52 protein-coding genes and 9 pseudogenes (2 of these 61 only partly in view) are annotated in these 57,671 nt (G+C 42.3%); 28 read left to right on the forward strand and 33 right to left on the reverse strand.

The window, feature by feature from the left end:
- Positions 1–296, reverse strand: the 5' end (the start) of a protein-coding gene (locus tag HUN01_RS01800; protein WP_181927406.1) for an ABC transporter ATP-binding protein. It extends 1,456 nt beyond the left edge of the window; 296 of the gene's 1,752 nt are visible here — the first part of the coding sequence; it begins with the start codon at positions 294–296; its stop codon lies beyond the left edge, outside the window.
- 223 nt (positions 297–519) lie between these two features.
- Entirely contained in the window at positions 520–2,427 is a 1,908-nt protein-coding gene (locus HUN01_RS01805) for an ABC transporter ATP-binding protein (RefSeq protein ID WP_181927407.1), read from the reverse strand.
- Positions 2,428–2,700: 273 nt separating this feature from the next.
- On the opposite strand from HUN01_RS01805, the pseudogene HUN01_RS01810 reads away from it, so the two are divergent.
- The 9 genes and pseudogenes from HUN01_RS01810 (at position 2,701) to HUN01_RS01850 (ending at position 9,401) form a co-directional block, all read left to right on the forward strand.
- Positions 2,701–3,810 (forward strand): annotated as a pseudogene (locus HUN01_RS01810) (IS630 family transposase).
- Positions 3,811–4,083: 273 nt separating this feature from the next.
- Entirely contained in the window at positions 4,084–4,515 is a 432-nt protein-coding gene (locus tag HUN01_RS01815; RefSeq protein ID WP_163937277.1) for a GNAT family acetyltransferase, read from the forward strand.
- A 150-nt stretch (positions 4,516–4,665) separates the two neighbouring features.
- A complete protein-coding gene (locus HUN01_RS01820; RefSeq protein ID WP_163937280.1) occupies positions 4,666–4,971 on the forward strand; it encodes an ArsR/SmtB family transcription factor in 306 nt (101 codons plus the stop codon).
- A gap of 21 nt (positions 4,972–4,992) precedes the next feature.
- On the forward strand, positions 4,993–5,847 hold the full coding sequence (locus HUN01_RS01825; protein WP_181927408.1) for a phosphate ABC transporter substrate-binding protein: 855 nt from the start codon (positions 4,993–4,995) through the stop codon (positions 5,845–5,847).
- The gene (locus HUN01_RS35140; protein WP_181927479.1) at positions 5,828–6,010 is read left to right on the forward strand and encodes a hypothetical protein; all 183 of its coding nucleotides are present in this window, start codon (positions 5,828–5,830) and stop codon (positions 6,008–6,010) included. The genes HUN01_RS01825 and HUN01_RS35140 overlap by 20 nt, the downstream gene beginning before the upstream one ends.
- 77 nt (positions 6,011–6,087) lie before the next feature.
- Positions 6,088–7,086, forward strand: coding sequence for an IS630 family transposase (locus tag HUN01_RS01835; protein WP_181927409.1), 999 nt, complete (start codon positions 6,088–6,090; stop codon positions 7,084–7,086).
- 5 nt (positions 7,087–7,091) lie between these two features.
- Positions 7,092–7,766 (forward strand): annotated as a pseudogene (gene pstC, locus HUN01_RS01840) (phosphate ABC transporter permease subunit PstC); the annotation flags it as partial.
- Entirely contained in the window at positions 7,759–8,598 is an 840-nt protein-coding gene (gene pstA, locus HUN01_RS01845) for a phosphate ABC transporter permease PstA (RefSeq protein ID WP_181927411.1), read from the forward strand. The pseudogene pstC and the gene pstA, both read left to right, overlap by 8 nt.
- A complete protein-coding gene (locus HUN01_RS01850) occupies positions 8,598–9,401 on the forward strand; it encodes a phosphate ABC transporter ATP-binding protein (protein WP_181927412.1) in 804 nt (267 codons plus the stop codon). Before pstA ends, HUN01_RS01850 begins: the two co-directional genes overlap by 1 nt.
- 169 nt (positions 9,402–9,570) lie before the next feature.
- On the opposite strand, the gene HUN01_RS36335 is transcribed toward HUN01_RS01850, so the two are convergent.
- Positions 9,571–9,714 carry a DinB/UmuC family translesion DNA polymerase gene (locus HUN01_RS36335; RefSeq protein ID WP_338044486.1) on the reverse strand — a complete coding sequence of 48 codons (144 nt, stop codon included), beginning with the start codon at positions 9,712–9,714 and terminating at the stop codon, positions 9,571–9,573.
- 212 nt (positions 9,715–9,926) lie between these two features.
- Here HUN01_RS36335 and HUN01_RS35920 point away from each other — a divergent pair, with 212 nt between their 5' ends.
- On the forward strand, positions 9,927–10,058 hold the full coding sequence (locus HUN01_RS35920; RefSeq protein ID WP_257797971.1) for a hypothetical protein: 132 nt from the start codon (positions 9,927–9,929) through the stop codon (positions 10,056–10,058).
- Positions 10,059–10,060: 2 nt separating this feature from the next.
- Here HUN01_RS35920 and HUN01_RS01860 read toward each other — a convergent pair whose 3' ends face one another.
- Entirely contained in the window at positions 10,061–10,321 is a 261-nt protein-coding gene (locus HUN01_RS01860) for a DUF7219 family protein (RefSeq protein ID WP_181927413.1), read from the reverse strand.
- Between the two features lie 174 nt (positions 10,322–10,495).
- A pseudogene (locus HUN01_RS01865) lies at positions 10,496–11,593 on the reverse strand (sulfate ABC transporter substrate-binding protein).
- Positions 11,594–11,896: 303 nt separating this feature from the next.
- Here HUN01_RS01865 and HUN01_RS01870 point away from each other — a divergent pair.
- Together HUN01_RS01870 and HUN01_RS01875 are read left to right on the forward strand one after the other, a co-directional pair.
- A complete protein-coding gene (locus HUN01_RS01870) occupies positions 11,897–12,325 on the forward strand; it encodes a bifunctional diaminohydroxyphosphoribosylaminopyrimidine deaminase/5-amino-6-(5-phosphoribosylamino)uracil reductase RibD (protein ID WP_238845440.1) in 429 nt (142 codons plus the stop codon).
- 369 nt (positions 12,326–12,694) lie between these two features.
- Positions 12,695–13,387, forward strand: coding sequence for a class I SAM-dependent methyltransferase (locus HUN01_RS01875; RefSeq protein ID WP_181927414.1), 693 nt, complete (start codon positions 12,695–12,697; stop codon positions 13,385–13,387).
- A 77-nt stretch (positions 13,388–13,464) separates the two neighbouring features.
- Here the strand turns inward: HUN01_RS01875 and HUN01_RS01880 are convergent, their stop codons facing one another.
- From HUN01_RS01880 to HUN01_RS01955, 16 genes and pseudogenes are all read right to left on the reverse strand, one after another.
- On the reverse strand, positions 13,465–14,907 hold the full coding sequence (locus tag HUN01_RS01880) for an NAD(P)-binding domain-containing protein (RefSeq protein ID WP_181927415.1): 1,443 nt from the start codon (positions 14,905–14,907) through the stop codon (positions 13,465–13,467).
- Between the two features lie 197 nt (positions 14,908–15,104).
- Positions 15,105–15,725 carry a transposase gene (locus tag HUN01_RS01885; RefSeq protein ID WP_420832735.1) on the reverse strand — a complete coding sequence of 207 codons (621 nt, stop codon included), beginning with the start codon at positions 15,723–15,725 and terminating at the stop codon, positions 15,105–15,107.
- A gap of 303 nt (positions 15,726–16,028) precedes the next feature.
- Complete coding sequence (locus HUN01_RS01890) at positions 16,029–16,268, reverse strand: hypothetical protein (protein WP_181927417.1); 240 nt, start codon at positions 16,266–16,268, stop codon at positions 16,029–16,031.
- 61 nt (positions 16,269–16,329) lie between these two features.
- Positions 16,330–17,361: an ABC transporter substrate-binding protein gene (locus HUN01_RS01895; protein ID WP_238845442.1), complete on the reverse strand. Its 1,032-nt coding sequence runs from the start codon at positions 17,359–17,361 to the stop codon at positions 16,330–16,332.
- 46 nt (positions 17,362–17,407) lie between these two features.
- Positions 17,408–18,169, reverse strand: coding sequence for a class II aldolase/adducin family protein (locus HUN01_RS01900; protein ID WP_181927418.1), 762 nt, complete (start codon positions 18,167–18,169; stop codon positions 17,408–17,410).
- A 29-nt stretch (positions 18,170–18,198) separates the two neighbouring features.
- On the reverse strand, positions 18,199–19,308 hold the full coding sequence (locus tag HUN01_RS01905; protein ID WP_181927419.1) for an LLM class flavin-dependent oxidoreductase: 1,110 nt from the start codon (positions 19,306–19,308) through the stop codon (positions 18,199–18,201).
- Positions 19,309–19,379: 71 nt separating this feature from the next.
- Positions 19,380–19,952, reverse strand: coding sequence for an ABC transporter substrate-binding protein (locus HUN01_RS01910; protein ID WP_257797977.1), 573 nt, complete (start codon positions 19,950–19,952; stop codon positions 19,380–19,382).
- A 62-nt stretch (positions 19,953–20,014) separates the two neighbouring features.
- Positions 20,015–21,038, reverse strand: a pseudogene (locus tag HUN01_RS01915) (IS4 family transposase).
- Between the two features lie 645 nt (positions 21,039–21,683).
- Positions 21,684–22,016, reverse strand: a complete 333-nt coding sequence (locus HUN01_RS01920; protein ID WP_181927420.1) for a MetQ/NlpA family ABC transporter substrate-binding protein — start codon at positions 22,014–22,016, stop codon at positions 21,684–21,686.
- A gap of 68 nt (positions 22,017–22,084) precedes the next feature.
- On the reverse strand, positions 22,085–22,741 hold the full coding sequence (locus HUN01_RS01925; RefSeq protein ID WP_181927421.1) for a methionine ABC transporter permease: 657 nt from the start codon (positions 22,739–22,741) through the stop codon (positions 22,085–22,087).
- Between the two features lie 75 nt (positions 22,742–22,816).
- Positions 22,817–24,007: an LLM class flavin-dependent oxidoreductase gene (locus HUN01_RS01930; RefSeq protein ID WP_181927422.1), complete on the reverse strand. Its 1,191-nt coding sequence runs from the start codon at positions 24,005–24,007 to the stop codon at positions 22,817–22,819.
- A 102-nt stretch (positions 24,008–24,109) separates the two neighbouring features.
- A complete protein-coding gene (locus HUN01_RS01935) occupies positions 24,110–25,348 on the reverse strand; it encodes an acyl-CoA dehydrogenase family protein (RefSeq protein WP_181927423.1) in 1,239 nt (412 codons plus the stop codon).
- Positions 25,349–25,411: 63 nt separating this feature from the next.
- A complete protein-coding gene (locus HUN01_RS01940) occupies positions 25,412–26,440 on the reverse strand; it encodes an aliphatic sulfonate ABC transporter substrate-binding protein (protein ID WP_238845445.1) in 1,029 nt (342 codons plus the stop codon).
- A 301-nt stretch (positions 26,441–26,741) separates the two neighbouring features.
- On the reverse strand, positions 26,742–28,079 hold the full coding sequence (locus HUN01_RS01945; RefSeq protein WP_181927424.1) for an LLM class flavin-dependent oxidoreductase: 1,338 nt from the start codon (positions 28,077–28,079) through the stop codon (positions 26,742–26,744).
- A 78-nt stretch (positions 28,080–28,157) separates the two neighbouring features.
- On the reverse strand, positions 28,158–28,832 hold the full coding sequence (locus tag HUN01_RS01950) for an O-methyltransferase (protein ID WP_181927425.1): 675 nt from the start codon (positions 28,830–28,832) through the stop codon (positions 28,158–28,160).
- 82 nt (positions 28,833–28,914) lie between these two features.
- The gene (locus HUN01_RS01955; protein WP_181927426.1) at positions 28,915–29,520 is read right to left on the reverse strand and encodes a nitroreductase family protein; all 606 of its coding nucleotides are present in this window, start codon (positions 29,518–29,520) and stop codon (positions 28,915–28,917) included.
- 314 nt (positions 29,521–29,834) lie between these two features.
- Between HUN01_RS01955 and HUN01_RS01960 the strand changes: the two genes are divergently transcribed.
- The 3 genes from HUN01_RS01960 to HUN01_RS01970 are packed head-to-tail and all read left to right on the forward strand — an operon-like array spanning position 29,835 to position 32,776.
- A complete protein-coding gene (locus tag HUN01_RS01960; protein WP_181927427.1) occupies positions 29,835–30,788 on the forward strand; it encodes a D-2-hydroxyacid dehydrogenase in 954 nt (317 codons plus the stop codon).
- 21 nt (positions 30,789–30,809) lie between these two features.
- Positions 30,810–32,414 (forward strand): FAD-dependent oxidoreductase, encoded by a 1,605-nt coding sequence (locus HUN01_RS01965; protein WP_181927428.1) that lies wholly within the window; start codon positions 30,810–30,812, stop codon positions 32,412–32,414.
- Entirely contained in the window at positions 32,414–32,776 is a 363-nt protein-coding gene (locus HUN01_RS01970) for a 4Fe-4S dicluster domain-containing protein (protein WP_069073978.1), read from the forward strand. The genes HUN01_RS01965 and HUN01_RS01970 overlap by 1 nt, the downstream gene beginning before the upstream one ends.
- Positions 32,777–33,231: 455 nt before the next feature.
- Here HUN01_RS01970 and HUN01_RS01975 read toward each other — a convergent pair whose 3' ends face one another.
- From HUN01_RS01975 to HUN01_RS01990, 4 genes are all read right to left on the reverse strand, one after another.
- Positions 33,232–34,236 carry an aldo/keto reductase gene (locus HUN01_RS01975; protein ID WP_181927429.1) on the reverse strand — a complete coding sequence of 335 codons (1,005 nt, stop codon included), beginning with the start codon at positions 34,234–34,236 and terminating at the stop codon, positions 33,232–33,234.
- A gap of 156 nt (positions 34,237–34,392) precedes the next feature.
- A complete protein-coding gene (locus HUN01_RS01980; protein ID WP_181927430.1) occupies positions 34,393–35,763 on the reverse strand; it encodes an LLM class flavin-dependent oxidoreductase in 1,371 nt (456 codons plus the stop codon).
- A gap of 145 nt (positions 35,764–35,908) precedes the next feature.
- The gene (ssuD, locus tag HUN01_RS01985) at positions 35,909–37,090 is read right to left on the reverse strand and encodes an FMNH2-dependent alkanesulfonate monooxygenase (RefSeq protein ID WP_181927431.1); all 1,182 of its coding nucleotides are present in this window, start codon (positions 37,088–37,090) and stop codon (positions 35,909–35,911) included.
- Positions 37,091–37,107: 17 nt separating this feature from the next.
- On the reverse strand, positions 37,108–37,410 hold the full coding sequence (locus HUN01_RS01990) for a hypothetical protein (RefSeq protein WP_238845447.1): 303 nt from the start codon (positions 37,408–37,410) through the stop codon (positions 37,108–37,110).
- On the opposite strand from HUN01_RS01990, the gene HUN01_RS35145 reads away from it, so the two are divergent.
- The 3 genes from HUN01_RS35145 to HUN01_RS02005 all read left to right on the forward strand — a co-directional run bounded on the left by HUN01_RS35145 (position 37,409) and on the right by HUN01_RS02005 (position 39,088).
- Positions 37,409–38,671 carry a hypothetical protein gene (locus HUN01_RS35145; protein WP_238845449.1) on the forward strand — a complete coding sequence of 421 codons (1,263 nt, stop codon included), beginning with the start codon at positions 37,409–37,411 and terminating at the stop codon, positions 38,669–38,671. The two genes, HUN01_RS01990 and HUN01_RS35145, sit on opposite strands and share 2 nt — an antisense overlap.
- 98 nt (positions 38,672–38,769) lie before the next feature.
- Positions 38,770–38,901: a hypothetical protein gene (locus HUN01_RS35925; protein ID WP_257797973.1), complete on the forward strand. Its 132-nt coding sequence runs from the start codon at positions 38,770–38,772 to the stop codon at positions 38,899–38,901.
- A gap of 46 nt (positions 38,902–38,947) precedes the next feature.
- Complete coding sequence (locus HUN01_RS02005; RefSeq protein WP_181927386.1) at positions 38,948–39,088, forward strand: hypothetical protein; 141 nt, start codon at positions 38,948–38,950, stop codon at positions 39,086–39,088.
- A 104-nt stretch (positions 39,089–39,192) separates the two neighbouring features.
- Here HUN01_RS02005 and HUN01_RS02010 read toward each other — a convergent pair whose 3' ends face one another.
- Both HUN01_RS02010 and HUN01_RS02015 read right to left on the reverse strand, forming a co-directional pair.
- Entirely contained in the window at positions 39,193–40,038 is an 846-nt protein-coding gene (locus tag HUN01_RS02010) for an aliphatic sulfonate ABC transporter substrate-binding protein (RefSeq protein WP_420832734.1), read from the reverse strand.
- A 418-nt stretch (positions 40,039–40,456) separates the two neighbouring features.
- Complete coding sequence (locus HUN01_RS02015) at positions 40,457–41,212, reverse strand: dienelactone hydrolase family protein (protein ID WP_181927432.1); 756 nt, start codon at positions 41,210–41,212, stop codon at positions 40,457–40,459.
- A gap of 257 nt (positions 41,213–41,469) precedes the next feature.
- Between HUN01_RS02015 and HUN01_RS02020 the strand changes: the two genes are divergently transcribed.
- Positions 41,470–41,688 carry a hypothetical protein gene (locus HUN01_RS02020; protein WP_181927433.1) on the forward strand — a complete coding sequence of 73 codons (219 nt, stop codon included), beginning with the start codon at positions 41,470–41,472 and terminating at the stop codon, positions 41,686–41,688.
- A gap of 25 nt (positions 41,689–41,713) precedes the next feature.
- Here the strand turns inward: HUN01_RS02020 and HUN01_RS02025 are convergent, their stop codons facing one another.
- Positions 41,714–41,851: a hypothetical protein gene (locus tag HUN01_RS02025; RefSeq protein WP_181927434.1), complete on the reverse strand. Its 138-nt coding sequence runs from the start codon at positions 41,849–41,851 to the stop codon at positions 41,714–41,716.
- A gap of 650 nt (positions 41,852–42,501) precedes the next feature.
- Here HUN01_RS02025 and nifE point away from each other — a divergent pair.
- Positions 42,502–43,914, forward strand: coding sequence for a nitrogenase iron-molybdenum cofactor biosynthesis protein NifE (gene nifE, locus HUN01_RS02030; RefSeq protein ID WP_181927435.1), 1,413 nt, complete (start codon positions 42,502–42,504; stop codon positions 43,912–43,914).
- 287 nt (positions 43,915–44,201) lie between these two features.
- Here nifE and HUN01_RS02035 read toward each other — a convergent pair whose 3' ends face one another.
- Positions 44,202–45,473 (reverse strand): MFS transporter, encoded by a 1,272-nt coding sequence (locus HUN01_RS02035; RefSeq protein ID WP_181927436.1) that lies wholly within the window; start codon positions 45,471–45,473, stop codon positions 44,202–44,204.
- A 328-nt stretch (positions 45,474–45,801) separates the two neighbouring features.
- Between HUN01_RS02035 and HUN01_RS02040 the strand changes: the two genes are divergently transcribed.
- Complete coding sequence (locus HUN01_RS02040; protein ID WP_181927437.1) at positions 45,802–46,764, forward strand: TauD/TfdA dioxygenase family protein; 963 nt, start codon at positions 45,802–45,804, stop codon at positions 46,762–46,764.
- A gap of 229 nt (positions 46,765–46,993) precedes the next feature.
- A pseudogene (locus HUN01_RS02045) lies at positions 46,994–47,842 on the forward strand (transposase); the annotation flags it as partial.
- Positions 47,843–48,138: 296 nt separating this feature from the next.
- Here the strand turns inward: HUN01_RS02045 and HUN01_RS02050 are convergent.
- Positions 48,139–48,726 (reverse strand): annotated as a pseudogene (locus HUN01_RS02050) (IS630 family transposase); the annotation flags it as partial.
- Positions 48,727–48,741: 15 nt separating this feature from the next.
- On the opposite strand from HUN01_RS02050, the pseudogene HUN01_RS02055 reads away from it, so the two are divergent.
- A pseudogene (locus tag HUN01_RS02055) lies at positions 48,742–49,254 on the forward strand (transposase); the annotation flags it as partial.
- A gap of 16 nt (positions 49,255–49,270) precedes the next feature.
- Positions 49,271–49,657, forward strand: a pseudogene (locus HUN01_RS02060) (NAD(P)-dependent oxidoreductase); the annotation flags it as partial.
- Between the two features lie 60 nt (positions 49,658–49,717).
- Here HUN01_RS02060 and HUN01_RS02065 read toward each other — a convergent pair.
- The 3 genes from HUN01_RS02065 to HUN01_RS02075 form a co-directional block, all read right to left on the reverse strand.
- Positions 49,718–50,590, reverse strand: a complete 873-nt coding sequence (locus tag HUN01_RS02065) for a bile acid:sodium symporter family protein (RefSeq protein WP_181927438.1) — start codon at positions 50,588–50,590, stop codon at positions 49,718–49,720.
- Positions 50,591–50,672: 82 nt separating this feature from the next.
- On the reverse strand, positions 50,673–53,081 hold the full coding sequence (locus HUN01_RS02070; RefSeq protein WP_238845457.1) for an arylsulfatase: 2,409 nt from the start codon (positions 53,079–53,081) through the stop codon (positions 50,673–50,675).
- A gap of 90 nt (positions 53,082–53,171) precedes the next feature.
- Positions 53,172–54,284 (reverse strand): formylglycine-generating enzyme family protein, encoded by a 1,113-nt coding sequence (locus HUN01_RS02075; RefSeq protein ID WP_181927439.1) that lies wholly within the window; start codon positions 54,282–54,284, stop codon positions 53,172–53,174.
- A gap of 759 nt (positions 54,285–55,043) precedes the next feature.
- On the opposite strand from HUN01_RS02075, the pseudogene HUN01_RS02080 reads away from it, so the two are divergent.
- The 4 genes and pseudogenes from HUN01_RS02080 to HUN01_RS02095 form a co-directional block, all read left to right on the forward strand.
- Positions 55,044–55,793 (forward strand): annotated as a pseudogene (locus tag HUN01_RS02080) (sulfurtransferase); the annotation flags it as partial.
- Between the two features lie 69 nt (positions 55,794–55,862).
- On the forward strand, positions 55,863–56,036 hold the full coding sequence (locus tag HUN01_RS02085; protein WP_181927480.1) for a hypothetical protein: 174 nt from the start codon (positions 55,863–55,865) through the stop codon (positions 56,034–56,036).
- 209 nt (positions 56,037–56,245) lie between these two features.
- The gene (locus HUN01_RS02090; RefSeq protein ID WP_181927440.1) at positions 56,246–57,436 is read left to right on the forward strand and encodes a YeeE/YedE family protein; all 1,191 of its coding nucleotides are present in this window, start codon (positions 56,246–56,248) and stop codon (positions 57,434–57,436) included.
- A gap of 130 nt (positions 57,437–57,566) precedes the next feature.
- Positions 57,567–57,671 carry the start of an O-acetylhomoserine aminocarboxypropyltransferase/cysteine synthase family protein gene (locus HUN01_RS02095; RefSeq protein WP_181927441.1) on the forward strand. 1,200 nt of this gene lie beyond the right edge of the window, so 105 of the gene's 1,305 nt are visible here — the first part of the coding sequence; the start codon lies at positions 57,567–57,569; its stop codon lies beyond the right edge, outside the window.

The following is a 57,671-nucleotide window of genomic DNA, read 5'->3' on the forward strand; positions in this document are numbered from 1 at the left end:
GCTTGCCGTAAATCATAAGATATGTAAATTGAAATCAGTGCATTTTTGCGACGACCAAAGTGCAGGATAGCAAAGCGCACAACTGTCAAACTAAGTATCGCCAGAGTCGGTAATAAAATATTTTCATCCTGTTTTGAAATCAAATCAATACCGACTTTTAAATAGATCGGAATGACAGCCTCAACAACGTGAACACTCAGAAGAGCTATTACTGCTATTAACCACTGGAAACGATAAGGTTGGAAGTAGTAAAAAATTCGCTGTAACACAGTTAAAGTATGTAAATTTGATTTCATTTTTTGGGGTCAGTTATTATCAGTTTAATTTGGCTGTATAGAGAGACATATCTATTAGATAAAAGCAATAATTTTGTAAAATTACTCAGTTGCAGCAATTTACATTCAATAAGACTTACAGCCTGTAATTTCCAATCAAATAATAAAGTTAATACAGTTGGAAATCAGCTTATTTAAGATTCATTTTTTGTACAAACGTATTTCTGAAAAATTGCCTCAATATTTAGACATCCTGAGTTAGGCGGGATGATGTGTTTTCACGTCTACGCTTGTACAATTGCGCTTCATAGAGGGTTTTATAAAAACCATTACGAAGCATTAATTCCTTGTGGTTTCCTACCTCCACTAGTTGACCATGATTTAAAACCACAATGCGGTCTGCTCGGCGAATAGTCTGTAATCTGTGGGCAATGGTGATAGAAGTTCTGTTGGCTGTTACTTTCACCAAAGCTGCTTGTATAGCAGCTTCAGTTTCCGGATCAATACTAGCAGTGGCTTCATCCAGAATCAGAATTTCAGGATTTAAGGCAATGACACGAGTAAACGCTAATAACTGGCGTTGTCCTTGCGATAGATTTTGGCCACGGTCTTCCAATACCGTATCAAAGCCTAGTGGCAAGGCTTCAATGAAATCTAGGGTCTGTATTAGTTCAGCGGCTTTTCGAGCATCTTCCCGCGTAATAGTTGGATTACCCAAGGCGATGTTGTCATAGACAGTACCAGGGAAAAGGTGAAAGTCTTGAAAGATAATACCTACACGCTTGCGGATCTGTGCAGGATCTATCTGCATGATATCGATGCCATCTATGAATAAGCTATTTTCAGGCACATCGTAGAAACGACAGATGAGCCGCGTCAATGTTGTCTTGCCAGAACCAGTGGGCCCGACAATGGCAATGTTTTCTCCTGGTGCTACAGTAAAATTAAAGTGACGAATAACTGTTTCGCCGTTTTCATAACAAAAATTCAGATCGCGAAACTCAATTCGACCTTCCAAACCTTCAGGTAAAGGTATAGGTTGCAACGGCACGGACAAAGATTCCTTCCAGTCCAACAACCCGAATATGCGTTCACAGGCTGCCGCCGCTCGAAACACCGCATTTGCTTGATCCCCCAAAGCCACAATCGGACGGAACAACATATCGCTAAATTGCAAGAACAACACGACCGATCCCAGGGTAGTAGTCTGGTTTAGTACGTGTTGCCCACCTAACCACAAGATACTAGCGATCGCTAAATAGGATATGTTGTCGATGATCGGATTGTATACAGTCTCTGCCATGATAGCCTTAGTCTCGGCTACTTTATTGGCTTGGTTAATCGCAGAGTACTGTTGAAAGCTCAATGCTTCTCGCCCGGACATTTGCACAATTTCAATTCCCGATAAGTGTTCGTGCAAATGCTCGTTGAGACGCGATAAGGTGGCACGGATGACCTGATAGATCGAACTAGAATAAAGTCTAAAAATTACGATTACACCCGCCACAAACAACATCAAAGGTGATAGTTTTACGGCAAGCATCGCATCCAAAGACAACATTACGCTTACAGCAACAATCAATGGAATCAATTCTCCAGCCAACGCACCGACACCAGTCAAAAGTTCGGACAAACTCTCGATATCGTTAGCAATCCGGGTCAATACCTGCCCAACCATAACCCGATCGTAAAAAGCAGATGGCAAATGCTCGACATGGGCAAACAAATCGCGGCGCAAGTCACTCAAACCCAACAGTGCCGCATAAGACAGCTGAGAGCGGAAGGCATACCCAAAGCCAGACCACAGTAGTACCCAAAGTAAACCAACAAGGGCGGCAGCAATTATTTGTTCAGTGTTTAATGTAGTTGCTAACCATTGGATTAATGCCGTTTGTCCATAATCTGGTAGATCAGTCCGGTAATTATGCATCAAGATCCCGTCCACTACCACCCGGCTTACTACAACTGGTATCAAAACGGCAGATGTAGCCGAAAGCATTGCAAACAGCAGAGCTAACGCAATGCGCCAGCGATACGGAGCCATCCAGTGCCGCAGTCGCCAGACATTGCTGACAAAGGAGTTAGGCTTATTGATTGATACTTCAAAGGGGTCAAGCCGACCAAAAATGTTAGAGGTCTTTGATGATGTCATAGTTTGATCCCCCAGGACGAATGGCATTAACAAGTTAGATCAGTCTTGTATATAGATTTGTGACTGCTTTACAGGTTGCTTTTAGTTGTGGCAAAGTTAGTTTTTCGCTAGGTCATGTAATCATTGCTTTTTTGATATATTTGCTACTAGAGCAATCTGTAAATTTCCGGTCTTCTTGATTCCAGATTAAGCTGATATTTTACTTCTTCTAAGCTGTTACGCAGCTAGATTGTATAATATTAGATTAAGTAATTAATTTAGTATCAGCCATCTATGCCAGCAAAAAATCATCTTTCCCAAGAGCAGAAGGAAAGGCTACTAAAAACGCTAAAAGAGCATGAAAATCCCTACGTAAGAGAAAAGATTCTGATTTTATTATTAATGAATGATGGAAAAACTTATCAAGAGATTAGTAAGTTTTTAGATATTGCATATCCAACAGTAGCATATTGGGCAGTTCACGGCGATCCAGATAACCTAGAAAGTTTTTTAGATGGAAGAAGAGAAGGGAACTTCCGCAAAGTTACCAAAGAATATGAGGATTTATTATTAGAAATAATTGAAAAAGAGCCACTAGAGTATGGGTATGAATTTGGTCGTTGGACAGCAGCAAGACTAGCTACATACCTCGAAAAGATAACAGGAATTAAGTTAAGTGGTTCACAAGTTGGGAGAATATTAGAGCGAAAAAAGTACGTTTACCTTTGGGCAAAATACAGCCTAGAGGACAAACAGAATCCTGAAATGCGTAAGGCATTTAAAGAAAAAATTGTCAGAATACTTAAGAATAACAAAGGAAGCCCCAGAGCGTTTACAGGTATGGTTTTGGGATGAGAGTGGATTTAGTTTAAGAGTGATAAGAAGAAAAAAACTGGGGGTAAGAAAGGTACAAGGAAACAAATCACAGGTCAAAGAAGAAGAGGAAGAGTAAATATTATGGGAGGGTTACGTTATCACGACAAGAAGAGAATGAATTTTGTGATTAAAAAAGGAAATGCCGATGTATTTTATGAGCAGCTTCAATCTTTGAATAATTTTCTATTGCAAGAATGGATAGAGCAAGGAAATAGAATTGAGACTTTCAATAAATGTTCTGCGAAAATAGTGATTATCTTAGATAATGCCAGCTTCCATAAAAGAAAAGATATTTTAGTTCGTATCAAGGCAGAAATGCCAAATATTATCCTGGAATTTCTACCACCTTATAGTCCAGATTATAATTTGATTGAATTGGTTTGGCATTCAGCAAAAGAATATATAGCTCATAGATTGTTCGAGTCAGTATCACAGCTAGAAGAGTTGTTAAATAAATTGTTAAATGAAGGAGGTCTTATTATTAAATGGGAACGCAAAATTAAAAATAAAGGTAATGCTGTTTATTAAATTTAGCTGCGTAACAGCTTATTTCCAACTGCTTGTTTTAGTTACTGGAACCACTTTGAACAAAGTACTGTTAATCGGTCAAGTTATCGTATTTAATGAAGTTTAATAGTCTCATGAACCAGAGTAAAAAGCAAGCAGAAAAATATATAGCAATTCTTGCTATGAGAATGATTAGTTAATTCTTGGCTTATGCTTTGTGTCGAGCGTAAATCAACGGGATGGTTTATCAAGGTAGTGTGATCATAGCGATGCTATGCAAATAGCATGATTACGATGGCAGATATAGAGATCCGAACTTTTGAACTTACTGATGAGTCTGCCGTCATTGCCTTATGGATACGGTGTGGTTTAACTCGACCCTGGAATGATCCCAAAAGGGACATTGAGCGAAAGCTTTGTGTACAACCCCATCTTTTTCTTGTAGGTACAACTGGGCAGAAGCTTATAGCAACAGTTATGGCAGGGTATGAGGGGCATCGAGGTTGGATAAATTACCTTGCAGTTGCCCCACAATATCAGCGTCAAGGAATTGGAAGGTTGATGATTTTAGAAGCCGAACAACTTCTTGTGGAAGCAGGTTGTCCGAAAATTAATTTGCTAGTGCGGACTACAAATAGCGAAGTTATTAGATTTTATGAACGTTTGGGATATGTTGTTGACGATGTTATCAGCTTGGGCAAACGTCTTGAATCCGATGAGTCATGATCTGAATTGCGATGCTATTCATGCATAGTCTGTAATTGTGCGATCCGTTCCGCACTTTCTATCACTCTGGAAAAAGAAATATGATAGACTCTAGAAGGTTTGAAACATTTTTCATATCAATGATTATTCAAGCCATAGCAAGGATAAGTGATGAACTTTAAAAATGCATCATCTACAGACTTTTGCGCCCGTCAACTTAAAGCTTTAGCAGATACGACACGTCTATCTGTTGTGAAAATTCTCATGGAAGGCCCGAAACACGTCGGAGAACTGAATGCTGTCTTGAAGCTAGAGCAGAGTTTGTTATCCCACCATTTGAAAATTTTGCGAGAAGCAGGTTTTGTGGAGGCGACACGAGATGGCAAGGCAGTACTTTATCATTTTGTACCGACGATTCGACAGGTCAACACTGGTAAAGCAATTGATTTAGGCTGTTGTCTGCTCTGTTTTGAATAAAAATTTAGACGCAATTTTTCGATGAAACAACTCAAAACCCTAGCATTTATTACTGTCGGTTTCACAATTTGCTTGGGACTACTATCTTGTACGCAATCTTCAAAAACAGCGACTCAACCAACCAATCAATTACAGGGAAAGTTAGTTTTAACAGGCTCTAGTACAGTAGCACCGTTGGCAGCAGAAATTGGTAAGCAATTTGAATCAGAACATCCTGATGTCCGAGTGGATGTGCAAACAGGAGGTTCATCTCGCGGTATTGCTGATGCGCGTACAGGCGTTGCTAACATTGGGATGGCATCTCGTAGCCTCAAAGAGGAGGAGAAAGACTTACAAGCTTTTGCTATTGCCCGCGATGGAATTGGCATTATTTTGCATAAAGAAAATTCCATAAAATCCCTCTCAAATCAACAAGTTATCGATATTTACACTGGTAAGATTAACAACTGGCAACAAGTTAGTGGCAAAAATGCACCGATTACAGTTGTCAACAAAGCTGAGGGACGTTCTACGCTGGAATTGTTTCTTGGCTACTTCAAACTTAAGAATAGCGATATCAAATCATCGGTTGTGATTGGGGACAATCAGCAAGGCATTAAGACAGTAGCAGGTAATCCTAACGCCATTGGATATGTATCTATTGGTACTGCTGAATTTAGTATCAACAACGGCGATGCGATTAAGTTATTGCCTTTGAATGGAGTCGCAGCCACCACAGAAAATGTCCGAAATGGAAAGTTTCCACTTTCCCGTCCCCTGAATTTGGTTACTAAAACTCAGCCGGCAGGGTTAGATCGAGCATTTATTGAGTTTGCACAGTCGCCGCAAGTCCATGAAATTGTTAAAAAGCAAGATTTTGTCCCCGTCTCAAAGTGATATCGTTCTCCTGTGGATATTACGGTTATTAGCTCTAATCACAAGTATTATTGTTGTCTTAATTACCGGATTCTTATTACTCGAAGCATTGCCAATACTGCGACAGGTAGGATGGTTGCGTTTTGTCAGCGATCCATCTTGGCATCCAGGTGAAGGATTATAAGTAATCGAACAAAATTAATTACACAAATCAATATATAATATAATTTCGGATTTACTTAGATAAAAATTAGGTTTTAAATGATTTTTTTGAGAGAAATCAATCCGCTTTCTTTGAAACTACTGGAGCGCATCTATCGCCAAAGTCGATATCATCAGGTGCGGCAAAGAGCGCATTTCTTAATGCTAGCCTGTCAGGGAATAGAGTTAGAAAAATTAATGACAATATTTAATGTTAGTTATAAGACAATATATAACTGGATAAATCGTTGGGAATCGGAGGGAATGGTAGGACTGTATAATAAACCGGGGAGAGGGAGAAAACGAATATTTAGGCCAGAACAAGAAGCAGAAATTAGAGAGTGGGCGAAACAAGAACCAAGACAACTAAAAAAGACGCTAGAAAAAATTAAATCAGAATGGGATATTGAAGTTAGCACTGAAACGATTAAAAGAATATTGAGAAATTTTTATATGAGTTGGCATAGAATGCGACGAGATGTTGGAGGAGAGCCAGACCCTATAGAATACAAAGAAAAATCAGCACAGTTAACAGAGTTAAAACGATTAGAAGATGAAGGTAAAATTAATTTATATTACTTAGATGAAACCGGATTTTGTCTCATTCCTTCTGTTCCTTATGGATGGCAAAATATCGGAGAGTATTTAACTATTCCTAGTCGCCGTAGTTCGCGCTTGAATGTTTTAGGAATCATGAATCGAAATAATCACCTTGAAACTTATGTTTCAACTCAAAGTATTAATTCGGATGTAATTATTGCTTGCATTGATGCGTTCTTTACTCAGGTAGATAAACCGACCGTGATTGTTGTTGATCAATCCTCTATTCATACCAGTGGGATTATTCTTGATAAAATTGAAGAATGGTCAGAACGTGGTATTACCATCTTTCAATTACCCTCCTATTCACCTGAGTTAAATTTGATTGAAATTTTGTGGCGATTCATCAAGTATCAATGGATTGAAATTGATGCTTACAAAAATTGGCAAGCTTTTGTAGCATCTGTGGAAAAGATTCTTCGAGAGTTTGGTAAAAACTATGTAATTAATTTTGTTTAGCTACTTATAACCTGATGCCAATGCTGTGGGGAAGTCTGTTGGTGACACTCGGTTCTGTACTGTTGGCTGCACCTTTAGGGATTGGCTCGGCAATATTTTGTCAGTATTATGCTCCTCCTTTGGTTGGCGGATTTTATCGGCAGTTAATTGAGTTACTGGCAGGTATTCCTTCTGTAGTTTACGGGTTCTGGGGTTTGGTCGTCCTCGTGCCACTGATTGGTAAACTCCAACCACCAGGAGCAAGCCTGCTTGCGGGAATCGCTATTTTGACATTAATGATTTTGCCAACGATCGCCTTAACAGCACAAGCCAGTTTTTCTGAAGTCCCGAATGAGTATTTACAGGGTGCAGCCGCTTTAGGAATTTCTCGCTGGGCAACAATCAGAAGCGTTGTTTTAACGGCTGCTAAGTCTGGTATATTTACTGGTTTGATTTTAGGAACGGGACGGGCCATTGGCGAAACAATGGCAGTCTTGATGGTTTGTGGCAATGTCGTCCAAATACCCACAAGCTTATTTGACCCCCTTCGCACCCTCACTGCCAATATTGCTTTAGAAATGGCTTATGCCACAGGAAATCACCGTTCAGCACTGTTTGTCAGTGGCTTGTTGCTAATGGTGGCGATCGCCGCTTTAGTAGGCGTTGCCGAAGTTATAAGCAGGAAAAGCATTTATGGCTAAAAAATCGCTTCCACTACCTACTCTTGTGCTTTGGACGATCGCTTTATTTGTCAGTGCCGTTTTCTGCTGGATTTTAGGCGATATCGTGTGGCACGGTGTAGGGCACATTTCCTGGGAATTTTTGACAACTGAACCTCGGAATGCGGGACGAGAGGGAGGAATTGCCCCGATTCTGATTTCTACTTGTCTGATATTGGGCGTTTGTATGGCGGTTTCTCTCCCCCTTGGTGTTGGTACTGCCGTACTGTTAGCCGAGTTTACAGCCACTGAAAGTGTCTTTGGGCGTTTAGTGCGTCGCAGTTTGGATGTGTTGGCGGGAGTCCCATCTATTGTTTTTGGCTTGTTTGGTAACGCCTTTTTCTCGATTCACTTGGGATTAGGCTTTTCGATTTTGTCCGGTGGGTTGACTTTGGCTTGTATGGTGTTGCCCATACTGATTCGTTCCGCAGAAGCAGGACTTCGGGCTGTTCCGGCTGATTACCGATTAGGGGCTGCGGCTTTAGGATTATCACGCACTACCACATTAGGTAAATTGCTATTACCAGCAGCGACACCTGGATTAGTTGTGGGTTTGGTTCTGGGAATTGGCAGAGCGATCGCTGAGACAGCCGCACTGATTTTTACCAGTGGTTATGTAGATCGAATGCCAGAGTCATTACTTGATTCTGGGCGATCGCTATCGATTCACATTTTCGATTTATCAATGAATGTTGCTGGTGGAGATGCTAACGCCTACGCCTCTGCCTTGGTGTTGTTGATTTTATTGTTGCTGGTAAATAGTATCGCAACGTGGACAGCCCGATTTTGGTTAGGTAGGAGGATTACATCTTAATGAACAAATCGCAACTTAGACAAAATTCTCGGTTATCTCTGCCTTCAATGCAAACCGAGCAGCTGAGTTTATATTATGGCAAAAAAGCTGCTTTTAGAGACGTAACCATGCCGCTCGCAGCAGGCAAGATTACCGCACTGGTGGGGCCTTCTGGTTGTGGCAAAACCAGTTTTTTGAGTTGTCTCAATCGCTTGACTGATTTAATACCTCATACCAAAGTTGTAGGAAGCATTCGTTTAGATGGGTTAGAAATTCTTAATAATCGGATAGATGTGATCGCCCTACGTCGGCGTGTGGGTACAATCTTTCAAAAGCCCAATCCTTTCCCCTTCTCAATCTGGAAGAATCTGGCATTTCCAATACAAGAACACGGGATCAAAAACCGCGAAAAACTTGATTGGCTGATTGAAACCACACTCCAAGATGTCGGACTGTGGAACGAAGTCAAGGATCGACTTCATACCTCTGCCTTATCTCTGTCTGGCGGACAAAAGCAGCGTTTGTGTATTGCTCGTGCTTTAGTTCTGCAACCAGAAGTTTTATTATTTGATGAACCCTGTAGTGCCCTCGATCCGATTTCTAGTGGGGTAGTTGAGGATTTAATTGCCAGTTTGCGAGGACGTTACACAGTGGTAATTGTCACCCACAACCTCGCTCAAGCTAGACGCATTGGCGATTACGCTGCCCTGTTTTGGGTACAAGCAGAAATGGGAAGATTAATCGAGTATGGTACAGTCGAACAGATTTTTACCGCACCACAGAACGATTTGACGGCTGGTTATGTGAATGGTATTCGCGGGTAGTCTTCACATCCACACTGGTAAATATTGTTTCCTACGCCCGACACCCAACCCCCCCACACCCAGACCTAGCGATAATTATCACGTTTACAAGCGTGCCATTAGTTACTTGACCATTAATTTAACTCTAGTGTCACTCAGGCGCAATGAGTTTGAGGCGATTACCTCGAAATTAGAATGTGGCTGTGGTGATTATGGCATCTAATTCACGGGTGTAGTAAGCCATTGTCTTATTGCGGGTTATCTGATGATAGCCAGAGAACTTGATTTTTAACGTTAACGTGCATCCCCTTGTGAAGTGCTGCTCTAGCCTCAAAGCATTCCATCACTTGCATCAACAGGAAGATTAGCTAGGAATTAAGCCTTGATTAAGATAAGGTTATACAACAGAGCTTTCACTTGTATAAGTCCATTTTTCAGAGCTAACACCTTTAGGAGCGCTATTGCAGACCCCAGACCCTCCTGAAGTAGGAGACACAGTTTTGATTCTACGTCCTTTCTATGTAACTGGAAAAGTTGGGGTTGTTTGTGGTCGAGAGCCAGACTCAGATGGTCAATCAAGCATACGCTGGCTTAATTCTTGTAGATTCAGATGAGGAAAATATTCTAGTGTCACTCAGGCGCAATGAGTTTGAGGTGATTACCCCGAAGTTAGAATAACTTCAGGCTGTTGCCGATGGCTCCTCACCAATTCCCAGTTCCTTCTTACTATGCTTTAACTGTTTCCAAAGTCCCTTAATTTGCTGATAAGCATCTTCTGGGTCAAGCTTACCATTGCTTTCTAAACTGGTGATCATGCCAACTTTTTGAGCAAATTCTTGCAAGTTAGCATTAAACACTAAGTTTTCTGGTTTAACTTGTCCGTAGTAGCGACCACGAGGGTAAAGGAATTTATTTTTGTCTTCTCCCTGAGACTGGTTCATGACTTCACCTTTTTACTAATAAGTTTTCACGAATGATGTCAACCCAGTTGAAACTATCTCCTTAATCAATAGTTGTTGGGAAATATAGTTAGCGATCGCTGGAATTATGAGCCTTTTTTTAGTATGACTCATAGTCCAGAATCGTCAAATTGAGAGTCGAAATATTTCAGCAATTTAGGTTAACGGTTTCTGAGCTTGAATTTTGTCAAAAATAGCACCTTCACTAAAAAATTTCTGCCCAATACTCTTCCAGCCTCCTAAATCCTCAGCTTTCAACAGAGTTTTAATTTGAGGAAAATTGCTAGTCAGTTCTTTTGCGATCGTAGTATCAACAGGACGAAACCCTATTTTGGCAAATTCTCTTTGCACCTCTGGAGTGTAAAGATATTGAACGAATGCTTCTGCAACTTTTCGAGTAGCGTGTTGTTCAACATTTTTATCTACTATAGCAATAGGATTTTCAATAGAGATATTGACATTAGGGACAACATACGAAAACTTTTCGCCCTTTTGTTTTGATAAGATCATTTCATTTTCATAATTGAGTAAGGCATCACTCTGACCTTGTTTAAAGAACAATTCGCTGGCATTGTGAGCAGTCTTGGGCTGTAAGGGTACATTTTTATAGACCTTGGAAATAAAATCTAATGCCTGACTCTCATTATTGCTAGTTTTTGTAGCGAAACCCCACAAACCTAGGAAGTTCCAACGCGCACCACCAGATGTTTTCGGGTTGGCTGTTATCACACTCACACCGGGGCGTGCCAAATCTGACTAAGTTTTAATATTTTTGGGATTCCCCTCACGAGTAGCAATTGCGACTACAGATTGGGTAACAATTGCATTGTTTGGTGCTTCTTTTTCCCAACCCGGTTGAATGAAACCTGTCTGAACCAGTTTGTCAACATCAAGGGCTAGTGACAGGTGTATCACATCAGCCTCTAAACCATCAATCACATTTAGGGTTTGAGAACCAGACCCATCATAACTTTCAGTAAACTTCAGATTTTGGTTATGCTCTTTTTTCCATTTTTCTACAAATTGTGGAATAATTTGCTCGTATGCAGCCTTTGTCACTGAGTAAGAAACAAACGTTAGGTTTATATCACGCTCTGAAGTGGCGATTCTATTACCAGTGTTATCAACATTAGCCGAAGAACAAGCACCCATCACTATACTTAAGCTTACTCCCACCAAAAATAGAGATATAAACCCCCAGTTTCTTATAGCTTGCCAAGCTTTAACAGTACGAGTCTGAACTGGTTTAGTGATATATGTGTTTAACTTCCAAGTATGCTGCTCCTTATTTCTCAAAATTTTACTCCTCTATTAAATTCGGTAAGCCGAGAGATTTACTGTAGTTTAGAGGTATTATAAGATAGTTGAGATTCATTACATAACCTTTGGTTAACCTAAATTTAAACAAGTTGTATGTTGATTACGCATACAAAGAGGCTTAACGTTGCTAAAACAAGAGCCTTAGTGTTCGCGCTTCTTTAGGGCTGCGGCAGCAAAGGATGATTGTTAGCGTTCTGACTTTTAAATCTTCTGCAAAAGGTTTAAAGATTCAAGAATATGGATGATAAATTTATGTTAGCTGCTTTAGCTCAAAGCAGAAAAGCTTTACTAGAATGCTTACCTAACCCACCAGTAGGTTGTGTAATCGTCCATTCTGGCAAGATAGTAGCAGCAGGATATACGCATTCCCCCGGAAAACATCATGCTGAGGCTGATGCACTAACCCAAATTCAAGGTCAAGATTTGCAAAAATTGCAAATGTACGTTACTCTTGAACCTTGTTCTTTTCAGGGACGCACACCTTCTTGTGCTTTGGCGATCGCTAAAGATCCACGCATTCAGGAAATATATATCTCGATAGTTGATCCAGATCCTCGCAATAACGGTAAAGGATTAGATATTCTCAAAGAAGCAGGGAAAACAGTTCATGTCGGCTTATTTGCTGATGAAGTGAATGCTTTTCTTCAACGATATTTATTAAAGTGATGAATTACCAATTACGATATCGTTTCACTGCATACACATAATCTCTAAGCTGTAATCTTACTCACCCGTATTCTAACAGAATGCTCCAATTTTAATTTCTTAATTTTTTCGGCTTAACCCAAACGTATTGAGCTATACCCATTAAGATTGTCAGAGTGAAACTTATTATTACATATTACAGTAAATCCAACGATTTATCGTAGTTTAAGGTATAATTGTCTTTTCAATCAGTGTTACCAATTAATTTATGACCACTGTCTATGTTTATGATTTAGCTGATACATCGCTTGGAGATAATGTAATATTTTCTTACTTCAGCAAAAAAGTCCTTCATGAACTCTTGCATCAAGGACTACAGTTGATCAGATCATGAACAAACGACGAGACAATGTTCCTTTCGATCCTTACTACTTTGAAAAGCTCACATATCTAGGTGTGAACTTACTGCCCAGCGATACCTTCCGGCACATCTTCCAAACGAATCATTGGCGTGGAGCTAATTCAATTTCAGGGGAGGGTGCTAGTAGAAGACAAACACAACAGATTGAAGCTCAACTTCCAGCATTACTTAAAACATTACAAGTAGAGGTACTTCTCGATCTCCCCTGCGGAGATTTCAGTTGGATGCAGTTCATAGACTTACCTATTTCAAGTTACATCGGCGCAGATATTGTACCTGAACTGATTACTGAGAACCAGAAGCGTTACGGAAGTAAAAAGTGTCAGTTTCTGACATTGAATTTAACAAGTGATCCTCTACCAAGAGCAAACATATTGCTATGCCGAGATTGCTTTGTGCATCTTTCAATAGCAGACATTTTTTTAGCTCTCGATAATATTAAAAGTAGCCAAATTGGTTATCTACTAACAACTACCTTCCTCCATTGTGAAGACAACGATGATATCACGACAGGTGACTGGCGTTTACTAAATTTGGAAAAACAACCTTTTAATTTCCCTACACCTCTATTAGTGATACATGAACAATGTACTGAGGGAGGTGGCTTATATAAAGATAAGAGCTTGGGATTGTGGCAGGTGCAAGACATTACGTTGGTTTAGAGTGATAAATAGCGATCGCATCTGGGTGCAGACCATTTTAATTTACATTAGGCGTAAATTATAAACGCTACGCAGATTTAGCTGACTGTCACCTTAGCTTGCTGTTTCCACACCGCATCTGCATACAATGATGTGTCGAAGTCTGGCGAAATGTTACCGCTAGTGATCCGGGCTTCGTGTAATGACCAGTCAGCAAAGAATAAGTCGTGGCTGATGCGTGCCACTACTGCTGGCACATCGCGTCGGATACTAGGTACGTCACCGATGGGCAGACCGAAGCTTACGAAGCCAGCAGGATTGAACACATGGATGTCTTTCAGGTAGGGGGCATTGCCAGGTACTTTCTCTTGGTATTCATGGGCGCTGCCAAGGTAAGGGTGGGTGCTGAGTTGATCGTCACGCTGGTCGGCTGGGGCATCATAGCGATCGCGCCAGAGGGCGATATGATGTGCAAATTCGGCGAGTTCCGGCCGCTTTGTCGGGTCAACAAAGTAACCAGTACCAGCGATCGCAAAATCGAACTCGAAAACATCATCATTTACCTGAGCGACGATGCGATCGCCTTGATTGTGAGCAGATTTCCACGGTGCAGATAAGTGCAAGTGGAAGTTAGAAAACGCTATTACCCGCTCGATTGCGTCTGGTGGTGGCGTAGAACCAACCTGATTAAACCGCCAAGCTTGGAACCAGCGAGCTGCATCAGGTAGTTGCGGATAGTTATAGTAAGCGCCAGGATAACCTCGGAGGCGATTGACTGGTAGAGATGCGATCGCTGGCCGTCGTGCGAACAGGTGTACTGCCTTAGCGCCTGATTCCAATGCCACTCCTGCCGCATCAAAGGCCGAGGCCGCAGCACCCAGCACTGCTACTGTTTTGCCACGTAGGTTGTTGAAGTCGATTTTATCAGATGTATGTGCATATAAGGTGCGTGGCAGAGATGCTAATACAGGCGGTATATTTGGGCCACCAGTGCCAGCTACACCGTTGGCGAAGATAATTTTACGTGTGGTTTCCACCTGCGCCACACCGTTCACTTCTAAGTGTAGACGGAAGAAATCTGCGTCCGGCTCAATCCGCACCAACTTCGTCTGATACCGAACTGGAATGCCCAGAAAATGCCGATACCAACTGAGGTACTCAGCCCACGCCACTCGTGGAATGCGGTCAATCGCTGTGTATGCCTCAACACCGTGCCGCGCCTCATACCAAGCTTGAAATGATAGTGCCGGAATACCCAGTTCTGGCCCTGGCAGGTTTTTCGGTGTGCGTAGCTTTTTCATCCGCGCCCGCGTCAGCCACACGCCAGCATGAACTTCGTCAAGAGCCTCATCGATTACTGTCACGCGGCCAATGCCGGCACGCCGCAGGGCAAATGCGAAGGTGCTGCCACTGCCACTACCGCCTACTATCGTCACATTGTGGTCAATATCTGCGCGATCGCTCACCCAGTTTTCGGGATCGGGGCCGAGTAGGCGCAACGCCTCACGAGCGGCAAAATCGAGGTCAGTCGTTGTTGTCATGTCGGTATTTGAGGATGAAGTGAGATTTTATCGAGATTAGTGATACTGAAAAGCATAATATCATGAGAAGCTAATTATTAGTTTATCTAAGTATTAAGCTTTACAAATAAACAATTACTGACTGTTAGCAAAGTGGTGCTGATGTCACCCAAATACTTGAAAGAAACTACTACAGTGCGGCGTAAATAAGCAGACCATTAAATAGCCAAAACTTTGCCCTTATATGTCCACTTAAAAGGTTTAGCCATTGTTTGGTTAAAGTAGTCGATAAACTTGAGGATGCGATTTTTCAAATCATCCTGACTGACGAAACTGGCTCTTCTGAGTAACTTGCGAACCAAAATACTGAACCAAATCTCAATTTGATTGAGCCACGAGGAATGTTTAGGTGTGTAATGAAACACAATTCGGTGTGTTGGATCACTCAAGAAAGTAGTGCGGGATTTCATTGATTTGAGGATTCCACTTTCTCCCTTAATACCCAGGTCAATATTCAAACCTTCAATTTGTGCAACTAAACGAACCAGGGATTCAGACTGATGAGTGTTCAGGCAATCCATAATCAGATGCCATTTTTTGGCATCTGGGTCAGTTTCAATTGTTCGGCGAACATGAAGGGTAAAATCAACTTCTGTTCTTGTATCTGAACAAGTCGGCTGGACAATTTGACCAGTAGCAACATCGAAACTGGCAATTAAACTTTGTGTACCGTGACGGATGTACTCAAATTCCCTTATTTCAACTTTACCAGGTCGCATTGGTAAGTCTTTTTCTAAGCGTTCAGTGGCTTGAATACCTGTCATTTCATCAATGGATATTGTGCGCTCCCCGTGAGAATTATTCTGGCTCGTAGCACTATCTGTTGTGGCGTGTTGTGTCTGTTAATCAACTGTTGGACTTGATCACGCTCACCATCGCTTAAATTTAATATTTTAGGAGTTAATCTAGCCACATCCTCAGTCCTTGATACGCCCCCCAAACGGGTTTTAACCTGATTATTTATTCTCCCACCAATATGGTCTGTTTATTTACGCCGTGCTGTACTACCCTGTAAAGGTGTACTGCACATTGCAAATTAGTTGAAATTTTCTATTAATTTGAGTAGCTGATAACGCTTATTTTTATTTATTAGCGAGTGTCTTTAAAGAAAAACTTTTTAGTTTACTAAAAATCTCAAACCATTTTATTTCCTGCTTAATAGAACGCTCACTATCAGCAGATTCTTGTGGTGGTAATTCCCAAATATTTCGTATATCATGTTCTTCGCAATCTGTTAATTGGAGATGCTCTGGTAATTGAGACTGTTGCCCAAATAACCAAGGTACTCCATTTAATAATTCTCTTTCTATTCCATGAAACATATTTTTACCCTTATGAAAAATAAGGTGATTTTGACATTTAGCTTTTTACTTCTTGCTGCAATTATTGGCATTTGGCGATATCTTCGTTAAAACTATTGTCCCAAAGTTGTTTCACATCAACTTTTGTAGAAATTACACCCGCTTGAAAAAAGGTATCAGCAACCTTTTGCCCAGAAGCAATAGCTTCGTCAGAAACAGGAAGTAATTCTTGACGACGCTGTTGTTGTCCTTGCTGGGCATCCTGATAAACGATGCCTTCATCAACATCAATGGTAGTTGCATAATTCTTTGACCACTGCTTAAGATTAGATTCCCGCCAAGTTTGGGATTCCCGCAAACGACAGAGAAAATCAGCGATCGCAACTTTCTTTTGCGGATCGGCGATCGCATTGGGTGAAGCAATAATCACGAAGTTACCGCTCAAAATATCTTTTGCAGATTCCAGCACCCGCGCCCCTTCTTTTTCGGCTTGGGGGATGGAATAACCGTAGGTAGCCCAAGCATCAAGCTCACCTTTACGAAAAGCCGAAAGTCCATCAGGTATTGATAAAGGAATTGCATTGATATCCTTCATAGTCAGCCCGACTTTTTCCAACATCTTAATCAGGAAGTAGTGGGCAGTTGTGGCTTTAACGTAACCTATTTTCTTACCTTTAAAGTCAGCGATCGTTTTGGCAGTCGAGTTCTTGGGTACGAGTAGAACTTGACCAACCGTCGGCCCTTTGAGAGTGGCAATAATTTTTACAGATGCTTTCGATTCAATCGCAAAAATCGGCGGAATTTCACTAGCTGAGGCCAGGTCAATCGCATCAGCATTAATTGCCTGTACCATCAAATTACCCCCAGTAAACTCAGTAAATTGAGTTTTGTAAGGGAAATCATCTAGTCCAGCTAACTTTAAACTTAAGTCCCAGCCACCTTTATACTTAGCAACACGCAAATGAGTTGTATTCGATACTGCAATTTTAGATGGACTAGGATTAGCAGCGATCGTTACCGGACTCGTGGACTTAACCTCTGAGCAAGCTGTTGTTGCTATTAACAAGCAACCCAGAGAGAAGAAAAAATTCTGCCGCAGCCAATTGGTAGACACGTTAAGTTTTAGGTATAAAAAGACAATGAAGAAAAATAACCAATAACTACTCTAGTAAGTTTGGTTCTTCGCCCACAATTCGGTCATAGAGTGGCTGAAAGCTAAACCAACCGCCAGAATGGGTTCCTACTTGGTTATGAGTAAAAGTTGCTGTTTCGTGGTCAATGGGAAGTGGTTTGCCAGCTGCTTCTGCAAGTAGTTGGGCTTGAGCCGATCGCTCAAAAGAAATGTACCAAAAAGCAGCTTCGTCTACTGTCTGCCCCACCGTCAAAAAGCCATGATTCCTCAAAATAACAGCTTTTTTGTCTCCCAAAGATTCAGCAATTCTTTTACCCTCTGAAGTATCTAAAACTACTCCTTTATAGTCATCAAATAGAGCGTGATCTTGATAGAAAGCACAAGCATCTTGAGTTAGGGGATCAAGCAGGCGACCAAGACTTGACCAAGATTTACCATGCAGAGAATGAGCATGAGCAGCTGCAACTATATCAGGTCGCGCCTCATGAACCTGTGAATGAATCGCAAAAGCGGCGCGATTGACAGGAGCATTACCTTTGACAACTTCGCCTTCTCTATCGACCAAAATCAAGTCAGAAACTCGGATGTGACCAAAGTACTTGCCAAGGGGATTTACCCAAAAATGGTCGGTAAACTCAGGATCTCTGGCGGTGATGTGGCCTGCTGTTCCCTCACTAAAGCCAAAACGAGCAAACAACCGAAATGCAGCCGCAAGACGTTGTTTGCGGTGGAGTCGTTCTTCTTCAACTCGTTCAAAGACTGGCGGTTGTGGTCTAGTGAAATTTGGCATGATTTTCTCTTTCTTGTTTCACAGGTACATTAAGCTACGGTTGCTATTTGTCGTTCTTGTTGTTGTACTTGTTGACGTACCAAAGGAATCACATCTCGACCGTAGGCGATCGCATCTTCCACCGGGTCAAAACCGCGAATTAATAGTGTTGTCACTCCAGCTTTGTAGTAATCAAATAATGACTCTGCAACTTGTTCTGGAGTCCCTACCAAAGCAGTAGTATTACCACGAGCGCCAGTAGCAGCTGCGATCGGTGTCCATAAACGCTTATCATGAATTTCGCTTTCCTTAGCAAAATCCAATAACCGCAATGAACCAACAGCTTGAGGTCGCAAAGAAGCACCAGCAGATAATTGAATACCTGCTTTAGCACGGCTTTCATTGATGCGTGAGAGAATATAACGCGCCTTTTCCCATGCTTTTGCTTCTGTTTCGCCCAAAATCGGACGCAAGGAAACACTAAATCGTAAATCTTTTCCAGGCGGTGCTGCGGCTTTCACCTCTGCGATCCGTTGTTTAATAGCAGCTATGGGTTCTCCCCAAAACGCATATACATTACTGTGCTTTGCACCTACATCCACAGCAGCACCAGAAGCACCACCGAAATATATCGGAATATGTGGTTGCTGTAAAGGTTTAACTTCCGAAAATGCTTGTTTGAGTTGGTAAAACTCGCCTTGATAATCGAAAGGTTCTTCACTCGTCCAAACTCGCCGCACAATATCAAGATATTCATCGGTACGGCGATAGCGAGTATCATGATCGAGCCAATCACCATCGCGTTGTTGTTCGGCATCGCTTCCACCAGTAATGATATGCACTGCAACGCGACCATTAGAAAAGTGATCTAATGTGGCTAATTTGCGGGCGGCTAAAGTGGGAGCCACAAAACCCGGTCTATGTGCAAGTAAAAATTTGAGTCGTTCAGTTGCAGCAGCCACATAACTGACTACATTAAAGCCATCCGGCCCTGTAGAACTATAACCAACTAATACTCGATCAAAGCCACCATCTTCATGGACTTTTGCAAATTTGCGGACATAAGCTAAGTCTATACTTCCTCCCGTGAGAGATACAGTAGGGTCATGTAATTCAGACGCTTCTCGCGTACCAATCATGCCAATAAATTCCACAGACATATTAATTTTGCTCCAAATCTTTGTTATTTAAGTTTTTAGTGGTAGTTATTCTTTGCCTCTTTTGATCTTTCCTACCTAGCGGCGGTAGTTTCTAACGGACATACTGCCGTTGCAATATCTACTCGTTGCGGAATAATTTTTTGCTCTAGTAACCAGTCAGCTGTTTTCTGAAGCTTGGTGATATCTTCAGTATTAGGAAATACGTAAGACTCTGGGCCTCGATTTTTAGTAACTTGCTTGGCTACAGTATCAGAGATTTTTAGTTCTTTAACTAAAAAATCTGATGCAGCATTAGTATGTTGATTTAACCATTCACCATCCTCACTCAAAGCAGTGAGAGCAGCTTTCACTGCTACAGGATTTTCTTTAGCTGCATCACCACGAACAACCATAATGCTGTAGGTAGGAGCAGGGTGTTTAGTGGTAATTCTCCGTGCCTGATGCTCTAATTGGGCAATGGAAATATAAGGTTCCCAAACTGCCCACGCATCAACAGAACCTTGATATAGAGCAGGTGCAGCGTCATTCGGTGATAAATAAACTCGCTGGACTTTATATGAAGAAATATTTTCTTTTTCCAAAACTTTTAATAACAGATATTCGCCTGCACCACCTTGATTAACTGCAACTTTTTTACCAGAAATGTTGAATGCTGATACAAAACTTTACATAGATAGTTACACTAACTCTAAAAAGGCTAAATTAGTCAACATAACATCATCTCCTCAAACCAATGAACATAGCTGATTTTCTGACACATACAAGATTGCAAATAGCGGAATTTATCTAATAGTGTATGTCCCCATTGTGCGGGAATAGATAAAAGCTGTAAAATCAGATAAGCTATTAAACTAACGTAAATTTGTATGGTGATACCGTTGACGTTTTTGGTAATTAATTTGTCAAGTTTTAAGTGCATCTTTAAAAACTTCCACAAGAGTTCAACTCCCCAACGTAATCGATAAATATCCCTAATTTCATCATCATTAACAGCTGCATCTCCCGACTTTGGTAAATTAGTCACTAAGCGGAACTCAGTTTTCGTTTCTAAATCACAAAAATTAATGACTCTATAGGCAATAGCCTCATCAGATGCACCTACTTTGACTAATCCAGTTGCATCCTCAAATTCTAGTTTCCAATTGTTTTTAATCCGCAAAACAAAATATTTGTTTTCTTGTACCAATTCTTGAATGAATTTTAATCCCGCAAAGCCTCTATCCATTACCCCTACAGCATTAGTTGGGAGACTAGACATCATCTTGGAACCAAATTTATAATCATGATCATGTCCAAAATTGATCAAGTTATCTTCTGGGCTACCTGTAGCTAAATTCAAAGAACTAAAAAGTTTGACTTGATGATGACCCAAAACCCATAACAATTTACTTGTCAGGGTAATAATTGTTGAATCAATAGGACAAATAGCATATTTATCGTGTAATTTTTTTGTGAATTTTCTTCTGTACTAATTCATTTAATTTTTGGTAAATTCCTTGAAATTGTTTTTGGCTTCGATGTAAATTTGCTTTAGAAAAAGTAGAAATATCTACCTCAAATCCTGTATTGTTTAATCTCTTAAATAAATCTCGCATACTTGTTAAGCTATTATCCAGAGCATAGGATAGCCAGCACTCAAAGAATAGACGACTATTCAATACTGGATAATCATTTTTTGGCAGACTTTTCAAGATATCTTTGACAATTTTGGGAAATGAATTTATAATCACAATCAAACTAATATAGTTTAAGCCTTCGCCCAAAAATACCATATTTTGGGCTATTTTTATCGGATTTTTCTTACCGTTCAACACTTCTGCTTTTTTACCTACTAAATCAGTCGATTTCTGAATGGGAGAATCACCACGAACTAAGATGGCACTACTCAAAGAATCTGGACTAGGACGCTGTACAGAACCAATACAAAGAGGTTGTCCAGCAGCAATTCCAGAAATGGAAGGAATATCACCACAGCCGCCAATATCCGCTCGATTACCATTAAGAGAACTTAAAAGCGTAGCACAACGGTCAAATGGCCCACTCCATTCAACTTTAATATTTTGCGTTGCTAACTGACGCTCTAACTCACCTCGTTGACGCGCAATGGGAATAATCCCGCCTTTTTGGTAGCCCAAGCGAATTACATTGTTTTTCTCTGTAGTTTTGGTAGTGACAGTGTTTGAAGAGGAATCTGAGTTAGCTGTAGCATTGATAGCTGTTTGTTGATTGCAACTAGAAGCTATCAAACCAAGAAAAGATATTGCAACTGCAACGTTCTTACTGTTAGCACATTTTTGTTTATATTGAAAGCCGTGTTCTTTTAAATAATTCACCACAATTGAATCCTTAATATCAATTTTTAGGAGTTTAAGCAGTTATTTACTAGCATTATTCATAAAAGGTCTGTGCTGAAAGAAATTAGCATCAATAACCTTATCTCTCAAAGCTGTGTTGGGTTGTATCCAGTCATTAAAGGTAACAACTTGAATCTCTAAGCCTTCTTTTGCTGCTATATTGTTATTCACAAATTTCAAAATATCTTCAGAAAGTATACCAGTCACGCCAACTTTAATTACTTCTTTTTGCTCTTTTTGGCTAATTGTTTGCGTATTAGTAGAGTTTTGAGTAGATTGTTGACTACAACTAGCGAAGATTAAAGAGACAGTCAGGGAACCTAAAGCTGTTAAGAAAAATCTGCGTCTATTCATAACATTTGTAATTAGTATAAATTGTAAATGCTGAGTAAAATATTGCTTGTCTGCCTCCTTGCTTTCAATCAGCGTTTTCTCATCCGCTGTGCAATTAAATCACCAATAAATTGAATAATTTGTACTAGTGCAATCAAAACCACAATGGTAGAAAACATCACCCCTACATCGAAGCGTTGGTAGCCGTATTGAATTGCCAAATTACCTAATCCACCTCCACCCACAGCCCCAGCCATCGCGGAAGAGTTAAGTAAACTCACAATTAGAATCGTCATACCTAATATCAGTGAAGGCAAAGCTTCGGGAATCAGTACTTTGAGAACGATTTGCCAATAATTGCACCCCATTGCTTGGGCAGCTTCTATTAGTCCCTTATCAACTTCTAAAATGCTAGTTTCAGCGATGCGACCAAAAAATGGAATGGCGGCGAGAGTTAGGGGAACTAAAGCAGCTGTGCTACCGATAGAAGTGCCGACAATTAGGCGGGTGAGTGGTGTTAAAACCACAAGCAGAATAATAAAAGGAAATGAGCGTCCAGTATTGACGATCGCACCCAGCACTTTATGTACTTGGGGAAAATCTAGCAAGTTTCCGGGGCCTGTCATCACTAGCAACAAGCCCAAAGGTAAGCCTAATACTATTGCAACCAGGGTAGATATACCCACCATGTAAAAAGTTTCACTGGTGGCTAGCAACAAGCTTTGGAGTAATTCTTGTCCTTGCATTCACGCACCTCTTAACATAAGTTTTAGCGAATGGACTCAAATAAACTTTGCGTTCCTCTGCGCTTACCTCTGTGTTTAAAGTCTCAGTCCAGCCTGCTTCAGCAGTGGTAAAACGCGCTTACCGAAGAAATCCAGATCAGGCTCAAAATCATAAAAGGCAAGCTGGAACCCATCGACACCAGCCTTATTCAGTTGCAAAAGTTGTTCGGTAATTTGTTCGGGTGAACCGATTAGCTGCACATTACCGCCGATCGCACTGCCAACATCATGACGCAGATTTCCCTTCTTATGCCCCCTCCAGGCGTGTGCATCGCTGCTAACGCGAGAACGTCCAGCAATTGACTCATAATCGGCATGGTCGATTATTGCTTGAGCATATTCTTCTGCCTCTTTTTCCGTTTCCCGCACAACAATAAGCGGATTTAGGAGAGTGCGGACTTGTCTACCATTAGCGATCGCTGATTGTTTGACACGGGCTGTATGGGCGGGTAACGATGACAAAGCGCTTTCTATGTCACCGCCAGCCGGACTGGTGATAAATACGATATCAGAATGGCGACCCGCAAACTCAATGCCAGCATCTGAGCCAGTGGCGTTAACTAGGATGGGGCGACCATAAAGCGGGCGGGGACTGATGTAAGCATCCTTAAACTGCCAAGAACTCTGACTTTTATAAGAAAAATTCTCTGTTTCCGACCAGAGTCGTTTGAGGATGGTGACAAATTCATCAGCGAGTTCATAGCGGCGATCGTGTTCGATTTGGCTCCAGCCAAACAGTTCATGCTCATAAGCCCGGTGTCCGGTGACAACATTAATTCCCCAGCGACCTTTAGAAATGTGGTCAAGTGTCGCACCAAATTTAGCCAGATGGATGGGATGCCAAGGCCCGTAAAGAACATGAATTGTTGAGATTAATAGAATGCGTGAGGTAATGGCAGCAAGGGAAGCAGTAGCAATAAAGGCATCTAAACCTGCTTCTGTCCGAGTTGGCCCTTGTCCGCCCTTTGGCTGCCAGGTAGAATAGCCGAAAACAAGGTCAAAACCTAACTTCTCAGCTTTTTGGGTCAGTTTGGCATTGTAATCAAACGACCAGTCTGTAGTGCGCGGGAGGTTAGAAGAACTCCAACCACCGTGATGAATCGGTAAGAATAGCCCTAGCAGTACTGGTTGTCGGAGAGCTTGGGATAATGGGCTTTGGGGATAGTCTGTTGGAGAAGCGATCGCCTCTTTACTTGCTCTCAAAGAAGTAGTATCAATTGCACTCATAGTTCCTCTCAACGGTTTCGGTTGGCTGCAAGATCCCCGACTTCTAAATAAATACTCATAAAATGGTTTCTTGTAGGTTAGAAGTCAGGGATTTGAACAAAATTAGAAGAATCCTCGTTGCGGCAATGGTGTACCGTTGATTTCGTAGTCGCCGATCGCACGAGCCTTAAAATGATTTGGGTTGTGTGAGGATAAGGTACGGGCGTTGCGCCAGTGACGATCAAAGTTGGAGCTTTTCTTTGTTGTGGAAGCCCCACCAACTTCAAACAGCAAAGTGGCTGAACGTAGAGCCAAATCATCAACAATCAATTTGGCTTTGGCTGCACTCAGAGAAGTTGCCAGTGCCGCTGCCGTCTCTGCCTCTTCACCCTGAGCTTGGGCAGCAGGGAGGCGATCAAGACCATCAGCTGCTGCTAAAACGATCGCTTCGGCAGCAAAGGCATTGGCGGCAATCTGCCCGACAGTCTGCTGCAAGATTGGGTCATCTGAGGCTTGCTCGGATACAGCATGGTAGAAAGTCCGGGGTCGAGTACGGATTAGGTTTGTTGCATCGCGCAGAACGCTGCGAATAATGCCAGCATTGATTGCTGTTAAAAATAATTGCGGGACGATGTTGTATGGCAGGTTGTCTTTGTCTGTATCTGTCTCAAAAATTACTTCATCAGCCTCTACACGGACATTTTTAAATGTTGTCGTTCCAGTGCCTGTAAGCCGTTGACCAAAGCCGTCCCAGTCATCCACAAGGTCTATTACCTCGCGGTTGGTGGGAATGAGTATAAACGCTTTAGTGCCATCGGGTACTAGCACACGCACGAAAATCAAGTCTGCATAAAGGCTGCCAGTGCTGTAATACTTCGTCCCATTTAGACGATAGCCGTCGCCATCGGGTGTTAATTTTGTATTCGCGACTTGACCACCACCAGATCGCTTAACTTCCAGTTCGGTTGAAGCAAGTCCAATAATCGCGCCATCGACGACTGCCTTGAGCCAGCGACGATTCCTTTGGGTGCGCTCAGAACGCAAAATTCGCTCTGTAACAGAGAAATGATTCCGCACAATGTGAGCGACATTTGGATCGGCATCCCCTAAGCGAATCACGACCTCGAAGAGTTCGCGTGCGGTGCTACCACCACCACCTTCGGCAACGGGAATTCGCAATGCACCCAACCTGGAACGCCGGATCAATTCAACCACATTATAAGGAAGGATGCGATCGCGATCGCGCTCACTTGCCCCCAGTGCAATAAAATCAAAAAGCTGCTGAAGTTCTGGCGAATTTGCTCTCACAGGAGCCGAAAATTGAATTGTCGTATCTGCAAGTTTTTCTGGACTCTTAATCATTAGTTTCTATCTCCCAATATCTGATGAAAAATCTATGCTGGTGAATGGTAGGGCTATTGTTGCTTAAGGCTTGACATCTGTTGGAGTAAAAGCAGCATACTGTTCAGCAGAGAGAGTCGCATCCCTAACGTTGATGTTCTTTGTGATAAATTTCTGCTCATAGAACAAGTCAGCAATCGTCTGCTGTCCTGATAAAACTTCTTCACTAAGGGGTCTTAGAGTGTAACGCCGCCGCTTTGAAACTAATTCCAATGTGGGAACATCAATTTTTGCTTCAGGTGAAATTAGTTCGGCAACCTCTCTTGGGTTGGTTTCAGCCCATTTACCGATATTGTTAATCTCTTCCAAAATGGCTTTGACTAGCTCAGAGTTATCTTTTACAAACGTGCGCGAACCTAACCAGTAGCCTCCTTGGGTAGTAATATTTTTACCATCGCGGAGAATGCGAACCCTAGCAGTTTTTTGAAATACAGCCAAGTGAGGATCGCCAACAACAGCAGCTTCAACGCTCTTACGTTCAAATGCTGCACGAGTTTCTAATGGTGTAAGGTTAATGTGTTTAACATCACTAAGTTTTAGTCTGGCTTCTTTTAAAACCTTCACAACGAAGTACTGCTGTGCTGTGGCTCTTTGGAAAGCTAGTCCTTTACCTTTTAAATCAGCTACAGTCTTGATTGAAGAGTCTTTATCGACTACAACAGCAGTTCCTTCACCAGTACCAGGTTTAGTACTAGCAACATATACGAAAGGAACACCAGAAGCTTGAGCAAAGATAGGTGGAGTTTCACCAACAAAACCGAAATCCACACTTCCTACATTCATTGCTTCTAGAAGTTGCGGCCCGGCGGCAAATTTCGACCACTCTACAGAAATACCAAGTGGCTTTAAACGCTTCTCTAAAACTCCTTTAATCTTGACTATATCTCCAGCCGACTGATAGCCCATCCGTAATACTTTGGTCTTGATATTACTAGAGGCAACAGCGGTTTTCTCTGTAGTTTGTGAGCTACAACCAATTAGGCTTGTAGACATGGTAAATACTCCAGCTACTAATAACATGAAAAAGCTACCTTTTTTAAATATTGCTACCATGATGTATTACCAATTTCCTGGGGTTAAAATACAAGCTTTAATTACTACTAAGAACTGATTTTTAAATGATGTAAAAGTTAGAGAGCGGAAATTCTTTATTTTGCGATTAGAGTCCGCTTACAAACTGCCTAATCTGACAAAAACCAAAATCTACTGCAAATCTATCGTTTTGCAGTAGATTGTTAATTGCACGGAATATACCACAAGCTAATCTAAAAATCAAGAAGCAAGGATGACTGTGCTATTGATGCAAGTGGGCAAAATGAAATGAATGCTAGGTGTAATAACTAGCGATCGCTACTTAAACTAGACTAGTCTGAAAAAAGCGATTAGCAGGGCGCGCCAACCCCAGATTTTCGCGCAAGGTGTTACCCTCATACTCTTTGCGGAAGATTCCACGCCGTTGGAGTTCTGGCACAACCTTGTCCACAAAATCATTCAGCCCTTCAGGAAGAAAAGGAAACATGATGTTGAAACCGTCAGAGCCTTCCTCAATCAGCCATTGCTCCATCTCATCAGCGATGCTTTGGGGTGTGCCGACGAAGGCCAGTCCGCCGTAACTGCCAATGCGTTGCGCTAGTTGTCGAATAGTCAAGTTCTCACGTTGCGCTAAGGCTATTACTCTTTCTCGTGAAGAGTGACCAGCGTTAGTCGATGGGATTTCTGGCAAGGGGCCATCGGGATCAAAACCGGAAACGTCGTAGCCAAGCGCACTATTTAGGCTAGCGATCCCACTGTCATAATGTACTAGGCTATCTAAATGAAGACGCTTGGCGTATGCCTCGGCGACGGTTTCCCCCACGATGACTAAAGCACCTGGAAGGATTTTTATGCTGTCTGGGTCACGGCCAATTGCCCGCGCCCGTCCCTTAATGTCTGCAAATAAAGCTTTGCCAGCTTCCAGATTACCAGCAGGTGCAAACACAGCCTCGGCGGTTTCGGCAGCTAATTGCCGTCCGGCTTCGGATGCCCCTGCCTGAACGATTACTGGCCAGCCTTGGACAGGTCTGGCGATGTTCAATGGCCCTCGCACCGAAAGATATTTTCCCTGATGATTCAGAACGTGAAGCTTTGCAGGGTCGAAATAAATCCCTGCTTCCACGTCCCGAATGAAGGCATCATCAGCGAAGGAATCCCAAAGACCCGTGACAACATCATAAAATTCTCTAGCCCGCCGATAGCGTTCGTCATGCTCTATCTCTTCTTCTAAACCAAAGTTGAGCGCTGCGTCTGGATTGGCTGTAGTGACAATGTTCCAGCCAGTGCGACCGCCACTGATATGGTCGAGAGACGCAAAGCGGCGAGCGATGTGGTAAGGCTGGTCATAAGTCGTGGAAGCGGTGGCTACCAGCCCAATGTGTTCGGTGACGCTGGCAAGGGCAGAAAGTAGGGTGAAAGGTTCAAAGGACGTGACAGTATGGCTGCGCTTGAGCGCGTTGATTGGCATATTCAGCACCGCTAAGTGGTCAGCCATGAAGAATGCGTCAAACTTGCCTTGCTCTAGTTTCTGGATGAATTGTTTCAGCGCTGGGAAGTTGAAATTAGCGGCAGGCAAAGCCCCAGGATAGCGCCAAGCGCCTGTATGTATGCTTACCGGGCGCATAAAAGCACCTAGTTTTAATTGCTTCGATCTGCTCATCTTAAATGGGTTATTAGTGAATACAAGTCTTTAAGTATGGGAAAGACAGCCTATGTAATGGGCAATCGCTTTTGCAACTCAAGAGTCGCTAGTCACGATCGCGATCGCAAAGCCGTCGTAACCTTTACTACCCACAGTTTGGATCTCTGTAGCACTCACACGCGGTTCTGCTGCCAGTAGCTCGTTAAAGCGGCGTATCCCCTGCACACTACTATCACTACTAGCAGCATCGACCACCGCCCCATTACGGACAACATTATCAGCAATAATCAAGCTACCACGACGGGAAAGCTTCAGCGCCCAAGCCAAGTAATCGGGATTGCTTGGCTTGTCAGCATCAATAAAGATTAGGTCAAATGGAGCGTGTCCTTCGGTGGCGATCTGTGGCAATGTATCCAGCGCCCGTCCGAGGCGTATATCTACGAGGTTGGACAGACCAGCGTGTGCAATGTTACTACGGGCGATTTCGGCGTGCTTTGGGTTAGCCTCCAGCGAGATCAAGCGACCGTCAGCAGGTAGCGATCGCGCTAGCCAAATCGTGCTGTAACCGCCCAATGTACCAATCTCTAAGATGGTTTGCGCCTTCTGGATTTGCGCTAATAGCAACAGCAGTTTGCCCTGATTGGGTGACACATTCTGCGGTGGTAGCCCTGCATCAGCAGCAGTTTGCAGGGCTGTATCCAGGGCGAGGTCGGGCTGAACAAACAAGTCGGTGATATAGCGATCAACCGCAGTCCAATTTTCTTGGGTCATATACTAACTTCTTTTTTGTAAATTTCCTTCGCGTTTTGCTTTGGAGTATGTCGAACGCATCTACATACTTCAGCCTCGATCTTTAGTCTTTCAACAAGGCGGAGGTATGTCCCCACTGTCCAGTAAAGACAATTTCTTTCAACGGCTTGCGGACACGGGGAGCCAGTTCGCGATCGCGTAGTCCATCAGGGAGGCTTTGGGGATCGCCAGGATAACCAACTGTCACCACAGTTGCAGGCTCATAGTTTTCTGGAATTTGGTATATTTCTCTCGCGGTATCTCCATTAAACTCCGCTATTTGATGAACAAATAAACCTAGAGAAGTTGCCTGAAGGATCAGGTTTTCTAAAGCTAGTCCGACATCATGAAATGCGTGTCTGTTTGTTTTCTCGTCGTCAGTAAGGATTTTAGCGACTGCAAGTATCAGTACCGGAGCATTTTTCGCCCATCCTTGATTAAACTCCACCAAGGTACTAAGTAGACGATTGTATTCTGTTGAGTCATCTTTGGTGGCAACAATAAAGCTCCAAGGCTGATGATTGTAGGAAGAAGGTGCCCAACGAGCTGCTTCTAGCAATGAGAGTAGTTTATCCTGCTCAACTGAGCGATCGGCAAAAGCTCTAGGACTCCAACGACTCTGGATCAAGTCATGAACAGGGTATTGCGTTTGGGCAAGTTTCTGCGTCATTTTAATGAATTTCCTTATCGATACTCAGTAAGTTGTCAATTGAAGATAACTAGGATTAAGAAACGGAAACTTTTAGCCTTTTTTTAAAAAACTTAGCAAAGCTAACAATCTAGGCTTTCATTGATTTTTAGATGTAAATAGTGAGCCAGCATGAGCAATCCAGCATTGCAGGAGAGAAACAACTTTGTTGATTAATTGTATAATACGGTAAACTTATCGATTTATAGTACTATATTTCAGTGGCGATCGCTTCCTTTGATATATTGCTTGCATTTCTCCATGCCCATTGACTATTTAGCGTGAAGGATTAACCCGTGGTCAAACTAATTTTACCGATAGAACTTACTGCCGAGATTGAGCCACACTTACCATCGGATACAAAATTTGTGCGGGTAGATAGTGATGGTAATTTTGATGGTGATGCTAGTGATGCGGAAATTTATCTCAATGGGTTCAAATTAAAGCCAACCACTCTACATAAGGTGCTGGCGGTTGCTCCGGGAATACGTTGGCAACAAACTCCTAGTGCTGGTGTAAATCACATTTTGACACCGATTTTTCTCGAACACGATATTATTCTGACTAATGGCGCGGGGGTTCATGCAATTCCGATTTCGGAATTTGTCTTAAGTTTGATCCTCTATCACGCCAAACAGTTACGGCAATTGCAAGCAGATCACGATCAACGCAAATGGGAAAAAAGCTGGTTAGTACTACCAGAGTTAGCAAATTCAACTGTATTAATTCTTGGGACTGGAAACATAGGCCAGGCCATCGCAGCTCGTATTAAACCATTTGGGGCGAGAGTTTGGGGTGGTCGTCGTCGTCCTGAACCTCTACCAAATTTTGATAAAATCGTCGGTGCAGATGAATGGCACGCATTGTTGCCAGAGGTTGATTATATAATTGTGGCGACACCTCTAACACCAGAAACTAAAGCTTTAATTGATGAAACAGTACTGCGATCGCTACCCAGTCATGCTTATTTAATTAATGTCGGTCGCGGTGCAGTTGTAGATGAATCAGCATTAACTAAGGCTCTGACTGAAGGCTGGATTGCAGGTGCAGGATTAGACACAGTTTCTATTGAACCCTTACCGCCAGAAAGTCCTTTATGGTCATTACCTAACCTCTTTATTACGCCCCATACTTCCGCAATTTCCCCAGCATTAAAAGGACGCATTACAAACTTATTCCTTGATAACTTGGAGCGTTACCGAGGCAATAAGCCTTTACGGAATGTAGTCAATAAGGAAGCAGGCTACTAAACAAATTTATACAGCGATGATATGAATACAAAAACTTTTCAAGTCTCGGCAGCACAGAGTGTAATTACCACTGATGTCTTAGTTCTGGGTGGCGGGCCGGCTGGCACTTGGGCAGCACTTTCAGCAGCAAAGCAAGGTGCCCGTGTCATCCTAGCGGATAAGGGGTATTGCGGTACATCAGGGGCAACAGCACCATCCAATACTGGCGCATGGTATCTTCCCAAAGGTGCAGAACGTGATGCAGAAATTGAGCGTCGCCTGTCTCGCTCATCAGGACTTGCCGATCGCCGTTGGTTGCAGCGTGTGATTGAGCAGGCACAAATAGGTTTAGATGATTTAGGGGATAACGGCTATCCTTTTCCTTTTGATGAGCAGGGCAATCCCTACCGTGCTAACTTGCGTGGCCCAGATTATATGCGCTTCATGCGCCAAAGAGCGGGAGCAGCTGGTGTAAGCATTCTTGACCATCATCCCGCACTCGAACTACTTTGGGCCGATGGTACGATCGCAGGTGCAGCAGGTATTTATCCGCGCACTGGGAATCGCTGGGAAGTCAGAGCAGGTGCCGTTGTGCTGGCAACTGGCGGATGCGCTTTTCTGTCTCATGCACTAGGTTGCGATGGTAATACAGGTGATGGTTATCTTATGGCAGCAGAGGCAGGAGTCAGGCTATCTGGGATGGAATTTTCCTCGCAATATGGCTTATCACCCGCTCATACTTCTGTGACTAAGGGATTGACCTTTACCTTCGCCAGTTTTTATCTAGAGGATGGCTCTCCCTTACCGGAAACTGGGGAAGACCGAGCTGTACGTATTGCACGCCAGTTGCTTGCCGGTGAAAAAGTGTATGCCCTGATGAATCGCGGCAACCCTATCGAACATGAATGGTTGCGCCAGGGTCAACCTAACTGCTTTCTACCATTTGAGAGGATTGGTTTAGATCCATTCCAACAACCCTTCCCAGTGACACTACGCTCCGAAGGAACTGTTCGCGGCGTAGGTGGACTGGAAATCATCAACAATGATTGCGCGACAAAAGTGCCCGGACTTTATGCCGCAGGTGATGCCGCCTCTCGGGAAAATCTTACAGGGGCAGTTTCAGGAGGGGGAAGCCCTAATGCATCCTGGGCGATCGCTAGTGGGACTTGGAGTGGTCGCGCAGCAGCACTTTTTGCTGCCTCTTTAGGCGACAAAGCCGGGACACGCTTGGTTCGTGGTTTAGGTCAAGCAGGTTTGCGTCCCCGTAAACAGCCGCTAGAGGATGAGCTAATATCGGAAGCGATTAGTGCTGTTCAGGCTGAAGCCTTGCCGCTTGATGTTAATTTCTTTCGTTCTGGAGCGAGGATAGCGCTGTCACGTCAACGTTTGGATGCAGTATGGGCAGATATTAGCGATTATCTAGTAGGTGAAGGTCGCAATGCTCTACGCGCACGGGAAGCTGCGGCGATGGCGGCCACAGCTCGCTGGATCTGGGCAAGTGCGGATGCACGTAAAGAAAGTAGAGGAATGCACCGACGCACAGATTTTACAAAAACTGACGTGCAACAAACAAGAAGAATATTTACCAGTGGTATCGATGATGTTGTGGTTGTCGCCGCAGAAAATCAGTTGCAAGAGGTAGCGTAATGATTGAAATTGTTGATAGCGATCGCTGTATCGGCTGTGATATCTGCGTGAAAGTTTGTCCGCGCGATGTCTTTGATTCTGGAGACGATGGAATAGCCGTAATTGCTCGTAAATCAGATTGCCAGACTTGTTTTTTGTGCGAGTTGTATTGCCCTGTTGATGCGCTCTATGTCTCACCTTATGCCGAACTGGATGATGAGGTTGATACAGAACAGTTAATTACCCAAAACTTGCTGGGTAGTTACACCCGTAACATGGGTTGGCATCATGGCAAAATGGGAGGGACTGACAAAGATCCAACTCAACAACTTAGAATTTTGAACAGGGCAAGACAGGATAATGCAAGATTGAATGAAACTTGAAGAAGAATTCAGCTATTCTGAATTCAGGAGTCAGAATCAAGACGCTCTCTACGAGACGCTAAAAGCGAACGCAGACTCGCTTGCCGCCGGCGCTATCAGTGGGGGTCTGAATCCCCCACTGAATTGTTGCCCCACCAAATCTACGATTTGGTGGGGGTTTTAAGCCCGGTTATTCAGACGCGACTCGAAAATACTCGCTTGCCGCCGGCGCTATCCGCTTTTTCGGTCATAATTCATGCTGCTAGCGGAAGCGGGGCGTTTAGCCCATTCTGACTCCTGACTCCTGAATTCTGTTCGATAAGCAGCAGGGGTTTTAACCTCTTTCGCGGAATTCCCCACAAAGTTTACGTGGTGGCAAACTTTAGGCAAAAAGAGGTAAAATCAAGGTTTTTAACCCGCGTAGGCGGGTTTTGCCTGTGTAGCCGTGACTTCCAGCCGCCTGGTGCAAGATTACTCTATGGGCGATTTCCAGATGGGTGCTGATGCCCTAGTATAGGATGGGGTGTGTAAGGTTCTTCTAAAAATTTGCGCTCTTCATCAGAAAGCTCTAAATCCACTGCCTCCACAGCCTCTTTAAGATGTTCTATCTTACTAGCGCCAATTATCGGAGATGTTACACCTGGTTGATGCAATAGCCAAGCTAGGGCAATTTGTGTGGGTTTCACACCCCGTTTTCCGGCTAATTCAACTACGCGATCAACTACTTTAAAATCTGAATCTTGATAGTAGAGATTGTGAGCAAATTCGTCAGTTTTTGCCCGCAGTGTTTGGCCATCGTCTGACTTACTGCGATTCCCTGCTAAAAAGCCCCGCGCCAAGGGACTCCAAGGAATAATACCAATCCCTTGATCTAGGGCTAAGGGTATCACTTCTCGTTCTTCTTCCCGATAAACTAGGTTGTAGTGATTTTGAATTGATACAAAACGAGTCCAGCCGTGAATATCTGCTGTATAAAGGGCTTTAGCAAACTGCCATGCGTAAACACTAGAAATTCCTAAGTAACGGACTTTACCTGCTTTGACAATATCATGCAGTGCTTCTAGGGTTTCTTCGATTGGTGTTTCATAATCCCAACGATGAATTTGGTACAAGTCTACATAATCAGTTTGTAGCCGCCGCAAAGAAGCATCAATGCTGTCAAAAATATGTTTGCGAGATAGTCCTCGATCATTTGGGCCATCGCCGACTTTACCATGTACTTTGGTAGCAATAACAACCTGATCTCGTTTAGCAAAGTCTTTGAGCGCTCGTCCGACAATTTCTTCACTAGCGCCCAAGGAATAGACATCGGCGGTATCAAAGAAATTAATCCCCAATTCCAAAGCCAGTTTGATAAATGGACGACTTTCTTCTTCTTCTAATACCCATTCGCGCAATTTACGCGAACCATAAGTCATGGTGCCGAGGGTGACACGCGATACTTTGAGTCCAGTTTTGCCAAGATTTACATATTTCGTCATACTGTTTGCTCTCTTTTGTTGGGATACTTAATAATGTTGTGACGTTTTTACAGCCAGTTGAGACATCTCCAGAAATTAAATATGCCTTGTCTAGAAACCTTGTAGAGACGTAGCACTGCTACGTCTCTACATCTTTTTTGGAGATGTCTAATGAAGTTAGGCGATCGCAGCTTCAGCGACAGCCGCAACTTTGCTAAACTGATTTACTGGACGAGGTAAACCAAGATTTTCCCGGAGGGTTCGTGCTTCATACTCTGTACGAAACAGACCGCGACGTTGCAATTCAGGAATTACCAAGTCTACAAACTCATCTAATCCTCCGGGCAACCAAGGTGGCATGATATTAAAGCCATCTGCCCCGCCATTGACAAACCAATCTTCTAACTGATCGGCAATTTGTTCAGGTGTGCCTAGAATCTGGCGATGCCCACGCGCTCCAGCAATCCATAAATACAGTTGTCGAATCGTTAAATTCTCTCTGCGAGCCAGGTCAGTCAAAAGTTGCTGACGGCTTTTACCGCCGTTAGTTTCTGGTAAATCCGGCAACGGCCCATCCAACGGATAGCCGGATAAGTCAAATCCACCGATCATTGAACCAAGCAAATTTAAGCCGACCACCGGATCGATCAACTCTTGAATCTGATCGAATCTATCCTTAGCTTCTTGCTCAGTTTTGCCGATGACTGGAAATACACCAGGCATGATCTTGAGATGGTCAGGTGAGCGCCCATATTGAGCCAGTCTCCCCTTCACATCTTGATAAAAAGCCTGAGCTTCTGCCAAGGTCTGCTGGGCAGTGAAAATTACCTCCGCCGTTTGTGCAGCCAGATCCTTACCATCCTCGGAAGACCCAGCTTGAATGATCACCGGATAACCCTGGATGGGACGCGCCACATTTAGCGGGCCGCGTACTGAAAAATGTTCGCCTTTGTGGTTGGGAACGTGCAGTTTATTTGGATCGAAGTAAATACCCGACTCCTTATTATGTAAGAAGGCATCGTCCTCCCAACTATCCCAGAGTTTCGTGACAACATCCACAAACTCTTTGGCACGCTCATAACGTAGGGTATGCTCCATGTGTTTTTCCCGATTGAAGTTTAACGCTTCAGCTTCAGTCGCGGAAGTCACGAGATTCCAACCGGCACGACCGCCGCTGAGATAATCTAGTGATGCAAACTTGCGGGCGAGGTGATAAGGCTCGTTGTAGGTGGTGGATACTGTTGCTGTCAAACCAATGTTTTCCGTTACTACAGACAGAGCCGACAACAGGGTGAGAGGTTCAAAGTGGACAAGTTTACCGTTACGGCTTAAAAGGTCGGCGCTTTGATTGCGATCGCGCACAGCCACGCCGTCTGCAAAAAAGATCATGTCAAATTTGCCGCGTTCCGCCGTTTGTGCCAGCCTTTTATAATGCTGAAAGTTCAAACCAGCGTCAACTTCCGCTTCGGGGTGTCGCCATGATGCTACGTGATGGCCAGTGCTGGGCAAAAATGCACCTAATCTAAGTTGAGGTTTTTTTATAGTCATGCTTTTTTCTGTTTGGTAAGAAGTGTTTTTAAACGCAGAGGCACGCAAAGTAAGTGCAGAGGAACGCAGAGTTTTGCCGAATTTATGCAATGTTGTACTAAGGTGTTATGAGTTATACACGCTAGTTTTTTTAATTTTGAATTGCTTACACTGGCTGGGGTTTGAGTAAATCTGTTTTGGTAACAAATTCACTAAATGTACTTGCAACTTGCTGTGGTAATGCGATGCCTGCGTCGAGCGTAGCCAACGCTGGTGTTTGCATCGGTAAGCGAGGAAACAGTAATTCTGCGACTCGATAAGCTTCTTCGAGATGAGGATACCCTGAGAAAACGAAGGTATCAATTCCTAAATCGGCATATTCCAGCATTCGCGCTGCAACTGTGTCTGGATCTCCAACTAAGGCAGTCCCAGCACCTCCACGCACTAAGCCAACACCTGCCCATAAGTTGGGGCTAATTTCTAAGTTTTTGCGTTCGCGTAGCGTGCCGGAGGCAACCTTACCTTTATGCAGTTGGGCCATACGGCGTTGTCCTTCTGATTCAGATTGAGCAAACCGCTGATGTGCAGTTGCTATGGTTTCATCATCGACATACTGAATCAGTTCGTTAGCTGCATCCCAAGCTTGCTGCGTAGTTTCGCGGACTATAACGTGCATCCGAATTCCAAAACGTACCGTTCTACCTTGTTCGGCTGCTAATTGGCGTACCTTGGCAATCTTTTGGGCAACTTGCTCTGGTGGTTCACCCCAAGTTAAATACACATCAATGTGTTTGGCAGCAACTTGGAGCGCCGCATCTGAAGAACCACCAAAATATAAGGTGGGATAAGGCTTTTGTATGGGAGGAAATTGGAGTTTTGCGCCTTGAACTTGCAAGTGGCGACCACTATAGGTTACTTCTTCACCTTGCATGAGCGATCGCCAAATTGTCAAAAACTCATCTGTGAGTTCATAACGCTGATCGTGATCTAAGAAAATCCCATCTTTTGCAAGTTCTTTTGTGTCGCCGCCAGTGACAACATTCAGAATAATTCGACCGTTAGAAATCTGATCAAAAGTAGCAGCCATTCTCACTGCCAAAGAAGGCGACATAATTGCCGGACGAAAGGCTACAAGAAACCGCAAGCGTTCTGTAACTGAAATTAAGGAAGTCGCGACAATCCAAGTATCTTGTTTTTGTCCAGTACCAATCAACATCCCACCATAGCCCAATTTATCAACAGCTTGAGCGATTTGCTGCATGTAGGGATAAGTGGCTGCTCGTCTCCCAATTGTAGTACCTAAATAACGCTCATCTCCTTGTGTCGGCAAATACCAAAAAACTTCCATGTTCCTATCTCCTGTCTCTATTTCTGACTGATGGTTTCTGGTGTGATGGCTGCATATTGTTCGCTAGTCAGCATCGCTTCCTTAATACTGATGGGTTTAGGAATCACTTTTTCTTTGGCAAACAAATCTGCAATCTTCTGTTGATTTTCCATGATTTCTGGGGTAATTGGCCTTAACCCATAAGTTCGCCTTTCAACCATTGTTTTTAAAATGTCTTCATCAATTTTGAGGTGAGGAATAGGTATCCGCTCAATAAATCGGGGTAGTAGAAAAAATAACAAAGTAGAGAGATGCACATAGGGTCGTAGAATATATGACATGGCGCAAAAGCAATCTCCAGAAAAACAAGTAGAGGCATTGTTGCAAACCATCGACCCCTCAAAGTTTGCAGACGAATCCTTGCGCCAGACATTAACTGTTCTGCTAAACGTCATAGAGCAGCAACAATCAGAGATAAAAGAATTACGTGAAGAAAACCAAAAACTACGGGACGAAAACAATCGTCTGAAAGGCGAACAGGGGAAACCAGAAATCAAGAGCAATCAGTCGAAAGGGTTCAAGAGCAATCATTCATCCGAAAAAGAACGACACACTCCAAAAAAACATACGAAAAGTAGCAAAAATCAGAGCATAAAAGTAGACAGGACATGCATTCTGGATTATCCGGCGAGTGAGCTACCGCCTGATGCACAGTTCAAAGGCTATGAAGAGGTAATCATTCAAGATATTTCACTGTTAACTGATAACGTATTATTCCGGAAAGAAAAATATTACTCGCCTAGTGTTGGAAAAACGTATTTAGCATCTTTGCCACCTGGTTACGATGGAGAATTTGGTCCGGGAATAAAAGCTCTAGTAATTAGCTTATATTACGGCGGTAATATGACCCAAGGTAAGTTGCTAGAGTTTTTAGAGAATATTGGGATCTCAATGTCGGCTGGCTATTTATCAAATCTACTCATCAAAAACTTAGGCGATTTTGAAGCTGAATATAATCAAGTTTATACATCTGGGTTAGAAAGTAGCTCGTGGCAGCATATAGACCAAACAAGTGCCCGTGTTAAAGGAGTAAATCAGACCACGAATGTAATTTGTAACCCCTGGTACACAGTCTACTCAACTACAGCTAAGAAAGACCGACTAAGCGTAATTGGGGTCTTGCAAAATAGACAAGAGCTTGAATATGTTCTAAATGGGCTGACTTACGAGTTGCTTACAAGTTTTAATGTCCCAACTAAATGGCACAATCAAATGAAATTGTTGCCGCAAGAAACAGTTTTGACTGAATTAGAGTTTAATTCATTGCTGGATACGTATTTAAGCAAGCTAGGTTCTCAATACCGGACTCGTGTTTTGGAAGCTGCTGCAATTTCGTTCTATCATCAGCAATCTCAAATACCAGTGGTAGAATTTCTGGTCTGCGATGATGCACCCCAATTCAAATTAATTACAGATAATTTGGCTTTATGTTGGGTACATGAAGCCAGACATTATAAAAAAATTAAGTCCATTTGTTGGTTTTTGTCAACAAACATTAGACAAATTTTTAGGGGGAATTTTGGGATTACTACCGAGAATTAGTCGCTTACAGAAATTCCCCCTTCCCCAAAAAACCAAACAGGAATTAAAGACTAAATTCTGTCAGCTATTCGGTACTGAAACTGGATATAAACAATTAGATGAGCGAAAAAAAATTAACGGCAGCTAAAGAGTCTGAACTACTGCTGGTCTTAGAGTATCCAAACTTACCTTTACATAATAATCCGGCGGAATTAGCTGCTAGGACTATGGTGCAGCGACGAAAAAATTAGTTACGCCACTCAAACGAGTGAGGGTACTAAGGCATGGGACATTTTTATGTCTCTTGTTGCCACTACTCGTAAATTGGGAATCAGCTTCTTTGAATATATACATGACCGGATTTCTCTCTCTGATAAAATCCCCGAATTGGACACTATTATTCGCTCAAAATTTTCTATTAATCCTCAACCTTTATAGTCAAGCGTTTGCATTCAAATAGAATCCCTGCGTTAGAACAATCTAGTTAACTCTCAATAAATTGGATGTTAGCAAGTCTTTTTACTTTTATTCGCTACCCCGACTTATTGAGCCGATACAGGAATAGTCAGTTTTACAACTTCTGCTCGGTTTTTTTCACTCCATTGGCCTGTGTTATCTATCTCCTCAAGAACTAATCGCACTAATTTCGGATTTTCTGTGGCAAACTTTCGCGCCGCCATATAATATCCGCCCTGAGTAGAAATGCCACTAGCATCTCGCAAAACACGAGCATTGGCTTTCTTTTGGGCCACAGCTAAATAAGGGTCCCAAGTTACCCAGGCATCAATTTTTCCTTGAATAAAAGCATCACGGGCTTCTGAAGGAGGGAGGCTAATGGCTTGAATATCACTATATTTCAAACCACCCTCTTCTAAAGCTTTTATTAATAAGTAATGTGAAGCAGAACCCTTTTGAAAAACTACTTTTTTGCCTTTGAGGTCGGCTAAAGTCCGAATTGGTGAATTATTTTGGACGATAATTCCGCTTCCTTTACCAGTACTAGGTTTATTACTAGCAACATAGACTAAAGATGTACCAGCCGCTTGGGCAAATATTGGGGGAGTTTCGCCGACAGAACCAATATCAACCCTACCAACATTCATCGCTTCCATCAATTGTGGTCCAGCGGCAAATTGCGCCCATTCCACAGAAACACCTAAAGGCTTTAGACGTTTTTCGATCAATCCTTTAAGTCTGAAAATATCCCCAGAACTTTGATATCCCATTCGCACAACTTTGGTTTTCAACTCAGTGGTTTGATTTTCTGAGTTTGGGGTTTGTACTGAGCAACTGATTAAGGTTGTTGAGATTGTTAATAATCCAGGTAATAGGAATAGTGAAAAACGTTGGAAAATCTGAACTCGTGGTTGTTTTAAGGCGGTAATCATGGATGTGATACTTTGTTGTTATTTGGTTTTGACTATTTGGTTAATACTTGCCGATTTTCAATCCTATAGGCGCACATGTGTGCGCCTCTAGCGTTGTATTGCTTTTACAGCTACTTTCAGGTAAATGACCATAGGGGCACAGCAATGCTCATTGGTGTCAACTTAAGCTAGAAATGGCTTCTCGCTTGGCTTGAGTACCCGTCGGAAACTGAAGTTACCGCCTAATAGCTGAAGTCTACTGAAGTAGACTCAAGATTTTTGGGGATATTTAGTCATCTTTAGATGACTTCGGCTATGAGCCAGGAATTTCAATTCCTGGTGGACGTGCAGTTTCACGTTAAGTTGACACCAATGAGCAATGCTCTGCTCTGATGACAGATGTGGTTCAAATACATGAAAACTGCTGTAACTCAAAGATTTAGACTTTTTGAAGCTGAAGGTTTTTTTGGAACAATTCTTGAACGTTTTTCCAAGCATCGGCAGCAGCTTCGGCATTGTAGCTGGCGCGATGGTTGCAGAAAAAGCCATGTCCTGCTCCCGAATAGCGGAAGATTGCATGAGTAATCTGATTTTTCTTCAGTTCAGCCTCAATTTGTTCTGTATGTTCTAAGGGGATTCCCTGATCATCAAGACCAAAGAAGGCGTAGATGGGGCCTTTAATCTCTGAAGTGCGGGTGATGGTTGGTTCTCCACCGCCGGGAGTTGAGTTAGGAATACCGCCACCATAGAAAGAAGCTGTAACTTTAATGTCTGGTAAAGTGGCAGCTAGGTAAACAACGTGACCACCAAAGCAGAAACCAATGGAGCCGATCGCATCTCCTTGCACATTTGGTAAGGTTTTTAAGTAAGCGATCGCAGCTTTAATATCACTCAGTATTTCATCGGCTGTTGTTTGCTCCTTATAACCTCTCCCTTGCTGCACATCTTCAGGGGTGTATCCACCCTCAAAACCGGGGGCGGTGCGTTGAAATAACGTCGGTGCGATCGCTACATACCCGTCTTTAGCAAATTTCTCAGCAACTTCCCGAATGTGAATGTTAACCCCAAAAATTTCCTGAATCACGATCACAGCTGGGAAGGTTCCCTTTTGGACTGGTTCAGCTAAGTAAGCATCAATTTGCAAATCTCCGTTAGGGACTTTAACTTGAGCGGTGCGAATTTCTGTGTTTGTCATCTTAGAATTAGCCTGTAATTGCTTTCAGGACGCAATGTTTTATGGTAATTTTTGTACTATACTACTTAAAATATATCGATTTAACGTAGTTTAAGAGTAGTATTTCACAAACAATGCGTAAAGGCAAGTCATTTGATTTAGATGTAGATGGATATAAGACCGTGCCAAGAATCCGATGCTGAATTAGTCAGTGCGCTATGGGATGAGGTGTAGGCTGTTGACTTTGTGGGTTTTTAAGTGATATTATTCACACAATAATGATGTCGCCTTTTCTAAAGGGAGTAAACCGTGAAAAAGCCAAACAAGAAGGTAAACGTCTTGTAGTCGAAAACTTATTACAACTTCGTTTTGGTTCATTAGATAAAGAACTTCAAGCAATTATTGAACCAGTATTAGCATTACTCCCTGAAGAATTTACTCCATTGCTCATGCAATTGTCACGGGAGGAATTGATTGCTAAATTTGGCAGACACTGAATAATTTTTCCGGTTAGACCTAAAACTAAAGTTTTGATACATCTTTGGGCAAGCTTGAACTGCCTTCTCTTGTAAATTGGTTTATAGCGATCGCCACCGTCAATCTAACCAGGACTACGGCTAAAGCTCGTAGTTCAAATAGTGTATACTTTTCAAATTTCAAGAAAATTTCTTACTTAATATAGTTCTGTTTAGCCATAGATTTAGAGTATTTTCAAATAATTAAGGCTATAATTACCTGTATAAATTTTTATTTTATTTAAATAAAATAAAATACCTGAAATACTATTAGTAAAAAATAAATTACTTAATGGGATTATAAAACAGAACATAAGGTACATAGAAAATATGTATATAATTTATCCTGCTTAATTATCTAATAATTTATATTCTAAAAATCTCAAAAAAATACTTGATCTCACATATTATTAGCTATACTAATATTTAGATAGACTAACATTAGCCAAAGAATTATAGTGTTTATCGTCTGAGTGAGTTACATCTGGTTGCAGTGAGGGGCTAGAGGCGAAGGTGTACCTCATACAATTAAGGACTGCTATAACAGGTATTTCTAAAAATACAGGATGCATCAGAGGAGTTGCTTGTTTTATCTGAAATGCTAGTGCATCAATTGCTGTTTTTTGTAATTTTTCTGCAATCAATCGCAATAAATTTTGTCTACTACCATCTATAAAAACGAGTGGAGACTAGGAAGTGGTAAGTAGCAAAAATAAATAGGAGATAGAGAGAAAATAATACTCCTAACTCCTCAGTTTTGGCTGTTTTGTATTTATTTTTAGCACGAGGAAAAGCATGAAAAATACTCAAGTCGCAATTAACGAACTACTTAGTGAAACACCTTGCAAATCTAACCAGAAAAAATTTACTGGTCAGAAAAAACTCACTTGCACAAAACCACCACAACCAGGTGCAACCCAAGGAAATTGCCCTTTTGATGGAGCGATGGTTTCTGTCGGAGCTATTACTGATGCTGTTCATTTAGTACATGGTGCTGTTTCTTGTACTCACAATCCTTGGGCAACTCATGGCAGCCTATCATCAGGCTCACAATTATACCAAACTGCTTTTACTACTGATTTTAGTGAAGGTAATATCGTTTTTGGTGGAGAAAAGAAACTGTACAAAGCGATTGTGGCTGTTGCTCAACGCTATCATCCTGCCGCTATTTTTGTTTATGCTACTTGTCTGTCTGCTTTGATTGGTGATGATATTGATAGTGTTTGCCAACTTGCAAGACAACAAGTTAATATCCCAGTTATCTATGTAAATGCGCCTGGATTTCTTGGTAGTAAAAATTTAGGGAATCGCATCGGTAATGAAACTTTATTGAATGCTGTCATTGGTACAGCCGAACCTGAATTTACTACACCATTCGATATTAATATTGTTGGTGACTATAATGTTGCAGGTGAAACGTGGAATATCTTACCATTATTCCAAAAAATGGGGATTCGCGTTCTTTCTAAAATTACAGGTGATGCTCGTTATCAAGAAGTTTGCTATGCTCATCGCGCCAAATTAAATGTAGTACTTTGCTCAAATGTAGCTATACAGATGGCGCAAACTATGGCGGAACGCTATGGAATTCCTTATATTGAAGAATCGTTTTATGGTGCGACCAACTTAAACGATTGCTTGCGGAATGTTGCGGCAAAATTAAGCATATCCTTGGAAGATAGTGTTATTGCCTGTGAACTGCAAGAACGTACAGAAAAGTTAATTGCCCAAGAAAATGCTGCTCTAGATATTGCTTTAGCTCCTTACCTTGCTGATTTAAAAGGTAAGCGAATTATTCTTTCTACTGGTGGTGTGAAAAGTTGGTCGCTTATTTTAGCAGCCCAAGACTTGGGAATGGAGGTTATTGCAGCTACAGATGGCAAAACAACAGAAGAGGAGAAAGCTAAAATTAAACAATATCTTGGTGCAGATGCAATGCTTTTGTCTGACACAACTCCCCAGGCTTTATTAAAGGTATTACACCAAACAAAAGCTGATGTATTGATTACTGGGGCTGGCAATAAATATACAGCACTCAAAACGGGAATCCCTTTTTTAGACATTAACCATGAACGTCACCATGCTTACGCTAGTTATGCAGGTTTGGTGGTACTAGCACGCGAACTACATGAAGCCTTGTATAGTCCTATATGGGAGCAAGTTAGCAAACCTGCCCCTTGGGATGAAAAAATCAGCTATCAGCTATAAGTCAATACGGTTTAGTTAAGGCTTAACTCTTTGTCAAATTCAATTTTTTAACGAACCGCATTCGCGTAGCGTCTCGTCAGAGAAGAACGCAAAGGAGGAGGAGGAAGAAATACTTAACTTAACTTAACTTAACTTAACTTAACTTAACTTAACTGTATTGAGCTATAAATGCAACTTTCTTCTGCCAGGTTGATGTAATTGATCGTCTTCCACTACACTTTTAAGGTGTGGTGGAAGATGCTTGTTGTCCAAATATCTGCTTTGTTGCACAAAGAGAAGCGACTTGTTTACCGAGCAATCCAACGGCTTACTGCTGGCAATTGTGCAGAGAACCAGAACGCACCTAAAATAATCAGACTACCACAGACAATCAAGGCATTAGTCGCACCAAAATTATCTGCCAAAGTCCCAGCTAACAAATTTCCAAAGGGCATTGTACCCACCATTGCTAGGGCGTAAAAACTCATTACTCGTCCACGCTTATCCTCGGTAACTAAGGTTTGAATAATCATATTACTACTGGTAATGTTGAGGATAGAAAAGCAGCCTACAAATACCAGAATAATTATAGATAGCCAAACTTGACGCGAGAGTGAAAAGAATATCAAACTCATCCCAATCAAAACTTGAGCGACTACAATCAAACGCTCTAAGCCTACGATTCCTCGTCTGACACTTAGATACAAACAAGCAAACAACGAGCCAATCGGTGCTGAAGTGCTGAGGTTAGCCATTGTTGTTGCGTTCCCATTGAGAATCTTTGCTGCAAAAACAGGCATCAGCGCGACATGAGACATCCCGACGAAACCATGTAACGCTAGCATTAATAAAATTACTCTAATCGGCTGGAATTTCCAGACATATTCAAAGCCCTCCCGCAATTTCTCCAAAGTATCGCTAATGCCCGTAAGGGGTTGCATCTGTCTGGCTGGCAACCGCATCGCTAGCAAGGTAAATATGGCAGGAATATAGCTAAGGGTATCGTAAAGAAAACAATATTTTACCCCTAGTGTCGCAATCAAAATCCCGCCCATAGCAGGCCCCACGACGAGAGAGGAACTTAACATTACTGAATTCAAAGCGATCGCATTACCCCAATCGGCGCGATCGTCTACAGTTTCGGTGACGATTGTATGGCGCACGGGCATATCTAATCCCTTGAGCAAACCATTGAAAGCACTTAGTACCAAGAGGATAGGAAAGGTAATCCAATTGGTAAAGGTGAGAATCGTTAAAGCCAGAGAAACGCTAATTCCCAATATCTGTACCACAATTAACAAGTCACGACGACTCCAGCGATCGGACAATATGCCCGAAAAGGGAATCAGTAATAACGTAGGTAAAAATTGTACAAACCCTGCAACTCCCAACAACCAAGGCGATTGAGTCAAATCGTATACCAGCCAAGGAATAGTTAACTGCTGGGTCATAAATGTTCCAGACATTGATAGTAACTGTCCCCCGAAAAACAGGCGAAAATTACGCCAGCGCAAGGCGGGTAAATGGTGGTACGTGATATTACTGATGCTTTTCCCTAGTTGTCTATGCCAAATTTTCATGAGGAAAATTTTATCATGGTTTACTAATAATTAGGTTAGCTAAGAATTGTCAAATAATCGCGTAGTTTACTACCCAGGCATCGCTGATCTGTCTGAGCCAAGGCTTTTGCACATTGACATCGAATCACTATAGAAGAGGATTGGTCTGTAAAAACGTAGGAAATTACTATTTAGCAACTGCATACTACGTTAAATCTATCGGAATAGTGTATGATAATTTCAGTTATACTCCCAGCATTGGAATATTGCTAGCAGAGTATCGGCAAAATTCCCAAGGAAATAGGCGAGTGTGAACACCTCCTGATAAATCAAACTCTGGAGAATCCTAATGGGCTACAAACATATAGAAGTTAAACAGGTAGCTGGTTTCATCGGTGCAGAAATCGGTAGCGTAGACCTTTCCCGTCCTCTGAATGATGATCAAGTCCAAGAAATTCGCAAAGCGCTATTGAAGTGGAAAGTTGTGTTCTTTCGTGGTCAGAACATCGATCATGCTGCCCAGGTCGAGTTTACATCTCGTTTTGGCGAAGTGACTTTCGCCCATCCCTTGGGAGAGCCTGAACCAGTTCTGGGATTCCCCCAGATCAAACCCGTAGACCGTAAGCTTTATGAGCAGCAGTATGGTTTTCGCACTGGCGGTCCTTGGCACACAGATGTAACGGCGGCGATCAACCCACCAGCAGCGTCAATTTTACGCGCAGTTAATGTCCCTAGTTTCGGTGGTGATACCCAGTGGAGTAATCTTGTGGCAGCTTATGAGGGACTCTCAGCACCCCTGCGATCGCTAGCTGATACATTAAAAGCGGAACATCGCTTTAATGGAGGCGGTTATCAACCCCGCAACAACAAATTCGACGATCGCATTGCTGTCAATCCCCTGATTTCTATTCACCCAGTCGTCAGAGTTCATCCTGAGACTGGTGAGCGTGCCTTGTTCGTAAACCCTGGCTTCGTCTCTCGCATTGTTGATGTATCACCAGAAGAGAGCAGACTGTTGCTAGAGTTGTTCTTTAACCAAGTCACCAAACCTGCCTACACCACCCGTTTCCGTTGGAACAACGGTGATATCGCTTTCTGGGACAACCGCGCCACCGTACATTTGGCTCCTCAAGATTTGGATCATTTGGATGTCGAACGTCTCCTCTATCGCACCACCATCACAGGCGATGTTCCAGTAGGGGTTGATGGTTCCCGTTCAGAAGTGGTTCAAGGTGAAGCTTTCAGCTCTGAAGTACCAAGCGTCTTCAAGCAGAAAGCTGAGTCTAAGGAAGCACAACCAGTCCTTTCGTAAAGCTGAGTTATAAGTCATGAGTGCTGAGTAAATTAAAAAGTACTCAGTACTTATGAACGCAGATATGAACCCCTTGTAGAGGAACGAGGGTGATTTTGCATGACTGATGTATAGCCCTAAATCTAAATCTAAGGCAATACCTTCGCCAAAATAAGAGGATGAAGAGAGAGGGCCGATGTAGTAGAGTTATTGTCTCTCACAACGACAACTCAAAAACCACAATCAGCCCATGTCCGATATCTTATCACTGCTACAATGCTTGCTACCGCAGATAAACGCTACGACGATGCGGCAATTGAACCAGATAATCCTGGCAATGTTAGCAATGAGCGGGCGAGTCACTATGTTGGGAATATCACGTTGGACAGGCAGTGGTGGTAGTTATCGAACGATGTTGAGATTTTTTCATACGGTAATACCTTGGGCGACATTGTTTTGGGTATTCTTTCGCAAGCATTTATTTCGTGCGAATGAGGCATATTTGCTAGCAGGAGATGAAGTTGTAATAAGTAAATCAGGGAAACAAACTTATGGGTTGGATAGATTTTTTTCTAGCTTGGCTAGCAAACCCATATTAGGGCTATCTTTTTTTACATTATCATTAGTCAGTGTTGAGCAAAGGCACTCGTTTCCGATTCAGATAGAACAGGTGATAAAGAGCGATATAGAAAAAAGTAGCCCCTCACCAACCAAAGAAATAAAACCGCAAGAAAAACGTGGGCGTGGACGACCGAAGGGGAGTAAAAACAAGAATAAAACCCAGGTAATTCTCACACCTGAATTACTGCGAATTCAGAAAATGATTAAGTCGCTGTTTAGGTTATTAGCTAAATTTATTCCCCTTACTTACTTAGTCTTAGATGGACATTTTGGTAACAATAATGCTTTACAGATGGCTCGCCAAGTTAACTTGCACATAATTTCAAAACTTCGCTACGATTCAGCATTATATATACCTTATCAACACTCTGACCCCAATAAGCGCTCACTTCGTAAATACGGAGATAAAATTAACTACGATAACATACCTAATCAGTATTTATGTAAAATTACCATTGATGAGGATATTCAAACTGATAAGCTCTTCCACATTTAACTTGCCACAACAGCATTACCTTTATGTTTGACTCGGCGTGTCCATTTAATAATTAATTCGCCTTGATTAAGCAGTCGGTCTAATAAATTTTGGCTCTCCTAGACTAGTTATAGAAAATTAATACTTGATATCAGGTTCAATTCTTACATGGTAGGGGATTCAAGAATCAAAAAGCATATTTTTATTAAATCTTTGATTCTATTTTAGCGAAACCTAGTTATATCAGGTATTTTAGGGGGTTTTTAGTATTAATTTATCAAACGAAGTCTAGGAGAGCCTAAATTTTTTAATTGCTCAACTGATTGAAATAACCGATGAGCAATATATTCCTTAGCTGAATGCCACACTAGCTCGATTAGATTATAATCAGGGCTATAAGGTGGCAGAAAATACAGTTGAATATTTGGCATATTCTGCTCTACTTCGACCAACATTGTTTTCTTTTTGTGATAGCTAGCATTATCTAAAACAATTAAGATTTTTGGTCCTTTATCAATAAAATCTTCAGTCTTGTTACCTAAGTCTACCCATTCTTGAAAAACCTGTTCATATAGCTGTTGTAATGAGGAGTAGAAGATATCACTGTTTCCTTTTTCTACAAAATAACAAATCCTTTTTCGGTCATGAAATCTTACTGCGCCCATTATATTCACTTTGCCACTGCTGCGTTGTCCTCTAACTTTTTTTCTTTGGCCTTTTCGGCTCCAATTTTTCCGGCGGATTACTCTTAAGCTAAAACCTGATTCATCCCAGAACCAGACTTGAAGCTTTTCTGGCTCTGCTTTTGACACTTCCAGATATCCAACTAACTTCTCTTTAAATGCTGCTCTTTTAGATAGGTCTTGCTTGTCTTTTGAGTTTCTCTTGTTGCTATTTTATGCGACTTAAATGTGGAACAGCTTATTTATCAAGCGACTTTACTTCATAAAGAATTTGCCCAAGCTCTGAATGTAGTTATTCTTGTCAAAACCAATCTTAAAACTCATGCTTGCAGCCATGTGATTCTATTTTCTAGCGACCTAAAATTGACATCTGAGAAAATAATTGACTACTACAAGCTGCGCTTTCAGATCGAATTCAATTTCCGAGATGCCAAGCAATTTTGGGGATTGGAAGATTTTATGAACTTAAGTCAAACTGCTGTAACTAATGCTGTTAATCTAGCATTCTTTATGGTCAACTTATCCCATCATCTTCTCACGGATTTTCGTCTCCTTAATCCCGACTCTGGCATTCTTGACCTTAAGGCTCACTATCGTGGTTTTCGATATGTCCGTGAAATTTTAAAAATGCTTCCCGAAATGCCTGAGCCTATTTTATTAACCCAGATTTTTGCCAAGCTTACTTCTTTAGGGCGTATTCATCCCGTTTCTACAGGCATTGAACCCTCGTAAATTGGCTAAGGTATTGCTATTGCCAGAAGTTGACTATCTAGTTGTAGCCACACCTCTGACACCGGAAACCAAAGCCTTAATTGATGAAACAGTACTCCGATCGCTACCCAGTCATGCTTATTTAATTAATGTGGGTCGAGGTGCGGTTGTGGATGAATCAGCTTTAACTAAGGCTCTCACTGAAGGCTAGATTGCAGGTGCAGGATTAGACACAGTTTCTATTGAACCCTTACCGCCAGAAAGTCATTTATGGTCTTTACCAAACTTGTTTATTACACCCCATACTTCCGCAATTTCCCCAGCATTGAAAGAACGCATTGCCGCCTTGTTTCTCGATAATTTAGAGCGTTACCGAGCCGGTCAGCCTTTAAGAAATTTAGTCAATAAGCAAGCAGGATACTAAATAAGCTCCTGACTTTTTGTCAAAATGAGCAACAGAGATATTTTTACAGTTAGGAAAGTTTCAACCCTCTACCTGCTCTATTTCTACACCTATTCCTTGGTCTAGTTCTATGAACTTTGGCCCGGCGATCAGAACTACAATCATCATTAAAATACTTGTTACCATGATGATACTTACTACACTGGGATCTTCAAAATTACTTGTAGCTACTAATAATGCTGCGGCAAAATTGCGTTGAGCTGTTCCTACTCCTAGCACTCGTTGGGTATCGATACCAGGGCCGCCCAAAAGATAACCTGCGGTAAAGGAGAAGACTATGAAAATAGCACAAACTAAAATTGCACCTGTTTGTAATAAGCCAATGATATCGTTAGTGTGAACTATCAGCCTGACAACCAAACCTAAAAGCAATCCAGCATTAGATAATTTGAACAAAATCGGTCGGATAATGGGGGCGATCGCACTCAATTTTGCTTTGATGAATAACCCAACGATCAATGGGCTAACCATCATTAACAATAAGGGTTTGGCAATGTCCCAGGAGTTAATTTGCACACCTTCCACCACTAGGGGCAGTACAATCGGCATATAAAAAATTGTGCCCAGCATTAGCAACATCATTAATCCCACCGAGAAAGCTATATTGCCTTTGACTATGTGGGCAAGTTTAGGCAATGCTGGAGGCCCTGATGCTACTGCCATGATCAGTAAGCCATCTCTTAGTGGTTCACTTAAATGTACTACTTGTAGTAATAAATATACAAAAAGCGGCACTAGGACAAAATTTGTCAGCAGTGATGAGATAACTAAGCGAGGGTTGCGAAGTGGTTCCCAAATCTGTTGTACGGTTAGACTTAACCCTGCACCCAGCATGGTGAACACGATAAATGTGAAAAGTGCGAGTTTATCGATTAGTGACAAGATTTCGTTCATGATTTTTTTCCATGCAGAGTTGCAGAGGGGCAGAGGGGCAGAGGAGAATAACCAATGCCCAATGCCCAATTCCCAATCCCTATTACTTCAATTCCAGGGTGACTTGCTGTAAGTTGCCGGTGAATGCAAAGGGTGTTTGGTAAGTATCTACCGCAGGAGTGCCAGTATCTTGACCAACATCAAAGGTTTCATCTAAACCAAATCGGTAGCCTATGGTTTTATCAATGCGACCTTCGGCAACCTGTTGATCGTTGATTGAAAGCTTACCAGTACCACCTGCTCCCGGAGCGCCACCATCATAAGTAAAGTCAAATTTGATTTGGGATTTACCGATCGCAATTGGTTGGGAAGATTGAATGATTGTGCGATCGCTATTTAACAAGTTGTAAGCAAAGGTGGGTTTACCTTCTTCTAAAAAGAAACTCCAACCCGCAAAACGTCCGCCTTGGGTAACTAAAACGCCTTCAGTACCAGATGAAGCAGCATCCACATCCGCAGTGATGCTAAAGGAGCGATTCTTAATATTGGGAGCGCTACCTTCGGGAATCCCTGCAACAGATGTGTAATAAGTAAACCTATTACGTCCTGTGATTAGGTTGGAACGGATTTTGACATCAAACCGTTGAAGTAAGCGATCGTCCAAGGGCAGAACTTTGTATTTCTTTGCTTCCTTCAGAAATAGATTTTGTAGTTGCGCTAATTTGTCAGGGTTCTGCTTGGCTAAATCGTCGGCTTCACTGAAGTCTTTGGTAATATCGTATAATTCCCAATTATCTTCATCGAAAGTGGTTTTGGAGACACGCTCCCAAGGTAAGCGTCCATGACGGGCGGCTGCTACCCAACCTCGATCGTAAATGCCACGATTGCCAAACATTTCAAAATACTGGGTTTTGTGATGGGATGGTACAGCAGGATCGTCAAAGCTATAAACAAGGCTAGTACCTTCGATGGGTTGTTGTTTTACACCGTTGACAACCTCTGGTTCTTCAATCCCCACAGCTTCCAGAATTGTGGGAGCAATATCAATTACATGATGGAATTGGCTTCGCAGTCCACCACGATTTTTGATACGATCGCCCCAAGCCACAACTAAACCATTGCGGGTTCCACCGAAGTGAGAAGCAATTTGTTTTGTCCATTGGAAAGGACTATCCACTGCCCAAGCCCAAGCTGCATGAAAATGATTGAAGGTTTTTGGCCCACCTAAATCATCAAAAGCCGCGAGAACTTCTTGAGGACTTTCTGCTACGCCATTAAAGACTTTTAATTCATTAACACTACCTGTTAAGCCGCCTTCAGCACTCGCACCATTATCGCCGGCGATGAAAAAGACTAAGGTGTTATCCAATTCACCAAGTTGATCGATCGCGTCAATAACTCTACCAATTTGTGCATCGGTATGGCTGAGGAAACCTGCAAATACTTCCGCCTGACGCGCATAAACTTTCTGCTCGGTGGGAGTGAGGGAATCCCAAGCCGGGAGTTCTGCCGGGCGAGGAGTCAGCTTAGTATCGGCGGGAATTACACCCAAGGCTAACTGACGAGCAAAGATGTCTTCGCGTAATTTATCCCAACCTCGATCAAATTTACCCTTGTACTTGTCGATCCATTCCTTGGGCGCATGGTGTGGGGCATGGGTAGCGCCAGTGGCAAAGTAGGTAAAGAAGGGTTTATCAGGAGCGATCGCTTGTTGGGTACGAATCCACTTAATTGCATGGTCTGCTAGATCGGGGGTGAGGTGATAATCAGGGTGATCGCTTGGTTTCTGAATATGTTGAGTATTTTCTACCAAGGCTGGACTCCATTGATTGGTATCACCGCCCAGAAATCCATAGAAGTACTCAAAACCTAAACCTGTCGGCCAGCGATCAAATGGGCCTGCTGCACTGGTTTCATAGTCTGGGGTATTGTGCCATTTGCCAAAGGCCGCTGTGTTATATCCATAGTCGCGCAATACTTCAGCGATCGTTGCCGCACTTCTAGGTAAAATCGCTGTATAACCTGGATAGCCTGTGGCTAATTCCTGAACCACACCTGTATTCACAGAATGGTGATTGCGTCCCGTGAGCAATGCGGCTCTGGTAGGAGAGCAGAGGGCTGTAGTGTGGAATTGGTTATAACGCAATCCCCTTTCTGCAAGACGGTCTAAATTAGGCGTATCGATCAGACCCCCAAAGGTGCTGGTTTGTCCAAAACCGACATCATCAAGCAACACCAGCAACACGTTTGGTGCATTTTCTGGAGCCTTAATGGGTTTGGGGAAGTCTGGTTCGGATTCTTTGTAAGTAATGCCAATTTTGCCTTTAAAAGATGGTTGGGGTAATGGCAATTTGTCGCCATAGTCCGCCCAAGCAGGTAGAGGTAAGAGACTAGAAAATATTAGCGTCAGGGCTGTCAAAAAGGCGATTCTCCTTCGGAGACGCTGCGCGAACGCACCAGAAGTTAACTTCAGAGATGCATACAAAGAATCGCTCTTGTGAGGATCAGTCATACAATTTTAGATTTTGGATTTATGAAAAAAGTGAAGGTTTAAAACCGTACTGCGTCCCGCTACGTTAACGCCCCTAGTGTCGGGCTTGATTCAATTGCGAATTGCGTTAGCGTAGCGGGGCGAAGCCCATTGCGAATTGCGAATTGGTAGTGTGCTGGAAGGCAAATTTTTAACTAGCCGAAACCCGATATGAGTAGTTCCCGTATCGGGTGATTCTGACTCCCGCGCTGCCGGACGGAAGCGGCTACAGTAATTGGGAGCGCAGAGATACGCTCCCCCCTTGATTACGTGTAACTTTGGTTCATCGGGCTTATTGGGATCAAAGCTTTGATTTAAGACAATAGGATTAATTTGATCGGATTTGCGATCGCCTCCAACTTGAAATAAATCAGTAGTCCATTCCCACACATTGCCGGTCATGTCATAGAGTCCATAACCATTGGGTGCAAAAGAACCGACAGGAGCAATGCCCAAGTAACCATCGGCTTTGGTGTTGAAAAAGGGAAAAATTCCTTGCCAAGTGTTGGCTCTATGTTCAGAATATTCATCGCCCCAAGCATAGGTTGCACCATCCAAGCCACCACGGGCGGCATATTCCCATTGGGCTTCGGTAGGTAGGGATTTTCTCGACCATTTAGCGTAGGCTAGGGCATCTTCGTAAGCTATGTGAACAACTGGGTAGTTAGATTTGCTAGCGATCGCACTGTCTGGCCCAAAGGGATGTTGCCAATTCGCGCCAGTAGTCCAATGCCACCAACTCAGAAAGGAAACTTGCTTAACGCCTGGTTTTGCCATCTCAAATACTAAGGAACCCGGTAATCGCTGCTCATCGGGTAAATCGGGAAACTGTTCTTGAGATAAGGGACGCTCTGCAACTGTCACATATCCTGTAAATTTGACAAATTCACTAAATTGTGCATTTGTTACCTCATATTTATCAATACAGAAGTTAGTCACCGTTACATCTCCAGGCGATCGCTCTTCCACAAAACTGGAATTATCAGACCCCATTTTGAACGTTCCTCCTGAAATCATCGCCATACCTTCGGGACAGGGATTAAGTGTAGCTGCCAATGCGGTTGTATTGATGAATAAGAGTGCGATCGCTATTCCCAAAATGAATATTAGTGTGAGAAAGTAATGTTTTTTCCCATCACTAACATTCTCAATTTTGCTATTTTTAATTGAATGCCTGTAGTTCATCAATAATAAGATTCAACTTTTCTTAAAACTTATATTATTTTGGATTTTAGATGAACAATCCCCTTTTTAGTTGTATTTTTTGGTAATCTATTTCTCGCATTAAATTATTTGTTGTCGAAAAATCTATATTTTATAACAATAGACATCTCCGAAAACTATCAAAATTCTAACTTTTTTGGATTCTAACAAAGCTTGTTTCTCATGATGTAACTGCTCCGCATTTTGGATTAATTGTTGTAACTGTTCATACTTCATACCAATTAATCACTTTGTTTCTTTCCGATTTTCCTCAATGTGATTCAGTATGTCACTCATATTTTTGTGTTAAAAAACTTTTCATGATGTTCTTTTACCACAAAATATACTATTTTGGAGATGTCTAATGATTTTTAAGAAAGGTTTCAATTTATACTATGCATAAACTGTTAACTATAAACTTAGGCTAATTTACAATAAATATCTTTACTTTGTGTTAAAGAACTTACAATAAATAAATTACCCAAATAAACGTAGACGCATACTTCTAGGTCGAAGCAAGCTACGCAGAGCGTCTCGTCACACGCTACCATAGAGGCACAGAAAAATGTGGAGGAGAGAATTTTTGAGCTATTTTTTATTTGAAATCTCCTAAAATACTAAAAACCGATCAATTTACCGATGTTTATCTAATATTGATAAATTACCTCTTGTGAAAACATAAGTCAAGCACTATATATATTTAGCTACGAAAAAGCTTAACACCACCTCAGTCAGAATTTACCTCTCGACTATATAGATGGACACCTGCCTAGAGCAGTAAATATTGCTGATACGGCCTTTCGTGGCCCTAGAGAAGGTCTACCAGTACAGTACTGGGACAATCAAAGATTAGGACAAATATTTGCCAATTCAGGAGTCACAAATAATAGCCGTGTACTCGTTTACTCTGATGGCAGAGATGTCTTAGGTGCAACGATGGTAGCTTATTTGCTGGAACGTTCTGGAGTAAGGGATATAGCCGTATTAGATGGTGGCTACAAAGGTTACGAAGCAGCATCCCAAACAGTAACTAAGGAATTTCCTCAATATAAAGTAGCTAAATTTACAGTTAAGGATAATCCTACTGTGCGTGTCTCTTTAAATGAGGTAAAAAAACTTATTGGTAACAAAGGCGTTACCTTCATCGACCCTAGACCCGCAGATTTATTCCAAGGTAAGGAAAATCTTTGGTTACGGAACGGACATATTCCTGGTGCGCGAAATATCCCTTGGCCAACCTTTACAGATGCAGAAAATCCTCACAAGCTCAAATCTTTAGATGAAATCAAGAAAATCCTAGCTGACAAGAAAATTACTCCTGCTGATGACATCATCGTTACTTGCAGCACAGGACGAGAAGCAACTCTACAATATGTGGTGTTAAAACATTTGTTGGGCTATCCCAAAGTTCGGGTTTATGAAGGTTCTTGGACTGAGTACAGCACTCAATCAGACCTACCTGTTGCTACTGGCCCAGAGCAGGTAAGTTAGGTTAGTAGGAGAATAGGCATAGGGCATAGATTCAGAAAGGATCTATATCTTTTCAACCTGGAGGATAAAATGATGAAATTCGCAATGCTATTTTTTGCCGTTTTACTAACTACTTTTGGCTTAGTAGATACATACCAAGCTAGTCAAGCTGACAATAATCTAGATCAAGATAGTTTGGTTGCTTGTAGACGGAGTAAAGACGGTCAACCAGCAGATCAAGAAAAAGACCGTTCTGGAGCTTAATTAGAAGAAGGTAGCAGACAGAAGGTTAAACAAACAGTAAAGGGTTGTGTCTCTTTAGACCAGTCAAGATTCTTCAATTTTTGTTAATGATTGCTCTTTGTAGGCAATTACACCAGACCCAACACTTAAACATGTGTTGGGTTTTGCTGCTTCATTTACTAACAGCAAGCTATATCTGACAAGATTAATTTTAAATTTTGAATTGAATTATGAGTAGTAGCGTTGAGAATATACATCCATCAGAATCCCGCTTATTACCTCCCCGACCACAAAAATTAGTGATGGCGATCGCATTAGCTATTTTTACAGGTGGAGTAGTTTTGTTAAGTAAATATGGCTGGCGACAAAGTGCGTTATTTATTATCGGTGGTTTGTTGGGTGTGAGCCTTTATCATTCTAGTTTTGGCTTTGCTTCTGCTTACCGTAAGCTGCTGGTAAACAGGGATGTGCGGGGGATATATGCTCAATTGGTGATGTTAGCGATCGCTACTGTGCTATTTGCGCCAGTGTTAGCTGCTGGTAAGGCTTTTGGTCAAGAAGTAGCAGGAGCGATCGCACCTGTGGGAATATCAGGAGCGATCGGAGCATTTATCTTTGGGGTAGGAATGCAATTAGGTGGAGCTTGTGGTTGCGGTACACTCTACACTATTGGCGGTGGTAGTTACACTATGCTCATCACCCTAATTACATTTTGTCTAGGTGCATTCTGGGCTAGTTTAACCAGACATCTTTGGGCTGGTTTACCAAAGACCCAACCAATTGTCTTAGGTGAAACTCTCGGTTGGACAGGTGCAGTAGTCTTACAGTTAGGGATATTGCTGTTGTTAGCAGGGTTGCTTTGGTTTTGGAGTAAACAGGGAAAACCATCATCAAGAGAACATCCCTCACCAACTTACTCTCGATTTTTCTCTGGCCCTTGGCCACTATTTACAGGAGGAATAGCCTTAGCTGTACTCAATTGGTTAACACTGCTTATTTCTGGAGAACCTTGGCGCATTACCTGGGGATTTGCTTTGTGGACAGCTAAAATCGCTACATTTTTGGGCTGGAATCCCTCTACAAGTAGATTTTGGGATGGTGATATAGCATTATCAAATAGTGTACTTGCAGATGTAACCTCCGTTATGAATCTAGGAATTATATTAGGAGCATTATTAGCCGCCGCCCTAGCAGGGAAACTCAGACTACAAACTCAAATTACCTCATCAAAAGTTATTGCCACAGTGATTGGTGGATTGCTCATGGGTTATGGTGCTTTTACTGCCTTTGGGTGTAATGTCAGTGCTTTTTTCAGTGCTATAGCTTCCACTAGCCTACATGGTTGGGTTTGGATTATTTGCGCTTTGTTTGGAACTGCTGTTGGTATTAAACTGCGCCCTCTGTTCCATCTGCCAAGTTAAGAGACTGACTGTTATATTTGCAAAAATGAGATGCTCCTCAGAACGATAACTCAGCAGATGGGGACTTAACGCAGGAATGTTAATATACTAAAAGCCGATAGACTTATGATTGTTTGTCAAAATATTCTCTATGTCTGAAAAATATCGCTTTGAAACATTGCAAGTCCATGCGGGACAAGAACCAGATGTAGGAACTAATGCCCGCGCTGTACCGATTTATCAAACAACGTCATAC

Origin of the sequence: Nostoc edaphicum CCNP1411 (assembly GCF_014023275.1) — a bacterium.
In the GTDB taxonomy this organism is placed as follows: domain Bacteria; phylum Cyanobacteriota; class Cyanobacteriia; order Cyanobacteriales; family Nostocaceae; genus Nostoc; species Nostoc edaphicum_A.

Bases quoted from the DNA above. Each gene is read 5' to 3' on its own strand.
- HUN01_RS01970 (WP_069073978.1), top strand. From the start codon at position 32,414: ATGATTGAAATTGTTGATAGCGATCGCTGTATCGGCTGTGATATCTGC.
- HUN01_RS01905 (WP_181927419.1), bottom strand. From the start codon at position 19,308: ATGTCTGTGGAATTTATTGGCATGATTGGTACGCGAGAAGCGTCTGAA.
- HUN01_RS01805 (WP_181927407.1), bottom strand. From the start codon at position 2,427: ATGACATCATCAAAGACCTCTAACATTTTTGGTCGGCTTGACCCCTTT.
- HUN01_RS01835 (WP_181927409.1), top strand. From the start codon at position 6,088: ATGATTTTTTTGAGAGAAATCAATCCGCTTTCTTTGAAACTACTGGAG.
- HUN01_RS02040 (WP_181927437.1), top strand. From the start codon at position 45,802: ATGGGCTACAAACATATAGAAGTTAAACAGGTAGCTGGTTTCATCGGT.
- HUN01_RS01945 (WP_181927424.1), bottom strand. From the start codon at position 28,079: ATGAGCAGATCGAAGCAATTAAAACTAGGTGCTTTTATGCGCCCGGTA.
- HUN01_RS35925 (WP_257797973.1), top strand. From the start codon at position 38,770: ATGAGCGAAAAAAAATTAACGGCAGCTAAAGAGTCTGAACTACTGCTG.
- HUN01_RS01980 (WP_181927430.1), bottom strand. From the start codon at position 35,763: ATGACTATAAAAAAACCTCAACTTAGATTAGGTGCATTTTTGCCCAGC.
- HUN01_RS01890 (WP_181927417.1), bottom strand. From the start codon at position 16,268: ATGTTTCATGGAATAGAAAGAGAATTATTAAATGGAGTACCTTGGTTA.
- HUN01_RS01930 (WP_181927422.1), bottom strand. From the start codon at position 24,007: ATGAGTGCAATTGATACTACTTCTTTGAGAGCAAGTAAAGAGGCGATC.
- HUN01_RS01925 (WP_181927421.1), bottom strand. From the start codon at position 22,741: ATGCAAGGACAAGAATTACTCCAAAGCTTGTTGCTAGCCACCAGTGAA.
- HUN01_RS02085 (WP_181927480.1), top strand. From the start codon at position 55,863: ATGATGAAATTCGCAATGCTATTTTTTGCCGTTTTACTAACTACTTTT.
- pstA (WP_181927411.1), top strand. From the start codon at position 7,759: ATGGCTAAAAAATCGCTTCCACTACCTACTCTTGTGCTTTGGACGATC.
- HUN01_RS01880 (WP_181927415.1), bottom strand. From the start codon at position 14,907: ATGACAACAACGACTGACCTCGATTTTGCCGCTCGTGAGGCGTTGCGC.
- HUN01_RS01965 (WP_181927428.1), top strand. From the start codon at position 30,810: ATGAATACAAAAACTTTTCAAGTCTCGGCAGCACAGAGTGTAATTACC.
- HUN01_RS01975 (WP_181927429.1), bottom strand. From the start codon at position 34,236: ATGACGAAATATGTAAATCTTGGCAAAACTGGACTCAAAGTATCGCGT.
- HUN01_RS01875 (WP_181927414.1), top strand. From the start codon at position 12,695: ATGAACAAACGACGAGACAATGTTCCTTTCGATCCTTACTACTTTGAA.
- HUN01_RS01825 (WP_181927408.1), top strand. From the start codon at position 4,993: ATGAAACAACTCAAAACCCTAGCATTTATTACTGTCGGTTTCACAATT.
- ssuD (WP_181927431.1), bottom strand. From the start codon at position 37,090: ATGGAAGTTTTTTGGTATTTGCCGACACAAGGAGATGAGCGTTATTTA.
- HUN01_RS02065 (WP_181927438.1), bottom strand. From the start codon at position 50,590: ATGAACGAAATCTTGTCACTAATCGATAAACTCGCACTTTTCACATTT.
- HUN01_RS01935 (WP_181927423.1), bottom strand. From the start codon at position 25,348: ATGATTAAGAGTCCAGAAAAACTTGCAGATACGACAATTCAATTTTCG.
- HUN01_RS02035 (WP_181927436.1), bottom strand. From the start codon at position 45,473: ATGAAAATTTGGCATAGACAACTAGGGAAAAGCATCAGTAATATCACG.
- HUN01_RS01820 (WP_163937280.1), top strand. From the start codon at position 4,666: ATGAACTTTAAAAATGCATCATCTACAGACTTTTGCGCCCGTCAACTT.
- nifE (WP_181927435.1), top strand. From the start codon at position 42,502: ATGAAAAATACTCAAGTCGCAATTAACGAACTACTTAGTGAAACACCT.
- HUN01_RS01990 (WP_238845447.1), bottom strand. From the start codon at position 37,410: ATGTCATATATTCTACGACCCTATGTGCATCTCTCTACTTTGTTATTT.
- HUN01_RS02015 (WP_181927432.1), bottom strand. From the start codon at position 41,212: ATGACAAACACAGAAATTCGCACCGCTCAAGTTAAAGTCCCTAACGGA.
- HUN01_RS02005 (WP_181927386.1), top strand. From the start codon at position 38,948: ATGTCTCTTGTTGCCACTACTCGTAAATTGGGAATCAGCTTCTTTGAA.
- HUN01_RS01920 (WP_181927420.1), bottom strand. From the start codon at position 22,016: ATGAATAGACGCAGATTTTTCTTAACAGCTTTAGGTTCCCTGACTGTC.
- HUN01_RS01950 (WP_181927425.1), bottom strand. From the start codon at position 28,832: ATGACCCAAGAAAATTGGACTGCGGTTGATCGCTATATCACCGACTTG.
- HUN01_RS02020 (WP_181927433.1), top strand. From the start codon at position 41,470: ATGATGTCGCCTTTTCTAAAGGGAGTAAACCGTGAAAAAGCCAAACAA.
- HUN01_RS02090 (WP_181927440.1), top strand. From the start codon at position 56,246: ATGAGTAGTAGCGTTGAGAATATACATCCATCAGAATCCCGCTTATTA.
- HUN01_RS02070 (WP_238845457.1), bottom strand. From the start codon at position 53,081: ATGACTGATCCTCACAAGAGCGATTCTTTGTATGCATCTCTGAAGTTA.
- HUN01_RS02010 (WP_420832734.1), bottom strand. From the start codon at position 40,038: ATGATTACCGCCTTAAAACAACCACGAGTTCAGATTTTCCAACGTTTT.
- HUN01_RS01850 (WP_181927412.1), top strand. From the start codon at position 8,598: ATGAACAAATCGCAACTTAGACAAAATTCTCGGTTATCTCTGCCTTCA.
- HUN01_RS35145 (WP_238845449.1), top strand. From the start codon at position 37,409: ATGGCGCAAAAGCAATCTCCAGAAAAACAAGTAGAGGCATTGTTGCAA.
- HUN01_RS02075 (WP_181927439.1), bottom strand. From the start codon at position 54,284: ATGAACTACAGGCATTCAATTAAAAATAGCAAAATTGAGAATGTTAGT.
- HUN01_RS01940 (WP_238845445.1), bottom strand. From the start codon at position 26,440: ATGGTAGCAATATTTAAAAAAGGTAGCTTTTTCATGTTATTAGTAGCT.
- HUN01_RS01860 (WP_181927413.1), bottom strand. From the start codon at position 10,321: ATGAACCAGTCTCAGGGAGAAGACAAAAATAAATTCCTTTACCCTCGT.
- HUN01_RS01955 (WP_181927426.1), bottom strand. From the start codon at position 29,520: ATGACGCAGAAACTTGCCCAAACGCAATACCCTGTTCATGACTTGATC.
- HUN01_RS01870 (WP_238845440.1), top strand. From the start codon at position 11,897: ATGGATGATAAATTTATGTTAGCTGCTTTAGCTCAAAGCAGAAAAGCT.
- HUN01_RS01815 (WP_163937277.1), top strand. From the start codon at position 4,084: ATGGCAGATATAGAGATCCGAACTTTTGAACTTACTGATGAGTCTGCC.
- HUN01_RS01900 (WP_181927418.1), bottom strand. From the start codon at position 18,169: ATGCCAAATTTCACTAGACCACAACCGCCAGTCTTTGAACGAGTTGAA.